This window comes from Streptomyces sp. NPDC058880 (assembly GCF_042742535.1).
GTDB lineage: Bacteria > Actinomycetota > Actinomycetes > Streptomycetales > Streptomycetaceae > Streptomyces.
This window is the reverse complement of the sequence record NZ_JBHYMC010000013.1, coordinates 1-56,541: the sequence shown is the minus strand read 5'-3', so window position 1 is coordinate 56,541 and position 56,541 is coordinate 1. Positions and strand designations below refer to the sequence as shown.

The window sequence follows — 56,541 nt, the reverse complement described above, 5'->3', positions numbered from 1 at the left end:
ACACCCGGTCCCCGCTCACCGCCTCGCCGCTGCACCGCAGCGTATGGGTCAAGCCGCTGCCGCGGAAGCGGATGGTCGCGACCCTGCGCCCGATGCGCCGCTACCTGCAGACGGCAGGCCTCGCGGGCAGCCGGACCGATATCGCCGAGCTCTCCCGGACCGCGCTGGCCGCGGGCGTCACCCGGGTGACCCCGGTCGGCGCCATGCTGGAGAGCTACGCGGGTGAGCCGCACGACGGCGTGTACGCCCTCCAGCGCTACAGCCGCCGCGTCGCGGTCCGGGCCGATCCGGTCCACTTCGCCACCACCGCCTGCCTGGACGACCTGGCCCGGCCCGTCGTCCTGCCGCGGCCTGCGGGTCCACTGCGGGGCAAGGAGGACCTCCAGGAGCCGGGCCGGCAGGTGGCACGCGCCGATGCCGAGCTGTACTTCCGCAGCGGCGGCAGCACCGGGGCACCCGCACTGTCGATCTTCAGCTACGACGACTACGACACCCAGATGCACGCGGCGGCGCGCGGCCTGCTGGCGGCCGGCTACGACCCGGTCGCGGACCGCACCGCCAACCTCTTCTACTGCGGCGCCATGTACGGAAGCTTCATCAGCTTCTTCTCCGTGCTGGAACGGCTCGGCGGGGTGCAACTGCCCCTGTCGGCCGGGCCCGACCACCGGGCGACGGCGCAGGCGCTCATCGACCACGGAGCCGACACCCTGTTCGGCATGCCCTCCTACCTGTGGCAGCTGCTGCACGCCGAGGCGGACGCGCTGCGGGCGTACGGCGGTCTGCGCAAGGTCTTCTACGGCGGTGAGCACTTCACCCCGGAACAGCGGCGGACCCTGCGGGACGCCTTCGGCATCGAGGTGATCCGCTCGATCACCTACGGCAGCACCGATCTCGGGCCGCTGGGCTACCAGTGCACCGAGAGCACCGGCGGCGTCCACCACCTGCACGCCGACCTGCACAGCATGGAGATCCTGGACCTGGCCGAGGACCGCCCGGTGGCGCCCGGGCAAACGGGCCGGCTGGTCTTCACCACGCATGCCCGGCGCGGCCAGCACCTGGGCCGGTACGCGATCGGCGACCTCGGCAGGGAGGTCCCCGGCCGCTGTCCGTGCGGCCGGCACGCGCCCCGCTTCGAGCTGCGGGGCCGGACCGGCGACGTGATGCGCGTGGCGACGTACTTCCTGAACCAGCGCCGCTTCGTGGACCTGGCCGGGGAGAGCGGCGGCCACCGCGGCGAACTGCAGGTCCGGCTCGACGTCACCGACGTGCGCGAGCGGCTGACGGTGCGGGTGGAACGCGCCGCGGCGACGGATCCGGAACGGCTGCGGGAGGTCTTCCTGGCCGGCTACCCGGAGCTCCGGTCCGCGGTCGCGGAGCGGCTGCTCGACCTGGTCGTCGAAGCAGTCGACGGCGCGTCGCTGGACCGCAGCCCGACCAGTGGCAAACTCCTCGCGGTGGTCGACGCCCGCGGATAGGCCCCTCCCCGCCCGCCTGCCCCCACCCGGGCGGCGGGCGGGCATTTCGATGCAGAAACAGTGCGAGTTGCCCCGGACCGCCGGGGCGGGTGACGGTGGGGGCCTCGGGGATCCGTGCACCGTGATTCTCCAGGAGGGTTCCGTGCGACTGCGTGACGAACTGCCCGTCGACCACCCGCTGAACCGGTTCTACCGTTTCGGGGCGGCCCTGTGCGGGCTTCTCCTTCTCGTGTTCGGCTGCCTCGGCTTCGCGGGCAGCCTGTCGGCCTTCGACACCGCGGGCCGCCAGGTCGCGGGCCTGTCCACCAACGGCCTGCTCAGTACGGTCTCCGTCGTCGTGGGGCTGCTGTTGGTCGCTGCCGCCGTGGTCGGGGGCAACGTGGCCTCCTCGGTCAATATCACGGTCGGGGTGCTGTTCGTGCTGAGCGGCTTCGTCCACCTCTTCCTGATCGACCGGCCCGCGAACGTCCTGGACTTCGGCATGTCGAACGTCGTCTTCAGCTTCCTGATGGGACTGCTGATCATGACGTTCGGCATGTACGGGCGCGTGAGCGGCGGCCTCCCGCACGACAACCCCTACTGGCAGCGCCGCCACCCGGACCGGGCCGCCCGTGAGGCGGCGGCCGCACACGGTCCCCGCCCCGGCCTGCCGGGCCCGTCCGTCCCCGCGCGGCCCGGCCGGGGGTAGGTGCCGCGCGAACCGCCGACCGCCGCCGTTGTCCGGCTCGGGCGTCGCGGCCCGGCCGGACCCCCCGGCATACCGACCGAAAGCAGGAGTCATGTCCATACCACGCGTACCCCCCGGGGAGACTCCCCCGGCCGAAGGGTCCATCTCCTCGGCCCACCAGGAGCGCCGCGACGGCGGGATCTGGGAGCACCCCGGGGCGTTCCTGGTCCTCATCGTCGTCGGGGCCTTCCTGATCGCCCTCTTCTTCATCGCCCGTGCCGCCGGCTGGTGAGCCCGCGGCACGTCGAGGAGCACGTCATGAAACTCTCACACACACGCCACCGCGTGGCCGCGGCCGCCGCGGCCGTCGCCCTGCCGCTGTCCCTCGCGGCCACGGCCCCCCAGGCCTGGGCCGCGAGCGCCGGGGACCCCTTCGGCCCCGGCTGCGCCTCCCTGCCGAAGGAGGGCCCGGGCAGCCCGGCCGCAATGGCCGGTCAGCCGGTCGCCGCGGCGGCCGCCGGCAACCCCGCCCTGTCCACCCTTTCCTCGGCCGTGCAGCAGGCCGGCCTCGTGGACACGCTCGACACGGCCGAGGGCATCACCGTCTTCGCGCCGACCGACGAGGCCTTCGCGAAGATCCCGAAGGCGGAACTGGACAAGCTGCTGGCCGACAAGGCCGCCCTGACCGACATCCTCACCTATCACGTGGTGGGCACCACGGTCGGCAAGCCCGACCTGGCGGACGGATCGTTCGAGACGCTGGAGGGCAGCACGCTGACCACCGCCGGAAGCGGCGACGCGTACGAGGTCAACGACACGGCCGCGATCGTCTGCGGCGACGTGGCCACGTCCAACGCCACCGTCCACGTCGTCGACACCGTACTGATGCCGCAGTAGACCCCGCGCCTCGGCGACACCCGCCAGGCGGTGAGCGGCGTCAGGCGGTGAGCGGGCCCGCCACTGCCGTGCAGTGGCGGGACAGGGCGTCCAGCGCCTCGCGCAGACCGGTCGGGCGGATCATGCCGGGGCCGGGGGCCCGGTTGCCCCAGCCGGGGCCGGCGAGCACGACCAGCGGTCGGGTGCGGGCGCCGCGGACCCCGAAGGTCGTACCGGCCACCTGGCGAGCGAGGGTGCGGTCCCCGGTGCCCCTGGACTGCGACCACAGGACCACCGCCGTGGGGCCCGTCCGGCGCACCGACGCGATGAGCGCCCCGGCCGGAACCGCGGCACCCAGCATGCGCATCGGCAGCGCGCGTTCGGCGAGGCCGGCAGCGAGCGCTTCGAGCGGCAGCGAGTGTTGCTCGCCGGGGCTGCACGCCATCAGCACCGGCGCCGCGTCCCGGGGGCCCGGCGGGGCGTTGCCGACGACCTGGCGCAACGCGGTGGAGACGTGCCAGGACAAGAGGTGCTCGACCTCGATGTAGCGGTCGCCGGCGGACTCCCACTTGCGGCCCACCGCGTGCAGGGTCGGTGCGATGACCTCCTCCCAGGCCGTCACGAGTCCGTGGCCGTCCACCAGCGCGGCCAGCAGCTCGTCCATGGCCGGGCCGTCCAGCCGTACCGCGGCCCGGGCCAGGCCCCGGAACTCCTGCCGGATGCCGCCCAGGGGCAGCCCGCCGCCCGGTCCCGGGCCCGGGCGGCGGCGCGCGTCGGCGGGGGGCGCCGGTTCACCGGCGGCCGGGCGGGACCGATCGGCCCGGGACAGCGCCAGACCGGCGGCCTCGGACGGCGGCACTCCCGACGTGGTCAGCCGACACATGTCCTCCAGGACGGCGATGTCCTCGACGGTCCAGCGCCGGTGCCGGCCGCCGTCGCGGACCGCCGGCCCCATGCCGTAGCGCCGGTCCCAGGACCTGAGCGTGGTGGGCGAGATTCCCAGACGCCTCGCGACGGCTCCGGTCGTCATTCGGGGAGAGTGGGGAGACTCACCGGTCATGGCATCACCTCAGGGCCCTTCACCAGCCCCAGCTCCCGGGCGCGCCCTTGAAGGGGCCCCTGATCTCGTCCGTGATCCACCCGCCGTAGAAGCCGCCCTGCTGGGCCCGGACCCGCTCTCCGTCCACAGTGCACGCCTCGACCCGGTCGGCGTGGAAGGCGAGGTGGCCGGCGATCGGCGCGTACCGCGGGAGCGGTGCTTCGTAACTCCACGCGATGTCGGGCACGGTCCCGCGTCCGGGCTCCCGGTCGGGCTCCCGGGCGAGTTCGGGGCCGAGCCCGAAGTAGGTGGCGGCGCCCTTCCACTCGCACACGCTCAGGTGCTCCGTGGCCCGGAGGAGGTCCATGCGCACATCGGCCCGCGGGATGTAGAACACCGGCGGGTGGCTGGTCTCCAGGACGCGGAGACAGCGCCGGGAGTCGGCCAGCGCGACGCCGGCGTGCCGCACCACCACGTGCCGTGTGTCGGGCTCGATCCGGGGCGGACGCGGGTAGTCCCACACCGATTCCGTCCCGGCCCGGTCCGCGCCGTTCGTTCCCATGAGGATCTCCCGTCAGTGCCGCGGTCCGCCGGCCGGCGGGCCTGCCGTGTTCCGCCCGGTCCGGATGAGGAAGACCTCGTCGGTGAAGCACCAGGCCCATTCCTCGTCGGGTGCGAGCGACACGGCCACGGGGTGCCCGCTCTCCTCGTGGTGCCCGTAGGAGTGGCGGCCCGCCGAGCTATCGCAGCACCCTGTGTACCCGCAGGTCACGCACTGCCTCAGTCTCACCCAGGGCTGCCCGCGCGGCAGGCATCCCTGGCATCCGGCGGACGGTGCGTCCGAGACCGGGCGCACGTCGTCCAGCAGGTCACGATGGGCACAGGCCCGACCCTGCGGACGCCCCGCGTCGGGCGCGACCTCCCACTGCTCGGTTCCCTGCATCGAGCCTCCGCTCCGCGACCGGACCGCGTCCGCTGCTCGCGGACACCCCTGCGCCCCCTCTTCGGGCGGAACGGGAGGAACGGATGCGCCGCGCCCCACCACCCGAAAGGTGCGTCCGACGGGCCCGTCGTCGGGGAAGGGCAGGAAGGACGCGAACCACCTGGGGAAAGGCGGCGACATGACCGGCGCACACTGGATCTTCGGCGATCAGCTGGGGCCCGCCTTCACCGCCGCGGGGGACGGCGGGATCCCTCGCGACGCCCCCGTGCTGATGATCGAATCGCAGGCGGTGTTCCGGCGGCGCCGGTTCCACCGGGCGAAGGCGCACCTGCTGCTCTCGGCGATGCGTCATCGTGCCGCCGAGTTGGGGGACCGGGTCGTCTACGTCAAGGCCGACACCTACCGAGAGGGCCTGCGCCAGGCCGTCGGCCGCTCTCCCGTGACGGTGTACCACCCGACCTCCCGGGCCGCCGCGGGCCTGGTGCACTCCCTGGGCCACGTGACCGTGCTGCCCGCACGGGGCTTCCTGGTGGGCCGGGACGATTTCGAGGCGTGGGCGGCCGGCCACTCCGGCGGCGGGCTCCGACTGGAGAACTTCTACCGCCACGTGCGCCGCGAGCACGACCTGCTCATGGACGGGGGCGAGCCGGCCGGCGGGCGGTGGAACCTCGACCACGACAACCGGGAACCGCCGCCGCGGGGAGCGCGGACCCTCGGTGCGCCCGCCCCCTACCGGCCCCGTGAGGACGACATCGACGCCGGTGTCCGGGAGGACCTCGACCGGTGGGAGCGGGCCGGCGAGGTCTCGTTCGTCGGCCGGGACGGGCCTCGGCTCTTCCCGGCCGACCGGCGCGAGGCGCTGACGGCGCTGCGGCGTTTCATCGACCACCGGCTGGCCGGCTTCGGCGCCCACGAGGACGTGATGCTGGCCGCCGACCCGGTGCTGAGCCACAGCCTGCTGTCCTCCTCCCTCAACCTGGGCCTGCTGGATCCCGCGGAGTGCGTGGAGCGCGCCGAGGCCGCCTGGCGGTCGGGCTCCGCGCCCCTGAACTCCGTCGAGGGTTTCGTCCGGCAGATCGCCGGGTGGCGGGAGTACGTCTGGCACCTCTACTGGCACTTCGGCGAGGGCTACCGTTCGTCCAACGTCCTGGGGCACACCGCCCCGCTGCCCGAGTGGTGGCTCTCGCTCGACGCGGACGCCGTGACCGCACGCTGCCTGTCGACCGTGCTGCGCCAAGTCAGGGACAACGGGTGGACCCATCACATTCCGCGGCTGATGGTGCTGGGCGGATACGCGCTCCAGCGGGGCTGGGACCCGGCCGCGCTCACCGACTGGTTCCACCGCTCGTTCGTCGACGGCTACGACTGGGTCATGCTGGCGAACGTGGTCGGCATGTCGCAGTACGCGGACGGGGGCCGGATGACGACGAAGCCCTACACGTCGGGCGGCGCCTACATCGACCGGATGAGCGACCTGTGCGGGCCGTGCCGCTACCGGCCCGGCTCCCGCAGCGGCGAGGACGCCTGCCCCTACACCGCCGGTTACTGGTCCTTCCTCCACCGGCACCGGGCCCTGCTGAGCCGGGGTGCCCGCACCGCAGGACCGGTACGGGGACTCGACCGGCTGAGCGACCTACCGGAGCTGCTCCGACAGGAACGCGACCGCGGTGACACCGCGCCGTGAGGTTTCCTCGTCACGGACGAACCGGAGTTCCAGGACTGTTCACCCCCTCGTGACCTGGGACTTCCCGAAGCGGCCCAGAGCGACCAGTCAAATGATCATCAAGAGGTCTGGACCATTCGAGACGCGCCAATCCCGTGGCTCATTACGCCCGCCATCCCGGATCCGGGCAAGTGGTCTATACCTTTGACACTAGGCTGGGTCACCGCAAACGGGTACGCGCACAGCCGTGGGGGGCTTTGTGACTGTCCATCATCTTCCACAACCACCGTCCGACGAGGAGCTCTACTGGTACTTCGGGCCGCAGCGCCGCTGGGTCCTGATCGCCACCTCGCTCGCCTTCGTGTTCACGGCAGCGACCATGTTCGCCTTCGCCCTGCGAACGCCCGCCCTCTGGGCGTTCCTCGCCGTCCTCGCCCTCAACCTCGCGGCACTGACGCTCTCCTGCGTCAACAGCCTGCGCCAGCGGCGGCTCACCCGGCCGTCCCACGAGGTGCTCGTCCGCGCCTGGCGGCCGGCCGTCCTGCCCGGCGTCGACCTGTATCTGCCGACCTGCGGGGAACCGCTGCCCGTCCTGGACAACGCCTACCGCGCGGTGGCGGGGGTCGACTGGCCCGCCGACGCACTGACGGTGTGGGTCCTGGACGACGCCGACCGTCCCGAAGTGGCCGCGCTGGCCGCCTCGTACGGCTACGAGTACGTCGTACGGCCCGACCGGGGGCACCTGAAGAAGGCCGGGAACCTCAACCACGCGCTCACCTTGAGCACCGCCGAGTTCGTCGCCATCCTCGACGCGGACTTCGCGCCCCGGCCGGACTTCCTGCGCCATCTCGTCCCGTACCTGTCCGACCCCGCCGTCGGTATCGTCCAGAGCCCGCAGTGCTTCGACACCGACGGGTCCATGAGCTGGATCCAGCGCGCCGCGGGCTCCGCCCAGGAGTGGTTCTTCCGCTGGATCCAGCCGTCCCGGGACGCCAGCGACGCCGCCATCTGCTGCGGCAGCAACGCCGTCTACCGGCGCTCCGCCATCGACCTGGCCGGCGGCTTCGCCCGGCTCGACCACAGCGAGGACCTGTACACCGGACTCGCCCTGCACGAAAAGGGTTTCCGCACCCTCTACGTACCGGTGCTGGTCGCCAAGGGCACCTCGCCCGACCGGGTCACCTCCTTCGTCAACCAGCAGTACCGGTGGGCCATGGGCAACCTCCACCTGCTCGGCACCCCCGTACTGCGCCGGATGCGGGCTCCCTGGCGCATGCGACTGTGCTTCTACGAGGGGATCATCGGCTACCTGACGACGGCCGTGAACACCTTCGCCGCGCCCCTGCCGCCCCTGGTGATGCTGTTCTGGTACCCGGACCACATCCGGCCCTGGCACGTGCTGCCGCTGCTCGCCCCGCTGTGGCTGTGGCACGTGCTGCTGCCCCGGGTCAGCCGGACCCGCTGGCGGGTCGAGGTGATCCGGGCGAACGTCCTGACGAGCGTCGCCGCCGCGACCGCGTTCCTGCACACGCTGCGCGGCCGCACCGCCGCCTGGGTACCCACCGGCGCCCGGGGGGCGGCCTCCCGGGGCGGGATGGCCCGCCGGGTGGTGGCCGTGTCGCTAGCGTGGCTCGTGCTCTCGTGCGGAGCGGCGACCGCCGGGCTCGCACGGGCGGTGGCCCGCAACGGCTGGGAGCCCAACTGGGGGCTGCTCCTCTACCTCCTGGTGCAGCTCCAGATCAACGCCCCGCTGATCCGAGACCTCGCAGCCGAGCTCAACCCCGCCCGGGCCAGCGGGACTTCGCTGCGCGCCCTCGTCGGCGCCCGGGTCCACGCCGGGTTGCGCGCCGGGTTCCGCGCCCGCCCGGGCTCCCCGTCCCAGATGCTGCCCCGCCGCTGGCCCGAGACCGTCGCCGCCTCCGCGGTCCTCCTGCTCACCGGCCTGCTGGCGTCGGGGTGGGTCGACCCGATGCTTCCCTGGCTGAGCTGAAAGGCGCCGTCACCATGTCCTTCCTCCTCTCCCCCGACCGTAGCCGGCACCGGGGACGCGCCGACGCTCCGGCCGGCCCGCTGCCGACGGGCTCCCGCCCCGGCGCCGAGTCCGGTCCCAGCCCCCACCGGTCCGCCTTCCGGCCCGACATCGAGGGCCTGCGCGCCGTCGCCGTCCTCGCCGTCCTCGCCTTCCACGCCGACATCCCCTGGGCGACCGGCGGCTTCGTGGGCGTGGACGTCTTCTTCGTCATATCCGGCTACCTGATCACCGGTCTGCTGGTCCGCGAGGCCGTCACCACGGGCCGGATCCGGCTCGGGGACTTCTTCTCCCGGCGCGCCCGACGGCTCCTTCCCGCGGCCGCCGTGGTGCTGGCCGCGGTGGCGCTGGCCGGGGCCTGGCTGACCGTACCGCTGCGCCGCACCGATGTGGAGTACGACGTCGTCGCGGCGGCACTGTCCGTCGCCAACTGGCGCTTCACGGCGCAGCGGACGGACTATCTCGCCGCCGGACACGACCAGAGTCCGCTGCTGCACTTCTGGTCCCTCGCCGTCGAGGAGCAGTTCTACCTGTTCTGGGCCCCGCTGCTGGCCGTACTGGCGCTCGGCGCCGCCCGGGCGGTCCGCCGGGGCCGCGCCGTGCGCTCCGCGGTAGTCCTGATCGCCGCCCCGCTGACCCTCGCGTCCTTCGTGCTCTCGCTGTACTGGACGGGGCACTCGGCCTCCCTCGCCTACCTGGGCACGCCCGCACGCGTCTGGCAGTTCGGCGTGGGCGCACTGCTCGCCCTGCTGCCCTGGCACCTGATGCGGGGGCCCCGGCCGCTGCGGCTGGTGTGCGGCTGGGCCGGAGCCGCGGCGATCGGGTGGTGCGTCGTGGCGTACGACGCCGCCACCCCCTACCCGGGCTGGGCGGCGCTCGTGCCGTCCCTGGCCACCGCGGCGGTGATCCTCGCGGCGGTGCCGGGACGCGGCGAGCGCTACGCTCCGGGTGCCGGTGACGTCGGACGGCTCCTCGCCGGGCGGGCGCCGCGGGCCGTCGGGCGGCTCTCCTACACCCTGTACCTGTGGCACTGGCCGGTGCTCGTGCTCGCCGAGACCCGGACCGGTCCGCTCGGCTGGCCGGCGAAGACCGCACTGACACTGGCGGCGGTCTTGCCCGCCCTGGGCACGATGCGGTGGGTCGAGCAGCCGCTGCGGCGCAGCCGTACCGTCTCCGAACTCCCCCGCCGGGGGCTGTCGGTGGGTGTCTCGGCCATCGTGCTGCCGGTCGTGCTCGCGCTGGTGATGGGCACCACGACCCTGAACCTGCTGGGTCCCGCCACCCCGGTCGATCCGAAGGGCCTGCCTCCGGGCGCCGCCTCGGGTCCCGCCCTGCTGGCCCGGAGCGCGGGGACGCCGCTCGTGGACGGCCCGGTGGTGCCCAGCCCCGTCCAGGCGCGGGCCGACTTTCCCCCGGACGGGCCCTGCGAGGTCGCACCGGCCGAGACACGCAGCCCGGACTGCCTGTTCGGCGCGGTGGACAGCCCCGACCGGATCGTCCTGCTCGGCGACTCGCACGCCGGGCAGTGGTTCTCGCCGGTACTGGCGCTGGCCGCCTCTCGGGGCTGGGCGCTACAGGAATTCGTCAAGCAGGGCTGCCCGCTGCCGGACCTGACGGTGGACAGCCCGCAACTGGGCCGGGTCTACCGGGAGTGCGACACCTGGCGGGCGGACACCCTGGAGCGGCTGGGGAAGCAGCACAGGCCCCGCCTCGTCGTGGTCTCCTCGCTCAACCGGTACACGGCGGACGAAAAACTCCTGGCCGAGGCCTGGAGCAGGACCCTGGCACCGCTGCGGGCCCTGGGCGTGCCGATCGTCTACATCGAGGACACCCCCGTCCCGGGTACGGACGTCCCGGCGTGCGTATCGGGCCACCCCGACTCCCCCGCCGCGTGCGCCTTCGGGCGTACCGGCGCCCTGCGGCCCGACCCCCTGGCGCGGCTGATCGCGTCCGGTGCGCTGCCGGGCGTGCGGAGCGTCGGCGTCAACGAGGTGCTGTGCCCGGGTGAGGGCCCGACCTGCCCGGCGGTACTCGACCGGATCCTGCTCTACCGGGACGACGCGCACCTGACCAATGCGGCGGCGGTCGTCCTGACGAACCGACTGGAGCGGCTGCTCACCGAGACCGGGGCACTGCCCGCGGCGGGCCCGGCCGGAGCGGCGGGCGCGGAAGAGGGCGCGGACGGCTGGACGCGGCTCCTGCGGGACGACTTCGACGGACCGGCGGGCAGCCCGCCGTCGGCCGCCGACTGGATCCACGACGTGGGCACCTGCTATCCCGGCTGCCCGGCGCCGCAGTGGGGCACCGGCGAGGTGGAGACCATGACGGACTCGACCGACAACGTCCGGCTCGACGGGAAGGGCGTGCTCGAAATCGTCCCCACCCGCGAGGGCGGCGCGTGGGGGTCGGGGCGCATCGAGACACGGCGCTCCGACTTCGCTCCCCCGCCCGGCGGGGTGCTGCGGATCGAGGCGTCGATCGCCCTGCCGGACGTGACCGGGCCCGGGGCGGCCGGCTACTGGCCGGCCTTCTGGACCCTGGGCGCACCGCTGCGTGACGGCTACACCGGGTGGCCGGGCGTGGGGGAGATCGACGTCATGGAGTCCGTGAACGGGCGTGACACCGTCTTCGGCTCCCTGCACTGCGGAGTCGTGGAGGGCGGACCGTGCCAGGAGCCGGTGGGCCTGACCTCGGGTCCCCAGCCGTGCCCGGACTGCCGGACGGCGTTTCACTCGTATGCCGTGGAGGTGGACCTCGCCCCGGGGGCGCAGGAGGTGCGCTGGTATCGGGACGGCCGGGTGTACCACCGGGTGACGGCCGACCGGATGGACTCCGCGACGTGGCAGCGGGCCGTGGACCACGGGCTGTTCCTGATCCTCAACGTGGCGGTCGGCGGGAAGCTGCCGCAGGCCGACGGTGCGGACGTGGGGCCGGACACTCAGCCGGGTCATCCGATGCGGGTGGACCACGTGACCGTCTCCGTACGCGAGCGGCGCGGTTGAGCGGGCACCGGCGCTGCGGGCGCGCCGTGGGCGCGGAGCACCCGCCTTCCGAAGGGGGGCGCCGCGGAGGCCGGCACTGCGGCCGACGCGCGCAGGGGCTTGCCCGTGGTGGCGGCGGGGCAGTCTCCCGCCGTCACAGGCGGGCAGGCGGCAGGAGACCCATGCGGACCGATTCCACGCTCCACGACTGGCGGATCGAACCCCGGGAGTACGCCCGGCAGGAAGCCCGACGGGGCAGGAGGCACGCGTACGAGAGCGTCGATCCGGCCTGCACCGCCCTCGTCGTGATCGACATGGTGCCCTTCTTCGCCGGAGCCAATCCTTACGCCCGGGGGATCGTGCCGCACATCAACCGGATCGCCGCGGCGCTGCGTACGGCCGGGGGTCTGGTGGCCTGGGTCGTGCCGGCGAACGAAGCGCCGCTCGGGGGTGTGAGCGGCGAGTTCTACGGACCGGTGGCCGGCGAACGGTTCGCGGCCACCGGTGGGGAGGGCCCGCCGCGCTCGCGCCTGTGGCCCTCCCTCGATGTCCGGGCGCAGGATCCGGTGGTGGAGAAGAACGCCTACAGCGCCTTCTTTCCCGGCCGTTGCCCGCTCCCGGAACTGCTGGCGGAGCGCGGCGTGGACACCGTCCTGATCACGGGCACGCTCACGAACGTCTGCTGCGAGTCCTCGGCCCGGGACGCGGCCACGACGGGCCTGCGCGTGGTGATGGTCGCCGACGCCAACGCGGCCCGGCGCGATCAGGACCACAACGCCGCCCTGCACACGGTCTACCGGTCGTTCGGTGACGTGCGCAGCACGGCCGAGGTGCTGGGACTGATCGGTGCGGGGGCGCCCTGAAGGGTCGGGTAGTCGGTGTACCCGCGGGCGTCGCCGCCGAAGAAGGTGGCAGTGTCAGGGGTGTTGTACGGACCCTCGGTGCGCAGGCGGGCCGGCAGGTCGGGGTTGGCCAGGAAGAGGGCGCCGAAGGCGACGACGTCGGCGGTGCCGTCCTCGATCAGTGCGAGGGCCCGGTGATCGGTGGGGCCCTCCGTTGCCGGGTTCAGCACGAGGAGGCCGGAGAACTGCTTGCGCAGCGCGAGGGTGGTCTCCCGGGCCTCGGGGCCGAACTCCAGCACGTGGAGGTAGGCCAGTCCCAGCCCGTCGATCTCGTTGACCAGCGCCTCGTAGACGGGCCGCGGGTCGGGCTCGGACATGTCGTTGTACGGGTTCCCCGGCGAGATGCGCAGGGCCGTGCGCTCGGCGCCGATCGCGGTGGCAACGGCCTGGACGACCTCGACCGCGAAGCGGATGCGGTTCTCGGCCGGGCCACCCCACTCGTCGGTGCGGAGGTTCGATCCGGGGGCCAGGAACTGGTGGATCAGGTAGCCGTTCGCCCCGTGCAGTTCCACGCCGTCGAAGCCCGCCTCGATGGCATTGCGGGCCGCTTCGGCGTAGTCGGCGATGGTCGCCCGCACCTCCTCGCCGGTCAGCTCGTGCGGGGTGACGAAGTCCTTCATGCCCTCGGCCGTGAACAGCTGACCGGCGGGGGTGACGGCGGACGGGGCCACGGGCACGAGTCCGTCGGGCAGCAGCGACGGGTGGCCGATGCGGCCGGAGTGCATCAGCTGGGCGAAGATCCGCCCGCCGGCCGCGTGCACGGAGTCGGTCACCGCGCGCCAGGACTCGACCTGCTCGGTGCTGTGGAGGCCGGGAGTGAAGGGGTAGCCCTGTCCGACGACGGAGGGCTGGACGCCCTCGCTGATGATCAGGCCGGCGGAGGCGCGCTGGGTGTAGTACTCGGCGACGAGCGGGGTGGCCACACCGCCCTCGCCTGCGCGGCTGCGGGTCATCGGGGCCAGGGCGATCCGGTTGGAGAGGGTGCTGCCGGCCATGCGGACCGGGTCGAAAGCGCTGGTCATTTTCGCCTCACAAGGATAATTGGTCGGCCAAGTAATGGCTTCGAGGTGCAGCGTACCTTATTACTTGGCCGGCCAAGGTAAAATCGGTGTGGCAGGTAGGATCGACGCACCGGAGGACGGTCCGGGCGGCGCCCCACCATCGGGACCCCGACGCACACGACGCAGGAGGAACGTTCCATGACCCCGGAAGCCGCCCCGGAAACGCCCGCGCCCGCGCAGTGCGCGGCAGTGCCGGGCGCCGTGCTGGACGGCCCGGTCAGTCACGCGATCAGCCGGGTGGCTCGACTCCACCGGATCGCCGCGGGCCGCCTACTGCGGGACCTGGGACTGCATCCGGGCCAGGAGTTCCTGATGATGCACTTGTGGGACAACGGGGCCGTGCGCCAGTCGGAGCTGATCAAGGCGGTCGGGCTCGACCCGTCCACGGTGACCAAGATGCTCCAGCGCCTCGAACAGTCCGGCCATGTACGGCGCCGCCCCGACCCGGCCGACCGGCGCGCCTCCCTGGTCGAGGCGACGGAGGCGAGCTGCGAGCTCCTCGCCGAGGTGAGCCGCGCGTGGGGCGAGCTGGAGCGCCAGACCCTGGACGGTCTGGACGGTGCCGAGCGCGCCGAGCTGGGCCGCCTGCTGGGCAAGGTGGAGGCTTCCTTGTGCGGGGCGGCCGCCCGGGGCGCCGACGCCGGATGCGCGAGCACGGGCGAGGGGCCGATCGGCTGCTGAGCGCCGGCCCCCCGACCCGCCCGCCGAGGGCCGGGTGCTGCCGCCCTCCTGCTTCCCACGTCCCACCTCCCACCGGGACGGTTCCGGCATGCCCGCCCGCGGCGCGCGTCGTAGCGTTGTCCCGTGCGCCACACCACAGCGGCCGCGGCCCTGACGGCCGCCCTGTGCGCGGCCGCACTGGCCTGCTCCACGCAGGCCGCCCCGCCGGTCCTGCCCACCGGACCGCCCGTCCCTCCCGCCCGATTCGCCTCGCGCGTCACCGCCGTACCGCAGGCGAAACTGGGCGCTTCCCACCGGGCAGGCTGCCCGGTCCCGCCGGAGCGGCTCCGCCTGATCCGGATGAACCACTGGGGCTTCGACGGCCGCGTCCACGCGGGTGAGATGGTCGCCCACGAGAACGCCGTCACCCCTCTCCTCCACGTCTTCGAGCGGGCCTTCGCGGCGCGCTTCCCGATCCGCCGGATGCGCGTGATGGCCGAGTACCGCAACGACGAGCAGGCCATGGCCGACGACAACACGTCGGGCTTCAACTGCCGCCCCGTCACCGGTGACCCCCGGCGCCTGTCACGGCACGCCTGGGGCGACGCCGTCGACATCAACCCCGCCGAGAATCCGTACGTCGACGTCAACGGGACCGTCCATCCGCCCCGTGCACGCCCCCACCTGCAGCGGTCACCGGCCCGCGCGGGCCAGATCCACCCGGACGACGCCGTCTCCGCGGCTTTCCGCGAGGCGGGTTGGCAGTGGGGCGGCCGCTGGGCCAATCCGGACTACCAGCACTTCTCCGCCAACGGCGGGTAGCCCCCGAGCCCCGGGCCCACCCGACCGCCGGACCGCCGGACCGCCGCGCGGGTGACTCCGGCGTGTGCGCGACGGCTCCTCTCCCGGCGCCCCCTAAAGTCGCTAATCGATACGATTTCGTCCTTTTTTGGGGGATTTGCATTGCGTCGACTCGCCGTTGCTCTCGCTTGCGCGACCGCCCTTTCCTGCGGCTCCCTCGTGAGCCCGCAGGCCGTATCGGCCCACACCGCGGCGGACGGCGGCCGGGGCACGAACATCCTGATCGTGGGCATCGACAGTCGCGCGGGGCTCTCCCGGGCCGAGAAGAACCGGCTCCACGTGGGCGGCAAAGGGTGCAACTGCACCGACGTCATGATGCTGGTGCACCTGTCCGAGGACCGGCACCGTGCGAGCGTCGTCTCCATCCCGCGCGACTCCTACGTCGAGTACGCCGGCACCGCCATGCCTCCGCGCAAGGGAAAGATCAACGGCGCGTTCGCCCTCGGCGGCGGCCCGCTCGCGGTCGCCACCGTCGAGAAGGCCACCGGACTCCGCGTCGACCACTACCTGGAGACCGGCTTCGCGGGCTTCGAGCGGACCGTGGACAACCTCGGCGGCGCCACCGTGTGCACCGACAGGCCGCTCAAGGACGAGAACTCCGGCCTGGACATCGGAGCCGGACGCCACCACGCCGACGGCAACCAGGCCCTGCGCTACGCCCGGGCTCGGCACGTCAACCTCCGGCCGGGCGACCTGGGCCGCGTCCGGCGCCAGCAGCGCCTGGTCAACGACCTGCTGGCCCGGCTCACCCTGGAGGGCGCGCTGGCCGACCCCGCACGCACGGCGCGGACCGTACACACCCTGCTGAAGACCGTGCGCACCGATACCCGTACGGGCCCGGGAGACCTGATCCGCATCGGCTGGGCGCTCGGCCGCCTGCGGGCGGACCGGACCGAGTTCGCCACCGTCCCGATCCGGCTCTTCGACCACCGCGTGCCCGGCGTGGGGTCCACCCTCGTGTGGGACGAGACGCGGGCCGCCGCGTTGTGGGAGGCCCTGGGCGCGGACCGTCCGATCACCGGCGACACCCGGATCCAGCCCGTCGCCGAGAACCCGGCGCCCACGAACCCCGCGGCCGTCTCGGTCCGGGTGGACGACGCCACCGTGGCCGCGGCCCTGCGCCGCAATGGTTTCGCCGTCACCGACACGTCCGCGTCCGCGCCCCCGGTCCGCCCAGCGGGGCCGCCCGTCATCCGGTACGCCCCGGGCCAGGAGGAGCACGCGGCGACCCTTGCGGCGGCGCTGCCCGGCTCCCGGACGGAGGCGGTGCCCGGACACGACGCGCACTTCGACGTCGCCGTCGGAGCGGAGCCGGCGCTGGTCAGGACCGTCACCTACGACCGCAACATCGCCGACGGCGCCCCCGTGACCGGCGACCGCCTACGCTGCGCCGAGGCACCCGGAGCGGCGCCCGCGGGCCGGTCGTGAGACGGGCCTCCGGCGCCGGCAGCGCCCCCGACCCCGGCGGGTCGAGCGGACCACGGCACTGAGCGTGGGCGACGCCCTCCGGCCCGCGGAGGCGCGCCCGGGCACGAGAGGAGCGGCGCATGCACCACGAGGACGGGACCCGCACGCCGCGGTCTGCCACCGGGCACGGCCGTCCGCGCTGCGGGCGCGGCCCTGCCAGGGACCGGTCCGGCCGACACGGGGCCGTGCTGGCGCTCGCCCTGACCGCCGCCCTCGCCTCGGCCGTCGCCGGCGCCGTCCTGCCTCACGGACTACTCCTCGCGGCCGGGCTGATCGCGGCGGCGGTGACGGTCATCCGCTCCGACACGAACCGGCGGAAGCGTGAACGGCTGCCGTGAGGCGGCGCGCCCCCCGGTCTCAGCGGTCCCGCGACACCGGTTCCGGCAGGGCCGAGGCAGTGTCCGGCACCGTGTCGGCGGACCGACCGGCCGAACGCCGGCGCGCGGCGAACCGGGCCGCGAGGGGCTGGGTGTACCGGGCGGTGAGCGGCCCCATGACGACAAGGATGAACACGTAGGCGGTGGCGAGCGGCCCGAGCGCCGGTTCGATGCCGGCGGTGACGGCGAGTCCTGCGATGACGATGGAGAACTCGCCCCGGGCCACGAGCGTGCCGCCCGCCCGCCAACGGCCCTTCACTCCGATACCGGCCCGCCTGGCCGCCCAGTAACCGGTGGCGATCTTCGTTCCGGCGGTGACGACAGCCAGCGCGAGCGCGGGCAGCAGCACCGGCGGGATGCTCGCCGGGTCGGTGTGCAGGCCGAAGAACACGAAGAACACGGCCGCGAACAGGTCCCTCAGCGGGCTGAGCAGCGTGTGGGTGCCCTCGGCGACCTCGCCCGACAGCGCGATGCCGACCAGGAACGCCCCGACGGCGGCGGATACCTGCAGCTGCTGGGCGATTCCCGCCACCAGCAGGGTCAGACCGAGGACCACGAGCAGCAGCTTCTCCGGATCGTCGCTGGAGACGAAGCGCGAGATGAGCCGGCCGTAGCGGACGGCGACGAACAGGACCGCGCCCGCGACACCGAGGGCTATGGCGAGGGTGAGGCTGCCTGCCGCCAGGCTCACTCCGGCGAGCAGGGCGGTGATGATCGGCAGGTAGACGGCCATGGCCAGGTCTTCGAGCACCAGGATGCTGAGGATGACCGGGGTCTCGCGGTTGCCGAGCCGGCCGAGGTCTCCCATGACCTTGGCGATGACTCCGGAGGACGAGATCCAGGTGACGCCGGCCAGGACGACGGCGGCAACCGGCCCCCAGCCCAACAGCAGGGCCGCGGCGGCACCGGGCAGCGCGTTGAGGGTGAAGTCGACGATCCCCGCCGGGTACTGGGTCTTGAGGTTGGAGACCAGGTCGCTCGCGGTGTACTCCAGACCCAGCATCAGCAGCAGGAGGATGACTCCGATCTCGGCGCCTATGGCGACGAACTCCTCGCTCGCGCCGAGCGGGAGGAGACCACCGGTGCCGAAGGCCAGCCCGGCGAGCAGGTACAGGGGTATGGGCGAGAACTTCAGGCGGCCCGCGACCCGGCCCAGCAGACCCAGTCCCAGGATGATCGCTCCGAATTCGATGAGGAAGACGGCGGAATGCACTCGATCACTCCCTGCCGAGAATCGCCGCGGCGGCGTCCACGCCCTCGCGGGTGCCGATCAGGATGAGCGTGTCTCCACCGGCCAGGCGGAAGTCCGGGGCCGGGGAGGGACGGGCCTCGGCCCGTCGCAGCACCGCCACGACCGACACTCCGGTCTCGGTGCGCATCCGGGTCTCGCCCAGCACACGGCCGTTCCAGTGCGAGTGCGCGGAGAGTTCGACGCGCTCGGCGACCAGGCCCAGGTCGGTGGTGTGCAGGAGGTTCGGACTGTGGTGCGCCGGCATCAGCGCGTCGATCAGCGAGGCTGTTTCCGGTCCCGTCAGGTGCAGCGACTCGGCACACGCGTCCGGATCGTCCGCACGGTACAGGCTGACCGTGCGCGTGCCGTCCCGGTGCGCGATGACCGACAGGTTGCGGTGTTCGCGGGTGGTGAGGTCGTACTGGACGCCGATGCCGGGCAGCGGCGTCGTACGCATCCGTGGAGCAGGCACAGCCCATCCCCCTCGTGTTGTGAGCGTTGTGACGGTGGTGCGGCACGCGGCGGACCCGGCCTGACGGAACCGGCGCGGCGGGGTTCATGCTGCCACGTAGGCCGCGATCGCCATGACCGGAGTACGGACGTCGGAACGGCTCGGCAGGGACGCGACCGAGGGGCGGGACGGGACGAAGCCGCCGGGCCGGAGGGGGGTGTGGGCCCGTCGTCGTACCCGCGAACCCTCCCGGGGGCCCGGGCACCTCGTCCCACCCGGTCAACTCGCCTGACCACAGTGGCTGTTCGCGCTTCACGGCCCAAGGGTCGCCCGACGAGAGCAGCACAAGGAGCACCACAACAGACTGAACGTTTTCTCGCTTCTCACACAAACGTACTTGCCGACTGGTTTTCTTTCGGTTCACCCGATTACATTGACGGCACACCACAGCGGACGCCCCACCGACAGCGACCGGGAGGACCACCACGTGGCGAGGGCCAGACAGGAACGGGCCGAAATCACCCGTCAGGCCATCCTCGACGGCGCGGCCATCGCGTTCGACGACTGCGGATTCGAGGGCACCAGCCTCAGCGACGTGGTCAGGCACGCCGGAGTCACCAAGGGTGCCCTCTACTTCCACTTCCCGTCCAAGCAGGCCCTCGCCCGCACGCTGATGGACGAGCAGTTCCGGGTCGCGGAGAACGTGCCGGCGATCGAGAACCCGGGACTGCAGACCATCATCGACCTGAGCCACCGGATGGCCCACGGACTGCGCACCGACGTCCGGGTCCGGGCCGGCATCCGTCTGGTCATCGAGTTCGGCTCCTTCACCAGCCCCGACCCGACGCCGTACGACGCCTGGATCGACACCTGCCGCACCTGCCTGACACCCGCCCAGCAGAACGGTGACATCCACCCCTCCCTGGACGTGGGCGCCCTCTCGGCCCTCCTCGTCGCCGCGTTCACGGGCATCCAGGTCACCTCGCACGTCCGCACCCGCCGCGAGGACCTCCACCACCGTGTCACCGATCTGTGGAACTTCCTGCTCCCCACCATCGTCCCCACGGACCGCATGGCCCGCTTCCACCCCACCGGCACACCGCACTCGCACGGCGCAGCCGTCAACTGACGACACGCGCACGGACGCACGGACGCACGGACGCACGGACGCACGGACGCACGGACGCACCAGGGCGGCGTCGCACACGCCGTGGCGAACCACGGGGGTGCTCGCCACGGCGTGAGCGAGACCGCCCTGCACACACCGGCCACACCACCGGCCGCGGCGCATTCACCGCGCCGCGGCCGGCGCCTGTCACGTGTGCGGGCCGGTGCCGTGTGCGAACGCGAGGACGGACGCGGCCGCTTCGCCCAGACTCCTGAAGTGGCGGTGCACCCCGGCCACCGCTTCGGGAGCGTTGACCCCCCAGACCGTCATCCCCGCGCGCAGCCCGGAGCGGACTCCGGACGGCGCGTCCTCGATGACCAGGCAGTCCCGCGGCTCTGCTCCCAGTCGCGCGGCGGCCAGCAGGTACGGCACCGGCGACGGCTTGCCCTCGGCCACGGAGGCGGCATCGACGACGACCTCCGGCACGGGCAGGCCGGTCCGGGCGAAGCGCCCGCGCACCCGGTGCTCGTAGTTCGACGTGACGAGCGCCCACGACCCGGACGGCAGCGCCTCCAACAGTCCGGCCGCACCCTCGAACGCGCCGTAGGTGCCCGAGCGGACGTCCTCGTCCTCCAGGGCGTGCAGCATCGCCAGGCACTGTTCGGGGTCCCGCTCCGGAGCGACCTCGGCGAAGGTCTCCACCGGCCTGGTGCGCAGTGCCACCCGGTGGACCTCGTCGGGATCCAGCCCGTGGCGGCGCGCCCATTCACCCCACATGCGGCGCTGGTTGTCCACGGCGTCGATCAGTGTGCCGTCGACGTCGAACAGGACGCACTTCTTCGCTCCGGGGCGGGCGGGTTCGGCGATCACCCCCCGATCATGCCACCCCTCCCACCTTCCTCGAACAAGGGTTCACCGGACCATCCTGTCAGCCCCTCACGGGCGTTTCGACGTGCGCGACCGGACCGTCATCGGCGACCGTGGACCCGCCACAGGCGCCGACCGAACCGACGACGTCTCCGAGGAGACCCCGTGAACTGGACCATCGAAGTCGTCCCCGTCCCCGTCACCGACATGGACCGTGCGAAGGAGTTTTACGCCGGGAAGGTCGGCTTCGCGGTCGACCTTGACGACGAGGTCGCCCCCGGAGTGCGCGTCATCCAGCTGACGCCGCCCGGCTCACGGTGCTCCGTCGCCCTGCTCCAGGGCATGCCCACACCGCCCGGCGTGAAGGTCATGACCCCGGGCACCCTGCATGGCCTGCAGATGTGCGTGACCGACATCGAGGCCGCCCGGGCGACCCTGGCCGAGCGCGGGGTGCCGGTCTCCCCCGTGCGCCATCTCGGCGACGCGGGCTGGGCAGACGGCAAGGGTGGCACCTGGAACTCCTTCCTCTCCTTCGAGGATCCCGACGGCAACGGCTGGCTGGTTCAGGAGGCCCCCTCGGACCTCGGCGAACGCTGACCCCGCGCACGTCGGCCCCTCACGTCGCACAAGGAGGGCGACGGCACCGGAAGGGCCTCGCCCCGGCCCTCACGCGCCCCGGGAGTCCACGTCCTCCATGAAGGCCAGCATCCTGGCGTTGACCAGCTCGGGGTGGTCGATCTGCGGCCCGTGCCCGGTGGCGGCGAGGATCTCGGCCCGGGCGCCGGGTACGAGGCGCGGTACGCGCTCCACTTGCCGCTTCGGGTGCACGAGCAGGCTTCGCTTGCCCATGATCAGGTAGAACGGCGTCCTGATGGAGCCCAGTTCCGCGTCCGACAGAGGCAGCGGGGCGGGCCTGCGGATCCGGAAGGCCCGCACGCCGGCCTGGACCCACGCACGGAGTTCGGGTACGACGATCACCGGCTGCTCCAGCCACTTGGCGAGACGGGGGCGCCAGGCCTTGGGAGCGAAGGTGGCGAAGAGGCTGGCGAAGATCCAGAAGAAGAAGCGCAGCCCGACCTTCTCCAGGCCGCCCGGGTCGAGGGCGGTGACGGAGGCCAGGCGTCCGGGCCGGAGGTGGGCCTGGTTGATGACCAGCCAGCCCCCGTACGAGGAGCCGACCAGGTGGACCTCGTCCAGGCCGAGCGCGTCAAGGGCCTCCTCCATCCACTGGGCCGCGCGCTCGGGCTGCCACATCGGCTCGCGATGGACGCTGCGGCCGGGGTCGCCGGGCGTGTCGAGGGCATAGACGGGCCGGTCGGCGCTCAGGGCTCGGGTGTTCGGGTACCACTGGGCGGAACACCCGCCCGAACCGTGTATCAGGACCACGGGCGTGCGGGATTCGGCGGCCGGGTCCGCGGGGCCGTAGCGGTAGACGTGGGTCGTGCCGAAGCTCGTCTCCACGTCCGTCTCGGAGCGGGCGGGCGCGCCCATCGCGTAGAGGGCGTCACAGGCGGCGAAGTACCGGTCCCGCAGGGTGTCGCTCACATAGTGGCCGATGTCGCGGCGCACGCGGGGTCGGGTCGCGGTCTGGGGCACGGGGCACCTCCGGGAAGATCCGTTCTTCGTAATACGAACGTACCATGAAAATGGTACGGCGGTACCATGAAAAGGGCCGGCGCCGCCGGAGCCCTCACCACCACCGACGGGCGGAGACGGGACGACACATGCCGAAGCGCGTGGACCACGAGGAACGGCGGACGCAGATCGCCGAGGCGCTCGTCCGGGTCGCCGGACGGCGCGGACTGCATGCCGTCGGCATGAGGGACGTGGCAGCTGAGGCCGGCGTGTCACTCCGGCTCGTGCAGTACTACTTCCAGACCAAGGAGAAGCTGCTCTTCTACGGGCTGCAGCACCTCACCGACCGCTTCACCGCGCGGGTGGGGGCCCGACTGGACGCCGTCGGCCCGGATCCCGGGGTGCGCGCGACCGTCGAGGCGATCCTCCTGGCCTCCCTGCCCGTGGACGAGGAGAGCCGCACCTTCCATCTCCTCTACAGCTCCTACTCGATCCTGTCCGTGACGGACGACGCCCTCGCCGCCCAGCCGTTCATCGACAAGCCGGACGCCGCCGAGGACGCGCTGACCGGGCTGCTCCGGCAGGCTCAGGAAGGCGGTCTGGCCGATCCGGACGCCGACGCGCGCACGGAGGCGATCAGCCTCCTCGCGATGGCGGCGACGATGGGCACCAGCATCCTCGTGGGCCAGCGGCAGCCGGAATCGGCCGTCGCGGTGCTCCGCCACCACCTGGACCGGATCTTCACCCCCGCGCGGCGGCCGTCGGCCGACGGAGCGCCGGACCCCGGAGAGGCCCGGCCCACCGGCGACTGAGAGCCGGGGCGGGCGGGCAGCCGCACGGGGTCGGAGTGCCGCCCGGTGCGGCGCGGGGCCCCGGATCCCCGACGGGCCGAGCCGGCGTCGGGCATCGAGCACCCGGATTCCGGCATCCGACATCCGACCCGACGACAAGCGGCGGGCGGCGCGCCCCTCCCCGGGTTTCCGGGTCCGAGGTGTGCGCCGCCCGCCGCCGGGCCGGGACTGCCGTGGATCAGTCGGTGCCGAACTCCATCGCGGCACGGTCGAGCATCTGCTCATCGTCGCCCTCGGCCCGGCCTCGGGAGGCGATGACCTCGGCGCCGCCCTCCGGCATCGCGCCGATCAGGCCCGTCGAGGCGGCCTGGGCGGCCCCGATGAGCGTCTCGTGCGTGTTGCCGACGATGCCGAGGGCGGCGTACTGCTCCAGCTTGGCGCGCGAGTCGGCGATGTCGAGGTTGCGCATGGTGAGCTGTCCGATCCGGTCCACCGGGCCGAAGGCCGAGTCCTCGGTGCGCTCCATGGACAACTTGTCCGGGTGGTAGCTGAAGGCGGGACCCGTGGTGTCCATGATCGAGTAGTCCTCGCCGCGCCGGAGCCGCAGCGTGACCTCACCGGTGACGGCGGCGCCGACCCAGCGCTGGAGGGACTCGCGGATCATCAGCGCCTGCGGGTCCAGCCAGCGACCCTCGTACATGAGGCGACCCAGCCGCCGGCCTTCGTTGTGGTACTGCGCGAGGGTGTCCTCGTTGTGGATCGCGTTGACGAGGCGCTCGTACGCCGCGTGCAGCAGCGCCAGGCCGGGGGCCTCGTAGATGCCGCGGCTCTTGGCCTCGATGATCCGGTTCTCGATCTGGTCGGACATGCCCAGGCCGTGTCGGCCGCCGATGGCGTTGGCCTCCATCACCAGGTCGACGGCGGAGGCGAACTCCTTGCCGTTGATCGTCACCGGGCGGCCCTGGTCGAAGCCGATGGTCACGTCCTCGGCGGCGATCTCCACCGAGGGGTCCCAGAACCGCACGCCCATGATCGGCTCGACGGTCTCGACACCCGTGTCGAGGTGCTCCAGGGTCTTGGCCTCGTGGGTGGCGCCCCAGATGTTGGCGTCCGTGGAGTAGGCCTTCTCGGTGCTGTCGCGGTAGGGGAGGCCGTGGGCGAGCAGCCACTCCGACATCTCCTTGCGGCCGCCGAGCTCGGCGACGAAGTCCGCGTCCAGCCAGGGCTTGTAAATGCGCAGGTGCGGGTTGGCCAGCAGGCCGTAGCGGTAGAACCGCTCGATGTCGTTGCCCTTGAAGGTCGAGCCGTCGCCCCAGATCTGGACGTCGTCCTCGAGCATCGCGCGCACCAGCAGGGTGCCGGTGACGGCACGGCCGAGCGGCGTGGTGTTGAAGTACGCCCGACCGCCGGAGCGGATGTGGAAGGCACCGCAGGTGAGCGCGGCCAGCCCCTCCTCGACCAGCGCGGCGCGGCAGTCGACCAGGCGGGCGATCTCGGCGCCGTACGCCGACGCGCGGGCGGGCACCGACGCGATGTCGGGCTCGTCGTACTGGCCGATGTCGGCGGTGTAGGTGCACGGGACGGCGCCCTTGTCGCGCATCCACGCGACCGCGACGGAGGTGTCGAGTCCGCCGGAGAAGGCGATGCCGACGCGCTCGCCGGCGGGAAGGGAGGTGAGGACCTTAGACATAGGAAGAGTATGCAGGCTCACGCATGTTCATGCAATCTGGTGGGCGTGTCGACCGGTCCTTCCAGGCGCAGGACGACCAGGACCGTGTCGTCGGTGACGCCGACGGGCGGCACCAGATCGGCCAGGAGGGCGTCCGCGAGCACGGCGGGATCGGCGCCCCGGTGGCGGGCCAGTGCGTCGGCGAGCCTGCCCAGGCCCGTGTCGATGTCCTCGCGCCGGCGCTCGACGAGCCCGTCGGTGTAGAGGACCAGGACCGAGCCCTCGGTGTAGGCGGTACGGGCCTGGGGACGCGGCGCGTGTTCGGGGCGGGCACCGAGCGGCGGGTCGGTGGCCCCGTCGAGGAAGACGACCGTGCCGTCGGGGCCGCAGAGCGCGGGCGGAAGGTGGCCGGCGCTGCTGTACGTCAGGGTGCGGCTGTTCCAGTCGATGAAGACCGAGACGGCGGTGGTGGACTCGGCTCCGGCGACGGAGCGGGCATAGAGGCCGAGCACCTCCAAAGCCTGGGCGGGGCCCTCGGCGACCAGCGAGGCGGCGGACAGGGCACTGCGCAGCTGCCCCATGACCCCGGCCGCGCCCAGTCCGTGGCCGACCACGTCTCCGACGGCGACGATGGTGCAGCCGGGGGTGTCGACGAGGTCGTACCAGTCCCCGCACACGTTCAGGGCCGCGGCGGCGGGGCGGTAGCGGACGGCCGCCTGGTGGTGGGCGAGGGGGCTCGGCTCGGGAAGCATCGACTCCTGGAGGTGGAGTGCCACCTCCCGTTCCCGCGCGTGGGCCCGGCGCAGCCGCTCGTTGAGCTCCTGGAGCTCCCGCGCCCGGCTGTAGAGCTCGGCCTCCAGCACCTGCGTCGCGCTCTCACCGCTGCGGGCCCCTCGGGCCCGGATCAGCTCGGTGACCTCCTCCACCCGGTGCAGAACGAGCGCCACGGCGCCGTCGGGGGCGAGGACGGGGACGTTGACCGGGCTCCAGTACCGCTCCTGCCAGACCCCCGGCCGTTCGGGGTCCTCCACGTCGTAGCGCTGGATGGCCATGGCGTCGCGCTCCCCGGTGGCCACGACCCGCTCCAGCGAGGTGCGCATGTTGCGGGTGCCCGTCGCGGCCGGGTCGTTGGGGTTGTCGGGGAAGGCGTCGAAGATGTGGCGGCCGATGACCTGCTCGCGGGTGCGGCCCGCCACGGACAGGTACGCGGCGTTGACGTCCAGGTACACCAGATCAGGGGTCAGCAGCGCGGCCGCGCCCGGCAGCGCGTGGAACACCGCCCGGTAGTCGATCCCGGATCCGTTCACGATCCACCTGTCCGTGTGCTTCCGTCCTGGTCGTGAGGTTCCTCCCACGATAGGCGCGCTTGCACCGCGCGGCTTCGGCACGGGATTGCGCCTTGGTCCGTTCGGCGGCTCCCCCGGCCCCCGGGCCCCGGCGAGGTCGGGGGAGGCGGCGGGGCGGGGTGTGCGGCCCGGGCCGGGGAGGCCGGCCCCGGGCACCCGGGGGACCGGCCCGGCGCTCGTGTGGCGGGCGTCCGGACCCTCGGCTTCCGGCCCGGGCCGACGGTCGTGTGATCATGTCCGTCGGCACAACCGGCACCTCATGGGGGGACCATGCGCACCCGCACCACCAACGCCACCACCGGCCTCGTCACCGCGCTCGGGCTGATACTCGCCCTGGCCGGCTGCAGCACCGCCTCCGACGGGGGCAGGCCCGCCCAGGCCGGTCCCACGGCGTCCGCCCCGGCCGCGCCGAACGGCGGCGGCGCCGGGTTCGACGGGCCGCGGCCGCAGGACCAGAACCTGCTGGCCTGGACCGGCGACCCCAATGACGCCGGCCATGTCACGGCCCAGTCGTCGGCGGGGGTCGGCGGCCGGATCACGCTGGTGCGGATCGTCCTGCGCGAGCAGGTCACCTGGTCGAACATCTGGCTGGGGCTGGCCGGCCTGGACCCGAACGCCCAGCTGGCCGACTGCTACCTCGGCGTGTACGACGCCAAGGGCACGCTGGTCGGATCCACTGCCGACATCTCGCCCCAGCTGATGACCGACGCCATCGCCAAGCCGCTGCCCCTCGCGAAGCCCTTCACGGCCGCCCCCGGCACGTACTTCATCGCGCTGCTGCTGAACGGCAACTGGGCCACCAACGCCCTCACCCTGAAGTCCACGGGCGCCGGCATCTCCGTCAACGCCGGGCTGACGCCGCCTCACCTGCGCTACAGCAGCATCCTGACCGGACAGAGGTCGCTGCCCACCACCGTGGACCTCGGAGCGCAGTCCACGGCCACCATCAACACCGGCTGGGCCAGCCAGTGGTACGCCGTCTCCTGAAGCCGCGCACCCGCCGGGGGCGGGCACCGATGCCGCTCCGAGGTTCGCCGTACCCGTCGCCGCCGTGCCGGCCCCGGCGAGCCGCCGGTCGTCACACGTCGGCGCCGGCGGCGCTCACCCGGATCTTGGACTGGCCGTGGCCGAGCTCCTCCCAGTCCTCCATGAAGCGGGCGGCAAGTCCGTGCCGGGCGGCGAGGTCCACGAGGGTCTGCGTCCGGTAGTAGAAGTCCTCGCGCAGGACGTGGTGCTCGGTGCCGGTGGTGCGGTCGAAGGTGAAGTCGAAGTGGCCGCCGGGCGCGAGGACGCGGCCCACGTGGGCCAGGCACTCGCCGATCACCTCGATCGGCGAGTGCGAGAAGACGCTGTGGGCGTGGACGACGTCGAAATAGCCGTCGGGCAGGAAGTCCAGCCTCAGGTTACGGGTGATCGTCAGGTGCGGGACCTTGGCCTGCAGGCCCCGGTCGGTCAGCGTCTGCTTGGCGGCGATGAGGATGTCGGGCGAGATGTCGATGCCGTAGTAGTGCCCCGCGTCGAGGTACTCGATGAAGCGCCAGCCGGCGCGCAGGTTGCCGCAGCCGATGTCGAGCATCCGGGACCCGGGCCGCAGTCCGTGACCGAGCAGGTAGTCGAACTGCATCTTCCCGAGGGCGAGCCAGCGTTCGTGGGTCTGGCTGCCGACGGCGGCCTCGGGACTGCGGCGCGTGTCCGAGGCCATCACCGCCCGGTAGTAGCTCACGTGGTCGGGGTGCTTGAAGGCCAGCCACCGGTCGCGGGCGGCGCGCCTGAGGTACGGGGCGATGCGGTGCGGGCGGCTCGCGGCGTAGCGAACCTTGTGGACGAGGGATTCCCGGTTGGCTGTGAGGTTCTTCTTGGTGGCCATGAGCACTCCGTCTTCGTCGCGAGGCGAGAGCCCGGTGCGGCAGCGGGGATCGGGATCCGCTGCCCCCCGGAAGGACCTTCGAGACCCACCACGCGCCGGTCGCCGACGTGCACGAACCAGGGGAAGTGACGCGCGCACGAGGCCGCTCCGGGCGCGCGACGGCACACTGGCGGCGAGTCGTCGGCGCGGACGGGACGAGCAGCACACGGGATCGGGGTTTTGTGGTGTTCTGTCCCAGATTGCCACTCGACTGCCGCCCGGCCTGCACAACGCGCCCCAGGAATCGCGCCCCGCGAACCGGACCGGCGGCGATCCCGGCGGCCGTTCATACGACCACCGGATGCCCGATGCCCCCTCCCGGTGGGGATCCGCGCCGCCTGCGACACCCCGGCCGCAACGCGGGACGGGGTCTCACGGCCGGTGCGCGCGCCGTCAGCCGGTGGCGGTGGGCCGCTCCTGGAGCAGCAGACGGGTGCGGAAGAGGTCGAGGACGGCGTTCAGGGCCTCCCGGGCGGGCCGGCCCGGTTCGTCGACGAGGTGCTCCGTCAGGACGGAGTGCGGCGGCAGGGGGCTCGCGGGGTTCGCGTCGCTGTCGTCCAGCTCGACGGCGACGAAGGCGTCGCCCAGTTCGCGCCGGAGGTAGGCGAACCGGTCGCCCGGGACCAGCCGGTCGCCCCGGAAGCGCAGTCCGAGGACCTGCAGCCCTTCGCGCTCGCAGCGTCCGCGGACCACGGCGAGGTCCTCCGGACTGATGTCGATGGCGGCGGCGCGGCCCGGAGTGAGGGGCAGGGGCAACGACGGCTGGGAGAGCACCGGGGCGATCAGGCGTTCGTCCGTGGCCATCGCCAGGGCGAAGCCTCCGGTCAGACACATGCCGACGGCGCCCACACCGGGACCGCCGCACCGCTCGTGTTCGGCGGCGGCCAGGGCCCGCAGCCAGCCCACGACCCGCGAGCTGCGTCCCGTGGCCAGCAGGGTGAACTCCCGGCTGACGCAGACCCGCCACATGGTCGACGCCGTGTAGCGCCCGCTGTTCGCCCAGCCGACGCTGCGCGGGTCCGGGTCGCGTCCGGGCTCGCCGAAGAGCACCGGGAGCACGGCGGTGCAGCCCGCCGCGGCCACCCGTTCGGCGAACGCGATGACCTTGGGGGTGATGCCCGGGACCTCCGCCATGACGATCACGGCAGGGCCCGTGCCCGCGCGCAGTACGCGGCGGGTCGCGCCGTCGTGGGTGAACGAACCTTCGGTGAAGCCGGTCAGGTCGTGGTTCGGCACGTGCCCGTTCCTTCCGTCGGCGCTTCTGGGCCGCGCTCAAGTTACCGGCAGGTAGGGCATCGTGGTCAACCCACCTGGATACCGATCACACAAGTGTCGTCGTCCGTGTCCGACCGGCTCCCGGCCAGGAGGCGGTCCAACCGTGCGTCCAGGTCCCCCGCTCCGGCAGCGGCCGCGTTCACCAGGTGGCCCAGCGAGTCCTGGACCGAGGAGTCCCGGCGCTCCACGAGCCCGTCCGTGTACATCAGCAGGGTGTCGTCCGGTTCCAGCCGGACCTCCCGCTCGCCGTACGCGACGTCCGGCAGGGCGCCGAGGAGCAGGCCCTCGATCAGCGGGAAGGCCTCCGCCTGGTCTCCGCGGACGAGTACGGGCGGCAGGTGGCCCGCGCGCGCCCAGCGCAGCAGCCGTGTGCCCGGGTCGTAGAGGCCGCACACGGCGGTGGCGGTCACGTGCTTGGCCAGGTGGTGGGTGACCGTGTTCAGCCAGGAGAGCAGCTGGCCCGGACCCGCGCCGGTCACGGCCAGGCCGCGCAGGGCGTTGCGCAGCACGACCATGCCGGTGGCGGCCTCGATGCCGTGCCCGGCGACGTCGCCCACCGACAGCATGATCAGGCCGGAGGGCAGGACCACGGTGTCGTACCAGTCGCCGCCGACGAGCGACTCGGTCTCGGCCGGCCGGTAGCGGACGGCGACCCGCATCCCCGGGGCCTCGATGGCCGGTGGCGTGGGCGGCATGATGGCGTGCTGGAGCTGGAGCGCCAGCCGGTTGCGTTCGGCGGACTCGGCCTCGGTGTGGGCGAGCTGGTCCCTGGTCGCGGCCAGCGCCACCTCGGTCCAGTGCTGGGCCGAGATGTCCTGGTAGGCGCCCCGTACGGCGTGCAGCCGACGGTCCGCGTCGAGGACGGGCTCGGCCACCACCCGGATGTGGCGGGTGATTCCGTCGGGCCGCTGGAGGCGGAAGTTGACCGAGGAGGGGCGGCGGTGGCCCAGCAGCGCCCGCAGGAAACGGCCGAGGGCGGCCGAGTCGTCCGGATGGGCGTGGCCGGGAAGTTCCCGCAGCCGTACGGGGTCCGCGGTGGCCGGGAGCCCGTGCAAGGCGTAGAGCTGTGCGTTCCAGGTGGTCTCCCCGGTCGCGAGGTTCTCCTCGAAACCACCGATGCGGCCCAGGCGCTGGGCGTGCTGGAGGAGGTTGGCCAGTCGGGCCGTCTCGTCCTCGATCCGCCAGATGAGGAGGACGGCGGCGCCGTGGCGGCTGACGCTGATATCCGCGACCGAGGTGAGCGGGATCTGGTCGACCAGCGCGGTCAGGCTCATGCGTTCGGCCCGGAACGGCTCGCCCGTCGCGTGGACGCGCTCGATGATGTCGAACAGCCCGTTCTCGGCGGCGGCCATCGGGTAGGCCTCCAGCAGCAGCGCCCCGTTGACGTCGCCGCGCGGCCGTCCCACGGGATCGACGAACCGGCTGCCGACGTGCCGGATCCTGAAGTCGGTGAGGCGGCCCTCGGAGTCGAGGACCGGGGTGAGCACCACGGCAGGGTCCTGAAGACCCTCGGCGAGGTCGGTGAGTTCCGCTACGTCCGGGAGCACCGCGTCGCCGACCGCCGGATCGCCGGGCGGCGCGGCGTCCATGGTGCGGGCGCACAGCTCGGCGAGAGCCTCGACCTGGCGCTCGATCTGCGGCGGCTGCGGGGCCAGGGGCTGGGGCCAGCAGATCTCCAGGACACCGTGGATCCGTCCCCCCGTCCCGGTCGGTACGGCCATCCGTCCGCCGTCGGGCCACTGGAGGTGGCCGATCGAGGGGAGGCCGGTGCGTCGGGTGCGGGGCAGGGTGACCAGTCGGCGCTCCCGCAGTGCGAGACCGGCGACGGTGGAGACGCCCGGGGGTACGTGGCGCCAGCGGGCGGCCTCCCCGGGCGGGAACCCGGCGTGTCCGGCGAGGGCCAGCGAGCCGTCGGGGACGGCGGTCCAGACGGCCACCGCGACGGCTCCGAGCGGGTCGAGGGCATGGGTCAGGAGAGAATCGGCCACGGCCTGGGTGTCGGAGGCCGCGGCCAGCATGCCGCTCTCCGCGGTACGCAGCCGGACCGAGACCGTCGGGTGCCCCACAGGGTCGTCATCGGTACCGGCACGGTCGACGAACGCCGCCGCGATCTCGCTGACGTGGTCGCGGGACGCCTGGTTGACGATGTCGGCGGCGAGTTCGAGGCGCGACGTGCCGCTCTCCCGGCACAGTAGGTCGAGCTGGCGTGCCGCCGCGGCCGGGGTGCAGTTCAGCTGACCGATGAGGATGCCCTTGGCCAGTTCGACCAGCGCCCGGCCGTCCGCGGCGGCCTGCGCCTCCAGCACCTCCCGGCGCAGCCGTTCGACGGTGGCGACGAGCCGCCCCAGCAGCGTCGGGGACTGCTGCGGGACGGTGCGGGCGGCGACCGGTGCCGACGGCGGGTGGACGGCTTCCTGCCGTGTCGTGTCCCCGGTCACCGCGTCAGCCAGTGGCGGACGCGGGCGATGAGGTCGTCGGCGTCGACGGGCTTGGTGACGTAGTCGCTGGCGCCGGCTGCGAGGCTCTTCTCCCGGTCCCCGGGCATCGCCTTGGCGGTGACCGCGATGATGGGCAGGGCCTCGTAGGCCGGCATCCGCCGGATCTCGGCGGTGGCCGCGTAGCCGTCCAGTTCCGGCATCATCACGTCCATCAGGATCAGGGCGACGTCCGCGTTGGCGATGAGGGTGTCGATCCCCTTGCGGCCGTCCTCGGCGTGGAGCACGCGGATGCCGTGCAGCTCCAGGATCCCGCTGAGGGCGAAGAGGTTGCGAGCGTCGTCGTCGACGACGAGGACGGTGCGTCCGGCCAGGTCGGCGTCGGGCAGGTGGGCGTCCTGTCGCCCCGCGTCCGCCTGCCTGTGGGGCACTACGTCCCCAGGCTGTTCGGCGGACAGGTGGAGGGCGATGCGTTCGCGCAGCTCGTCCAGGCTGGACAGCAGTTCCACCCGGCGCGAGACGGCCCGCTCGCGCAGCGCTGCCTCCTGCCGGCCGGTCCGGCCCCGGGGGTTGTCATGGGCGAGGACGGGGAGCGAGGAGAGGGCCGGGTCGCCGTTGAGCGCGTCGAGGAAACGCAGCGCCTCGCCCCCGGGCATGTCCAGTTCCAGCACGACGCAGTGGAACGCGTCGGACGCCAGCGCGGCGGCCGCCTCCCGCGAGCTGGTGGCGCCCACCACCTGGATGCCGCCGCGCTCCCCGGCCGCGTGCCGACGGGGGACGAGGTCGCGGTCGGCGCTCTCGGCGACGAGGGAGAGCAGGCCGCCCGGCCGCTCCTCGATCACCAGCAGACGACGGGGGCGGCGCTGCGCCGGAAGCGCCGCGGCGGTCCTGCGGCCGCCCGGATCGGACGCCTGGGTGCCGCCCCCGGGCGAGCGCGTCCCGGCCGGCTCGCCGTGCGGGCCGTCCTCGTAGTCGGCGCGGCTGACGGGCAGGTAAAGGGTGAAGGTGCTGCCCTGGCCGGGGGTGCTCTCGGCGGTGACGGCTCCGCCGAGGAGCTGGGCGATCTCGCGGCTGATGGAGAGGCCGAGGCCGGTGCCGCCGTACTTGCGGCTGGTGGTTCCGTCGGCCTGCTGGAAGGCGCCGAAGACGGACTCCAGCTGCTGTTCGGGAATGCCGATGCCGGTGTCCCGAACCCGGAAGGCGAGCATGGGGGCGCGGCGGGAGACCCCGGCGGGGATCTCCGGGGCCGTCGCCGGTTCGATGCGCAGCTCGACGCCGCCGCGTTCGGTGAACTTGACGGCGTTGGAGAGCAGGTTGCGCAGGATCTGGCGCAGCCGCGCGTCGTCGGTGAGCAGGTCGCCGGGCGCGTCGGGGGCGGTGGTGACGGTGAAGTCCAGGCTCTTCTGCGTGGTCATCGGGCGGAAGGTGGCGTCGACGTACTCCAGCAGCTGGGGCAGGTGCACCAGCTCGGGGTTGACGTCCATCTTGCCTGCCTCGACCTTCGACAGGTCGAGGATGTCGTTGATCAGCTGGAGCAGGTCGGAGCCGGCCGAGTGGATGATGCCCGCGTACTCGACCTGCTTGGGGGTGAGGTTGCGGGTGGGGTTCTGCGCCAGCAACTGGGCCAGGATGAGGAGGCTGTTGAGCGGGGTGCGCAGCTCGTGGCTCATGTTGGCCAGGAACTCCGACTTGTAGGTGGAGGCCAGCGACAGCTGCTGCGCCCGGGCCTCCAGTTCCTGCCGGGCCTGCTCGATCTCCAGGTTCTTGGCCTCGATGTCGCTGTTCTGGCTGGCGAGGAGGGCGGCCTTCTCCTCCAGTTCGGCGTTGGAACGCTGGAGTTCCTCCTGCTGGACCTGGAGTTCCTCCGAGCGGGCCTGCAGTTCGCCGGTGAGCCGTTGGGACTCGCCGAGGAGTTCGTCGGTGCGGGCGTTGGCGACGATCGTGTTGACGTTGGTGCCGATGGTCTCCATCAGCTGGGCGAGGAAGTCCCGGTGCACGGGGGTGAAGGCGCTGAAGGAGGCCAGTTCGATCACGCCGAGGACCTGGTCGTCGACGACGATCGGAAGGATGACCAGGCTGCCCGGAGTCGTGTGGCCGAGCCCGGAGGAGATGACGTAGTCGCCGGGGACCCGGTCGGTGGCGATGATCCGGTGGCTGCGGGCCGCCTGCCCGACGAGGGACTCGCCCAGGGCGAACCTCGTGCCCGCCGCGCTGCCCGCGGGGCGGCCGTAGGAGCCGACGAGGGTGAGCACGGTTCCGCGGGGGGCGTCCTCGGCGAGGTAGAAGGCGCCGTACTGGGCGGCGACCAGCGGCGTCAGTTCGTCCATGACGAGTTCGGCGACGGCGGCGAGATCCCGGTGGCCCTGCATCAGGCCGGAGATGCGGGCCAGGTTGGACTTGAGCCAGTCCTGCTCCTGGTTGGCCCGCGTGCTCTCGCGCAGGGATCCCACCATCGAGTTGATGTTGTCCTTGAGTTCCGCGACCTCACCGGAGGCGTCGACGGTGATCGAACGGGTCAGGTCGCCCTCGGCGACCGCGCTGGCGACCTCGGCGATGGCCCGCACCTGGCGGGTGAGGTTGCCGGCGAGTTCGTTGACGTTCTCGGTCAGCCGCTTCCAGGTGCCGGAGACCCCTTCGACCTCGGCCTGACCTCCGAGCCGGCCCTCGCTGCCGACCTCGCGGGCGACCCGGGTGACTTCCGCGGCGAACGCGGACAGCTGATCGACCATCGTGTTGATGGTGGTCTTCAGCTCCAGGATCTCGCCGCGGGCGTCCACGTCGATCTTCTTGGACAGGTCGCCGTTGGCGACGGCGGTGGTGACGAGGGCGATGTTGCGGACCTGGCCGGTGAGGTTGTTGGCCATGGAGTTCACGTTGTCCGTGAGGTCCTTCCAGGTGCCCGCCACGTTGGGGACCCGGGCCTGGCCGCCGAGCCGGCCCTCGGTGCCGACCTCGCGGGCCACCCGGGTCACCTCGTCGGCGAACGCGGACAGCGTGTCGACCATCGTGTTGATGACACCGGCGAGCGCGGCCACTTCGCCCTTCGCCTCGACGGTGATCTTCTGCGACAGGTCGCCGCGGGCGACCGCGGTGGCGACCTGGGCGATCGACCGGACCTGTCCGGTCAGGTTGGACGCCATGACGTTGACGTTGTCGGTGAGGTCCTCCCAGGTGCCGGAGACCCCCTGGACGGTGGCCTGGCCTCCCAGGTTGCCCTCGGTGCCGACCTCGCGGGCGACGCGCGTCACCTCGTCGGCGAACGCGGACAGCTGATCGACCATCGTGTTGATGGTCTCCTTCAACTCCAGGATCTCCCCGCGCGCGTCCACCCTGATCTTCTGCGTCAGGTCGCCCTGGGCGACGGCGGTGGTGACCTCGGCGATCGATCGGACCTGGGCCGTCAGGTTGTCGGCCATGACATTGACCGATTCCGTGAGGTCCTTCCACGTTCCGGAGACGCCCTGGACGTCCGCCTGGCCGCCGAGCCGGCCCTCGGTGCCGACCTCGCGGGCCACCCGGGTCACCTCCCCGGCGAACGCGGACAGCTGATCGACCATCGTGTTGATGGTCTCCTTCAGCTCCAGGATCTCCCCGCGGGCGGTGACGGTGGCCTTCTGGGAGAGGTCGCCCTTGGCCACGGCTGTGGCCACTTGGGCGATGGAGCGCACCTGGGCGGTGAGATTTCCGGCCATGAAGTTGACCGAATCCGTGAGGTCCAGCCAGGCTCCCCCGACCCCGGGAACGTCCGCCTGACCGCCGAGCCGGCCCTCGGTGCCGACCTCGCGTGCGACCCTCGTGACCTCGGAGGTGAACAGCGACAGCTGGTTGACCATCCCGTTGAAGACGGTCGCGATCTCCCCGAGCAGCCCGTCCGCCCCGTCGGGCAGCCGGGTACGGAAGTCCCCGTCCCGCACAGCGGTCAGCCCGGCCAGCAACCGGCGCAGCTCCGACTCTCCGATTCCGCCACCCGGCAACGCCGCAGCGCCACCCCGTGGATCCGCGCCCGCCCGCTCGGCCATTCGTCACCCTCACTCTCGATACAACCGCGCCGATCCGCGGACAGGACAGGCCCAACGACGGCAGGGCATGCCGGAGCGCCCGGCTCCGCCGGGATCCGTCCTCACCGCGGCACCGGTCCGGTGAAGGCTAACGCCGCCGGAGGGGCGGCGGAGCACGCTCGATCACTCCGCAGGGCGGTACCTCCGGAATCCCGAGGAGCGGACCGGCCCGGCGTCCCGGCCGGGGGACGGCCCGAACTGACCTTCCGCCCGCGGTGCTCCGAAGTCCCCGGATGTCGCCGCGGGCTCCGGGTAGACGAACCGGTGACGGAGGGGGCACCACGACGGAAGGGAGTGAGGACATTGGCGGTCAAGGCGGTCGGCTGGGCACGTTCGTTCCCGATGTCGCACGGCGTCCGGGCGGCGCGGCAGTGGACGGCGGCGCACCTGGCGTCCCTGCCGTGGAACGCCGCGGCGGCCGACACCGTGCACTCCGTACTGCTCTGCGTCAGCGAACTGGTCACCAACGCCCACCTGCACGCCGCCGGCACCGCGCACCTGGTACTGACCTGGGACGGCATCTGCCTGCACGTCAGCGTCGCCGACGCCGATCCGCGGCTGCCCCGCGCCGATCGCACCGGGCCCGACGCGACGGCGACCTCCGGTCGCGGGCTGGGCATCGTCACCGCGCTCGCCGACGCGCTGGACGTCCACTCGTGCCACGGCGGCAAGGCGGTCACAGCCTGCTTCCGCCCCGCGGGCGGCCCGGACCCGCACCGGGCCGAGCCGTGCGCCGGCTGAACCGGACGCCGGGAGCTCAGCGGCGCGGGCTCACGCGGCCAGGGCGTCCTCGACGCTCGCGTGCAGGGAGAGGACCGTGTCGGCCCCGGTCACGGCGAAGAGCCGGCGCAACTGCTCGCCGGGGGCGGCGATGCGCAGCCCGGTGAGGTGGTGCAGGCGCAGGAGCAGGTTCAAGAAGGAGGAGTCTCCGAAAGTGATGGAGCCGGCGTCCAGAACCACCAGCGAGTGGCGGCCGGCCGCCGCGGTGAGGGCCCCTTCCAACGGGTTCAGCGTGTCCTGGTCCAGCTCCCCGTGGGCCGCCACCACCCAGCCGCCTCCCGCCGGATAGCCCTCCCCCACCGCACCTGGCTGGTACGCGTCCCCGAATCCGCTCATGTCCGCCTCCACGGATCGCCGCCTGCACGTCTGTAGCTTCTGTACGTGTGCTTCTGTACGTGTGTTGCTTCGGTACGTCCTCGTCAAGGGAGTATGCCTGCTCACCAGGGCGGCACCGCTCCCCCGGGTCGGCCGGGACCTCGGCGGCCGCAGGCCGGCGACGCGCGGGAGAGCCTCCGGAACCGGAGTGTGTGAACACGCGATGCCGGGGCAGAAGCGCGACGGCAGCCGCAGTCAATCGGGAGGGAGCGGCCCACCATGTCTCGCTCGGCCACCGTTGTAGGCCCCATTAGCGCAACCGACACGCGCGTCCCCGTACGTGACCGGGAGGACCCGGGAACACCGGCGCGGGACGAGGACCTGACACGGCGCGGAACGCCGACCCGGGTGGACAACGCCCGTGAGGTGACGCCCAGCGACGCACGTGAGCTGTCGCGGCACTTCTTCCGTCGGCTGCAGTCCCTCGAGGAGGGCACGCGCGAGTACCAGTACACCCGCAACACCCTGATCGAGATGAACCTCTCGCTCGTGCAGTTCGCCGCACGGCGCTTCCGTGCCCGCGTGCTCGGCGGCGGCCTCGACATGGACGACATCATCCAGGTGGGGACCATCGGCCTCATCAAGGCCATCGACCGCTACGACCTCGACCGGGAGGTCGAGTTCTCCACGCTCGCCCTGCCGTACATCACCGGCGAGATCAAGCGGTACTTCCGCGACACGACCTGGGCCGTGCACGTCCCCCGACGGCTGCAGGAGCTCCGCACGGAACTGGCCAAGGCACAGGAGGCCCTGACCGACGTCCTGGGCCGGGCGCCGACGGTCAAGGAGGTCGCCCAGCACCTGGAGCTGTCCGAGGAGGAGGTCATCGACGGGCTGGTGGCCGCCAACGGCTACACGAGCGGCTCCCTCGACGCCGCCGGCGCGGACGACGACGCACCCTCCACCGCGAACCGGACGACCCGGCCCCTGGCGGAGCGCCTCGGCGAGGTCGACCCCGCCATGGAGCTCTTCGAGGACTTCCACACCCTTGCGCCCCTGCTGGACCAGCTCGACGAACGCGACCGCCGGATCCTGCAGATGCGCTTCGGCCAGGACAAGACCCAGGCCGAGATCGGCGCCGAACTGGGCATCTCCCAGATGCAGGTCTCCCGCCTGCTGTCCCGGACCCTGACCCGGCTGCGCGCCGGCATGCTCACGGCCTAGGCCCGCACCATGACGCCGGACCCGGACCCGGGCGCGACCGCGCCGCCGACCGCCCCGCCGACGCGGGGCCGGCGCGACGCGCGCCCGAGCGGCACCTGCGGCCTCGGCGCCCGGCAAGCCGTCCCCGGGGTCCTCGGCGTCGCGACCGGGACACCCGGGCCCCTCGTGCACCTCGGTCCGTCCGCCGCGGTCCTCCCCGCCCCCGCCGAGGTCACCGCAGGTGTACGGGCCTCGGTGGACCCAGGCCGGCAGGAGCGGCGCCCGCTGCCCGACGACCTGCCGCACCCGCACCCGCACCCGCACCACGAAGTGGTGGAGATGCTCCCGGACGAGTACGCCGCGCCGGAGGCCGCAGCATGATCCCCGCTCCTGCGCCCGGCGGGCCCGGACCCTTCCTCCACCCCGCCCTCTTCTACCGGAACCTCACCGAGTACGTGACGGGGGTGAGCGGATTCGTGCGCGCCGCCCTCGCCTCCGACGAGCCGGTGCTCGTCGCCGTTCCGGGACGTCGCCTGGACGCCCTGCGCGACAGCCTCGGCCCGGACGGGAGCACCGGCATCACCTGGACCGACATGGCGGAGCTGGGCCGCAATCCGGGCCGCGTCCTGGCCGCCCTCCAGGAGTTCGCCGACCGGGACCCGGGGCGGGCGGCACGGATCGTCGGCGAACCCGTCTGGCCCGGCCGCTCCCCCGCCGAGGTGCTGGAGGCCACCCGGCACGAGGCCCTCATCAACACAGCCTTCGCCGACCGGCCCGCCACGGTCCTGTGCCCGTACGACGTGGCCGGGCTGGAGCCCGCCGTGGTGGACGGCGCCCGGCGCACCCACCCCACGCTCATCGAGCAGGGCCGGGAGCTGCCGAGCGAGGCCTACACCGACGCCGCCCGGGTCACGGCGGACCTGGACCGCCCGCTGCCCGAGCCCGACGGCCCGGTGGCCCTCCTCGCCTACGCCCGCGGCGGGCTGGCCTCGGTGCGCGCGTACGCCGAAAGGTGGGCGCGAGGCACCGCGCTGACCGCGACACGCCGCGGTGACCTGGTCATGGCGATCAGTGAGGGCGCGGCGAATTCCCTCTGCCACGGCGGCGGGACGGGCACGCTGCGCCTGTGGAGCGTCTCGGGGCCCGCGGCGGGGGTCGTCGCCGAGATCCGCGACGACGGACACCTGGCGGACCCCCTGGCCGGACGACGCCGCCCCTCGCTGGCCTCGGCCCGCGGCGGCCGCGGTCTGTGGATGATCCACCAGCTCTGCGACCTGGTCGAGGTCCGTGCGACGGAGTCCGGCTTCACGCTGCGGTTGCACCTGGCCACGCCCTGAGACGGCGGTCGCCTACAATGTCGTGCGCCTGCCCGGGCGGAGCGGGAGGCCGTCTGCGACGCGTGGCCGGTACCGTACATCGATCGTGCCCGCGCCGGGCATACGCCTGGGACAGAGACCAGTGTCAACGCGGGGGTGAGAGAGCTCGGTGGAGACCGTCGGACCGGAAACGGGTGATCCTGTGAGTGTCGGCCTACCCGCCGCGGGGCAGCGCCGCCGGCTCGCCCTGGCGGGCGTCCGCGGCTCCGTCGCCAAGGGGCGTGACTTCACGCGACAGGCCCTGCGCGACTGGGGCTGGTACGGGACCGAGACCGCCGAGGACACCCTGCTTCTCGTGTCCGAGCTGCTGACGAACGCGTCACTGCACGCCGACGGCTGTCACGAGCTCGTCCTCACGGCCGGGAAGGTGCTGCGCATCGAGGTGTGCGACGGCTCGACGACGCTCCCCCACCCCGATCCCTCGACCCGGCGCGGCGTACCGGGCGGTCACGGCCTCCACATAGTGGAGCGGCTGTCCGATCGATGGGGTGCGGACGCGCACCCCGGCGGCAAGGCCGTCTGGGCCGAGATCGACGCCGCCCGGCTGGTGTCCGGCAGGCCCACCGGCCACTAGGGCGGGTGGACGGCGTCCCCGCGTAGTGGAGTCGTGCCCGCGGGGTATCCGCGGGACATGGAAACCTCTTCGGATCGGCCGGGCGGCACGCGGCACCCGGTGTGGGGGCGGATCGTCGTCGGCGTGGCGGTGGTCGTGGTGCTGATCGTGCTCGTGGAGCGCTTCAGCCTGGTTCCGGCGTTCGGCGGCCTCTTCGGCCACGACACCCGGGACCGGTCGGGTCCGGCACTGCTCAAATCGGTCCAGGACATGGACCGTTACGAGGGCGCCGTCGGCAACTTCCAGGTGGTCGTGGACCTAGAGGAGGACGCGCCCTTCCTGCCGGACGCGATCCGCGGGACCCGCACCCTGTACGTGGGCGCGGGCACGGTCAGCGGCTACGTCGACATGGGCGGGCTGGACGAGCGCAGCGTCACCGTGAACGAGGACCGCACCGCGGCCACGATCCGGCTGCCGCACGCCGTACTCGGCCCTGCGACCCTCGACCCGAACCGCTCGTACGCGGTGTCGAAGCAGCGGGGCCTGCTGGACCGGATCGGCGACCTGTTCTCCGACAACCCGGCCGGTGAGCAGGCCGTGCAGAAGCTCGCCGCACAGCACATCGACGAGGCGGCCCGCACGGCGGGCCTGGCCGAGCGGACCGAGAAGAACACGACGTCGATGCTGGAGGGGCTGCTCGGTTCCCTCGGCTTCCGCGACGTGGTGATCGCCTACGGCTGACCGGCTCCGGGTCGCGCGCCCGCGCGAGCCCGCACCCTCGGCCGTGCCCGCGCCGTACCGGCGCATGGCCGGTCCGGGGCCGGGTAGCCGCGCCTTCGAGACGTCCGGACGGGCCCCCGCGCCTCGGGGGCGCGGGACGGCCGACGACGCGGAAAGGATGCGCATGTCGCACGTCGAGGAGTATGTCGAGGTCAACGTGCCGGTACGCACGGCCTACAACCAGTGGACGCAGTTCGAGGACTTTCCCGCCTTCATGGAGGGGGTCGAGCGCGTCGACCAGCGCAGTGACACGCTCACCCACTGGGTGACGAACGTGGGTGGCGTCCGGCGCGAGTTCGACGCGCAGATCACCGAGCAGCTCCCAGACCGGCGCGTGGCGTGGATGACGGTCGATGGTGAGCCCCGCCAGGCCGGGCTCGTCACCTTCCAGCCGGTCGACGCGACCACCACCAAGGTCGTGCTGCACATGAACTGGGTGCCCGACGGCGTGGCCGAGGCCGCGGCCGACAAGCTCGGCTTCGTCAAGCGTCAGGTCACCGGGGATCTGAAGCGTTTCAAGCTGTTCATCGAGTCCCGCGGGATCGAGACGGGCGCCTGGCGCGGCGAGGTCTGATCACCATGACCAGCCAGGCGGCGAGCAGAGGTGCCCGGTCCGCGTCGCGCGGCGGCACCCTCCGGGAGGTCGCGGCACGCTGCGGCCTGGTGACGCGCGGAGTGCTGTACGTACTGATCGGGATCCTGGCCGTCCGCATCGCCTTCGGCGGGGACGGCGGCCGGGAGGCCGACCGGCATGGCGCCCTCCAGGAACTCGCGGACAAGCCCTTCGGCTCCGTCCTGATCTGGGCCGTCGGCATCGGTCTCGTCTGCATGATGCTGTGGCGGCTGTCGGAGGCCGTGTTCGGCGCGTCCGGTCCGGACGGCGACAAGCCGACGAAACGGCTCGCTTCGGCGGGCCGGTGCGTGTTCTACGCGGTGACGGCCTTCTCCGTCCTCGTGTTCGCCGCGGGCGGCGGCGGGCGTTCCGGTGATGAGCAGTCCCGTGACATCACCGCGAAGGCGCTGGGTCTGCCCCTCGGCCAGTGGCTGGTGGGTGCCGCGGGACTCGCCGTCGCCGGCGCCGGCGTGGTCATCGCGGTACAGGCGGCGCGGCGCCGCTTCCGCAGGCACCTCGCCATGGAGGGGTCGTGGGAGGGGTCGCGCAAGGCGGTCGGCTTCCTCGGGGTGACCGGCGGGCTGGCCCGCGGGGCCGTGTTCACGGCGGCCGGCGGCTTCGTCGTGTACGCGGCCCTGCGCTACGACCCGGGACAGGCGAAGGGAACGGACGACACCATGAGGTCGTTCGCCGGGACTCCGGTGGGACCGTGGCTGCTGGTCGTGGTGGCCGTCGGGCTGATGCTGTTCGGGGCGTTCTCCTGGGCGATGGCCCGGTGGCGCGAGGTGTGAACCCTTCCACCCGGCGCCGCGGAGCCGGGCGAGGCGGGACGGCCCCCGTGTTCAGGGCCGCCCGACCGGGGCCGGATCCGCCGGAAACCCGGCCCCGCCGTCCGTACGCCCCCGCACTCCCCCGCAGCGGTCCCGGCCGGGCCCCGTCCGGCGGATGCGCCCCGCGGGCGCATGGAGGCGGTGCGGGCGGGCACGCGTACGGAGTGAGCGACATCCCCAGCACCGGAACCGCGTCACGCCGTTCCGGCCCTCCCGCCACCGGCACCGCCACCGCCCTCGCGGCACGCACCCGCGCCCAGTTGCGGCGTACGGCCGTCCGCGTCTGGACGGACAACCTGGCCGACCACGCGGCCGCCCTCACCTACTACGCCCTGCTCGCGCTGCTGCCCGCGCTCGTCATCGCCGCGTCCGTCGTCGGACTGCTGGGCGGGGCGCGGCGCGACCGGCTGATCACCGACCTGACCGCGTACGCGCCACCGCAGTCGGCGCAGGTGCTCCGCGAAGCGCTGGGCGGCCTCCCCGAGGGGCATTCGATGTGGGCCCTGCTGCTCGGCGGGGTGGTGAGCGCGCTGTGGTCGGCGTGCAGTTACCTGGCGGTGTTCCGCCGCGCCCTGCACACCATGCACCGGGTGCCGGACATGCGGCGTCCGCTGCGTGCCGCACACATTCTCGTCGTCCACGCCGGGCTGCTGCTGGTGCTGCTCGTCGTGGGGGCGGTGGGCCTGGTCGTGTCCGGGCCGCCGGCCCGCTGGGCCGCACGGGCCGTCGGCGGAGCCGGCCCGGACCTCGTCCCGCTGCTGCGCTGGCCCGTGCTGCTGGTGGTCGTGACGCTCCTGGTGCTGGTGCTCTTCCGGACCGGACCGGCCCAGATCCGGGGCACCCGGCGGGGCCTGCCGGGCGGTGTGCTGGCGGCCCTGCTCTGGCTGGCCGCCTCGGGGCTCTTCACGCTCTACGCGCAACTGGACACCTACGGCCGCCTGTACGGGTCGCTGGCCGGGATCGTCGTGTTCGTGATCTGGCTCTGGTTCGCCAACCTGGCCCTGCTCACCGGCGCCCAGTTCAACGCCGAACGGGCGCGGGAGCCGGCGGCCGGGCCCACGGCCTGACCGCCGGACCGGCCGTAGGCGTTCCGGCCGCCCTACTGCTCCCGCCGGGCCCGCCGGGAGCGTCGCGCGAGTACGGCGACGGTCAGGACGCCGGCGGCCGTGGCCAGCGCGGTGCGGTGGGACCGGGCCAGGCTCGCGGCCCGGGCGGCCTTCGCCCGCACGGGGCCGCGCCGCGGGTGCCCGGTGAGCCGCCCGGAGCGGGCGGCCGTGTCCCGGACGCGGGTCGCCGTCCGCCACGCGGCGGCGAGCACGGGACCGGGCGTCCTGTCCTCGACGAGTCGCCCGACGTGCATGGCGGTGTCCCGCAGTCGGCCGGTCGCGCGTGCGACGTGCCGGCGGAGCTCCACCGGGGTCGGGACGGACGTGTCGTTCGCGTGCGGTACCAGCGTCATGGAACTGCCCTCTCCTCGGAATTGCTCTCGCGCAAAGCTCTGTTGTGCTGCTGCCCGGCAGCTGCGCGACAACGCGCCTGTACGGCATGTGAACTGACGGAGCCTGCGCTCTGCCGGGACGCGGCACGACCGTGGGCCCGAACTCGGCGAGTTCGGGCCCACGGTCGCGAAGCGGCGGGACTCGCGCCGGTCAGAGCGGCGGGAGGCCGAAACGGGTGGCGGCGTAGTAGGAGCCCAGCTCTTGCTGGTAGTCCCGGTCGCCGAGGTGCTTGTCCCGGTGGAACTCGGGTGCGTCCTTGATCTGGCCCCTGGTGCGGTCGACGTAGATCGTCCGCTCGTCGGGGTCGATGCTGACGACGGTGCTCGCGGGCAGCAGGACCTCCTTGCCGAAGATCCAGACACCGGTGTCCACGACCAGGTAGGCGTCACCGACCTCGTCGGAGTGCTTGTCCACCTTGCCGATGCCGCCGTCGGTCGCCTCGACCTTGTAGCCGGTCAGATCGGTGCCGGCCAGGTGGCCCGAGGTCGACTTGTAACTCCACACATGTTCAGTCACGCGGAAACAACTCCTCCGTTGGACGGGGGACGGCGGGGGCGCTCCCCTGCCGTCCGTCCTTCTTCGTACGTCGTGCGCGGGGTGTGCGTTCTCCCCGTGCACTCCGCCTGCCCCGCCCCCGGCACCTCATGCACGCGGCCGACGTCCGCCGCTCGCCGGACCCTATGCTGCGGGCAGGACCAAGCCGATTGAACTCGTCATATTCGACTGCGACGGCGTGCTCGTGGACACCGAGCGCATCGCGACGCGCGTCCAGGTCGCCCTCGGGGAGGTCGCCCGCGGCAAGCCGGCCCCGGACCTGTTCCTGTACGCGGCGCAGCGCATGGGCGTCGAACCGGCGGCCTGCCTGGTGGTCGAGGACAGCCGGCCGGGTGTGGAGGCGGCCCGCGCCGCCGGGATGCGGTCCCTGGGCTACGCGGGCGGGATGACCCCGGCCGGAGCGCTCGAAGGCCCGGGGACGACCGTGTTCCACGACATGCGCGACCTGCCCGGTCTCATCGCGGCGGGATGACCGGGAGGCGGGCACCGTCCGACTGCCCCGCCCGCTCCGTGGCCTCGGTTGCCACGCCCGTGAGCGGGGGCTCCGCGGTCCCTCCTCTAGAGTTCTTCCGGCCCCCTTCGCGCCCGCGACCCGCACCGCGGCGCGAACCGAACTGTCCGCGGGCCCGACCGAGGAGCAATCGTGACCGACCAGGCGTCCATATCGCTGCAGCAGGAGATCGCCCGGGACCTCCGGGTGAGCGCGTCCTTCGACGCCCGGCAGGAGATCGAGCGCCGCGTGGCGTTCCTCGCCGACCGGCTGGTCTCCACGGGCCTGCGCTCGCTGGTGCTGGGCATCAGCGGCGGTGTGGACTCCACGACCACGGGCAGGCTGTGCCAGCTCGCGGTCGAGCGGGTCCGCGCCACCGGGCGGGAGGCGACGTTCTTCGCGATGCGTCTGCCGTACGGCGTGCAGGCGGACGAGTCCGACGCGCAGCTGGCCCTGGAGTTCATCCGGTCCGACCGGGTCCTGACCGTCGACGTGAAGCCCTCCAGCGACGCGGCGCTGGAGGCGGTACTGGCCGGTGGCACGGTCTTCCGCGACGCGCACCACCAGGACTTCGTGCACGGCAACATCAAGGCCCGCCAGCGCATGATCGCCCAGTACGCGGTCGCGGGCGCGCACGCGGGCCTGGTGGTGGGCACCGACCACGCCGCCGAGGCGGTCTCGGGCTTCTTCACGAAGTTCGGCGACGGTGCGGCCGATGTGGTTCCGCTCACAGGTCTGACCAAGCGCCGGGTCCGGGCGGTGGCCGAGGCGCTGGGCGCGCCGTCCTCGCTGGTCTGGAAGACGCCGACCGCGGATCTGGAGACGCTGAATCCGGGTCTGGCCGACGAGGAGGCGCTCGGCGTCACCTACGACGACATCGACGACGTCCTGGAGGGCAAGCCCGTCGACGCGGCCGCCCTGGACATCATCGTCAACCGTTACCGGGCCACCGAGCACAAGCGGCAGCTGCCGATCGCCCCCTGACCACCTCCGGTCCCGCGCCGTCGCCGGGACGGCACCCTCTCGGAGACCGCGACCTCGCGCAGGAGCCGCCGCGTCGCGCCGCGCGGCGGGTCCTGCGCTCCCAGCAGGTGCAGGGGCTGGGCCGAGGTCAGACGGAGGTGGAGAGGACGGGGTCCTGCGGCCGGCGTGCCGCAGGGCGGGGGCTGCCGGCGACGATCAGCGCGAGCAGGACCGCCGCCGCCTCGCTCTGCAGGATCCGGGCGGACTGCTTCAGCCGGCCCGGATCGGGGACGGGAAGGGACAGCGCCACGCATTCCGGGGTCGGGCCGGCGGTGATCGGCACCGCCGCGCACACCGTGCCGACGGCGTACTCCTGGAGGTCGAGGAGGGGCGTGTTGGGCGGGCGGTCGTCGAGTTGCCGGAAGAGTGCCCGCTCACCGGTGAGCGTGTGGGTGGTGAAGGGCGTGAGCCGGTGGCGGGACAGGTGGTCCCGCCGGCCGTCGTGGTCCAGTTCGGCCAGCAGCGCCTTGCCCACCGCGGAGGCATGGGCGGCGGCGCGGAAGTCGACCCACTCCTCCACCGCGGGCGCGGCCGGACCGTCCGCGTACTGGGTGATGGCGACCTCGCCGTCGGTGTAGCGGGCGACGTAGACGGCGGCGCCGACCGCGTCCCGCACCCAGGCCAGGGTCTCTCGCAGGTGCCGGCGGCCCTCAGCGCCGTCCGTCTCGCTCAGCAGGAGGATGTGGCCGGCGACATAGGCGTCCGGTCCGATCGGCGTGGCCAGGTCGGCGCGGACGAGCTGCTCCACCGCCCGGGCGAGGACCAGCTGCGGCAGCTTCGTCTCGCGGGCGATCTGGGTCAGGTTCACGCCGCCCGAGTGCCGGTTGACGACTTCCAGGACGCGCAGTGCCCGGTGGACGGATTCCAGTGGTGCCGGGGCCGTCCGTCCCCCGGCGGACGGCGCGGCCGCACGGGTCGGCTGCGGCTGCTTCAGCGCCTCGATTTCCCACCCGTTCGCCTGCTCCGTGAGGTGCAAGGGGTTGAGCCGGGCGTTCTGCGCGACGGCCACGGCGACCTGCGGCCCCGGGGTGAAGACCTCCCCCAGGTCGGGGTGCTCCCTGCGGGGGCGCGCCATCAGGGCCTGCCGCAGGCGCGCCGGGAGCCGCAGCGGCGGCCGGCAGGCCCCGCCCGGTCCGCCGGTCAGGGACGTGAGGTCCTGGGTGGTGATGGGCGGGGACGTCCAGATGACGGAGGCCCCGAGGGCCTCTTCGAGCGCGTGGGGGATCTGCGGCAGCGGCGGCAGGCGTTCGTCGGGCGCCAGGATGTGGGCCTGGCGCTTCCAGAACCGGGCGGTCGCGACCTCGGCGCGCGCCAGGTGGTGCAGGTAGAGACAGCGGGCCGCGGTCTGCGAGCCCGCCCCCGCCGCGTACTGGAACCAGAACTGCGCGCCCTCCGTCCGGTCCGCGAGGTGGAGCAAGCAGCCAAAGAGGAGTGCCGAGTTCGCGCCGTGGGGCCAGGAGTCGACCGCCAGGGCGAGCTGGGCGAAGTCCCGGCTCTCCACGAGGCACCAGGCGAGGTCGTCCAGACCGCGGGCCGCCCGCACGTGGCAGGCCGCGTCGAGGACCAGCTCGTCGGTGTCGGCCTGGGGGGCCGGTCCGCCCGCGGCGGCGGCCGGTCCGGCCAGGGTGGTGGTTCCGGCCGCCGCGCGGGCGCGGTCCGCGGCGATCCGGCGGGCGATGCGGCGCCGCGCGGCGCCCTCGTCGTATCCGGCGTACTCCTCCGCGAGTACCGTCGCGTCCGCCAGGGACGCGTCCAGTCCGCACGGCGGCTTGTCTCGGTGGCGTGGCCTGTCGCTCACTGGTCCTTCTCCTCTCCGGGGATCCAGTCCACCCCGAGTTTGCGGGACAGGGTTCGGCGTGCGCCGCGGATGTGCGATCGGACCGTGGCCGGGGCGATCCCCATCATCCGGGCGACCGTGTCGCAGTCGTTGCCCAGCAGGAAGGCGAGCAGCACCACGTCGTACTGCCGCTCGGACAGGCCCGCGATCGCCGCGTACAGTCCGAGTTTCGACTCCAGCAGTTCCAGCCGTTCCCGCGAGGAGCGGCGCAGTGCGGCGAACCAGGCCGTCTCGACCATCGCCACCTGCCGTCCCAGGACGGCCAGCCGCCGCTCGACGTGCTCGCGCAGCACCGCCCAGGCGAAGCCGTGCAGGCTCGCCTCCTTCAGTGCCTGGCGCCATACCTTCAGCAGGAAGGTGAACACGTCGTCGACGACTTCCTCGGCGTCCTTGGGGTTCCCCAGCTGCAGGTGGGCGTAGCGCAGATAGGCACGGTGCTGCTGGGAGTGGAAGGCCGTGAACTCCACCGGCAGCACGCCGGCGAGTTCGCTGGAGACCGCACGGTATCCCGACGGATCGAATTCTCCTGCGTTCATGCGCTCCCCCACAGCTGTGCGCCGCCGTCCGTCGCAGTGGCGGGGATTCGACGGCGGCGGGCCGCGGGGGCGTTCGGCGGTCGGCCGGCGGACGGCCCTCCGGTTGCTCTCCCCGCTCCGGGCCCCGGCGGGCGCGTGCGCGCCCGCAGCACATCGATCGTGACAACGCCGACCACGGTGGTGGCCAACAGCACGAGGGCGAGCGTCTCGGCGGCATTCACGTCTGAGCGGACCTTCCCGGTGGAGTGTGGGTGGCCGGCCGCCTGCCCCCGCCCCAGCGGCCGCGGAGCGCCAGGCGCTCCCGATCACCACCCCATCGGAAAACGAGCCCGATCGTGCAAGCCGGTCCGTGGAAATCCCCGCCACGAAGCGCATTCGCCGTTCCGCGCGCCCCCGGCCCCCCGCGCACGCCCCCGATCGGATGGCTCCGTGCCCCGATCCGGTGGAACACGCACGGACGCGCCCCTCCCCGGGGCCGGCTGCCTGCATGGTGGGTCCGGAATGCGGCGCCGGGCACCCCCGCACGCGCGTCCCGTCGAGGAGGAAGGGCCGTATCCGGATGGCGTTCGCGAGGACCGTACTGCCCGCCCTGCTCTGCCTGTCGCTGACCGGGGTTCCGGCCGCGGCTCCCGACGCGGCGGCCGCGGCCGCGGGGCCGTACGACGGGCAGGTGCGCCACGAGAGCGCGCTCTTCAGCGTGAAGGCGACGAACAACGCGGCCGCACAGGAGTTCACGGTCGACGGCACCCGGCTGTCCCGGGTGAGCGTCTGGCTGGGGAGCGGTGCCGCGACGGGGACGGTGACCGCCCAGGTGCGGCGCGTGCGCTCGGACCCGGCGTCGGCGATCGCCTCGGCCACCGTGGACCTCGCCGCCCTCGGCGGCCCCGGAGCCGGCTGGGTGGAGTTCCCGCTCGGGGACACCGGGATCACTGCGGGCCGCACCTACCACCTCTTCGTCCAGGCCACGACCTCGGAGAGCGGGCCGGTCGCCTGGTACGGCACGCGGCGGGCGGTGCCCGGTTCGCTCAGCAGCTGGAACTACGACCGGGCGTACTGGGGCGGCTGGCACGCCGACGACACCGCCCGGCCGGCCTTCCGCGTCAACCCCAGCGGCGGCGAGCGGTGCGGGGAGACCGAGCCGTGCTACGTACCCTCCTCCGCTCTCGCGGCCCGTACATCGGGGCTGCTGGCCAACGGTGCGGTGACCGAGGCGGTGTCGCCGTCCTTCGCCGTCGGAGCCTCCTACGTCGCGGGGAGCAACGTGCTGCGACTGCCCTCCGGCCGCTGGCGGTACCTGCCCGCCGGGGCCACGGAGTCGGCCGTCGTCGAGGCGGACGACCCGGGCGCGCTGGCACAGGTCGAGGAGAGCCGCGCATGGCTGGCCAGAGGCCGGGTGCCAGGAGCCACCGCGCGGCAGCGGGCCGCCGCAGGGCGCGCCCTGCTGTCGATGCGGGCCCTGCTGAAGCCCAATGGCGCCTTCGCCGCGGCATGGTCCCCGCCGTGGGAGTACTCGTGGCCCCGGGACGGAGCGTTCGCCGCGGCCGCGTTCGCGGCGACCGGGCACGACGAGGAGGCGTACCGGATCCTGGCCTACGACGCGCGCACCCAGCGGACCGACGGCACCTGGGAGGCCCGGACGAAGCTGGACGGCAGCGGGCCGCCGGACGCGCGCACGTGGCAGCTGGACGGGAACGGCTGGGTGCCGTGGGCGACCTGGCAGTGGTACCAGGCGGCACCGGCCGCCGGACGGGACGAACGGCTGCGCGAGCTCTACCCGATGGTGCGGGCGGCAGCCGACTTCGCCGCCCGCTCCCTCGGCCCGGACGGGTTGCCGCCGGCGTCCCCGGACTACTGGGAGCTGGACACGACGACCGCCAACATCGGCACCGCAGCTCCCCTCCTGGCCGGGCTGAACGCCTCGGCGGACCTGGCGGCACGGCTGGGTGCGGCCGGGGATGCGGAGCGCTGGGCGGCCGCGTCGCGGCGGCTGTCCGCAGCCATCGCCGTCTCCTTCGCTCCGCTGGGGTACCAGCGGACCGTCGACGGCGAGCACGGCAGGGACAGCGCGGTGGCGTTCATGGCACCCCCGTTCAACACCGCCCCGCCCGGCCTCGGGGAGGCGCTGGACTCGACCTACCGGGCGCTGCTGTTGCCGAACGGCGGTGTCTCGCCCGGCAACGACCCCGATTTCAGCTGGGGATCGTACGCCTGGACGGCCAGCACCGCCTTCTTCGCCCTGGCCTGGGCCGGCACGGGTGAGCAGGCGAGAGCGGGCCGGGTGCTCGACTGGGTGCTGTCGAAGCGCAACGCACTCGGCGAGCTCCCCGAAACGGTGAACGCGGCCGGCCTGCCGTCCGCCGTCGCTCCGCTGGGCTGGACGGACGCGCTGGTCGTGCTCACCGTACTGGCCCTGCAGGGATCGCCCCGGCCCACTCCCCCGGCGCCCGCGCCGACGCCGGCGACCGCGGGCCGGTGAACACGTCGTTGACGGCGCGCCGGGGACCGGTCGCGTGATCGGGCGTCGGGACCCGGGTGGAGCGGCCCCGAGCCCGGCAGGCGCGCACGGTCCGACTATCCGCCGAGGGTGGTATTGCCGGTGATGGTGCCGTCCGTGCCGGACACCGTGACCGCGTGCCGGACACCGTCGGGGCCGAGGACGACAGCACGCCAGGCGCTGCCGCCGCCGTCCTGGGCGATGACGCGCAGGCTCTCCACCTTCCCGTCCTGCACCGCCGCAGCGGCCTTCCCGGCCGCGTCGCCGATGGACAGCGAGGGCAGTGGCGCCGGCGCCCGGCCGCCCTTGCCGGAGGCCTCGCTCCGCTCGGTCCGACCGGGGCCGCCGGGGAGACCGGGGACGCCGGGGTGGCCGGGAACGCCGGGGTGGCCGAACCGCTCGCGCGCCCCGGTGTCGCCCTCACCACCGCGAGCCTTCCGCGCGCGGTCCTCGTCGTGTCCTCCGCCGTGCGGCCCCCGCTGGGGCCCGTTCCCGTGGCCGGGCTCGAAGCGGAACGCGTGCGGGCCCCGCTGGGCCCGCTCGTGGTGGTGCTCGGCCAGGGCCACCGCCGCGACCCCGCCGCCCACGACCACCACGACCGCGCCGGCCGCCACCCAACGGGTTCGGCTGCTGCGGGGCACCAGACGGGACAGCGACGCGCGCTTGCGGGCGCCGGTATCGGGCGCGGTCTCGGGCAGCTGCTCGGGCGGCGGAACGGATTCAGACATACGGCTACTCCTCCGGACAGCCGGACGCGCTGCCCGGCTCGCCCCAGAGCATGCTGAGGGGATGCTGAAGCCCAGCTGAAGCCACCTGAAGACCTCTTCAGCCGGACGTCGGAAGGGCCTGCGATCCTGTTCGGCATGCGCGTACTGGTGGTGGAGGACGAACGGCGGCTCGCCCTGGCCCTGCAGCGGGGTCTGCAGTCGGAGGGGTTCTCGGTGGACGTGGCCCACGACGGGCCCCAGGGCCTGTGGATGGCCACCGAGCACGACTACGACCTGATCGTGCTCGACATCATGCTTCCCGGGCTGAACGGCTATCGGATCTGCGCGAAGCTCCGCGCCGCCGGGAACGAGTCGGGGATCCTGATGCTCACCGCCAAGGACGGCGAGTACGACGAAGCGGAAGCCCTGGACACGGGCGCCGACGACTTCCTGTCCAAACCGTTCTCCTATCTCGTGCTGGTCGCCCGGCTGCGCGCGCTCGGCCGGCGTACGGGTGGCCGGCGCCCGCAGGTGATGCGATTCGGCGACCTCGTGATCGACCCGGCCCGCCACACGTGCTCCCGCGGCGGTACCGAGGTCCGGCTGACCGCCAGGGAGTTCGCCATCCTCGAGTACCTGGGCCGCCGGTCCGGCGAGGTGGTCTCCAAGCGGGACATCCTGGAGCAGGTGTGGGACGCCGCCTTCGACGGCGACCCCAACGTCGTGGAGGTCCACGTCAGCGCCGTCCGCCGGAAGGTCGACGCGCCGTTCGGCCGAGCGGCCCTGGAGACCGTCCGGGGCGCCGGATACCGGCTGGCAGCCGACGGTGGCTGAGCCCTCCGTACCGTCGGCCCTGCTCGGGCGGGTGCGCGACGGGCTGCGCGGGCGCTTGGGCGACGGGCTGCACTCGCTCCGGAGTGCCGTCCTCGGCCGGTGGCCCGTCCTGCGCCGGCTGTGGCCCACCACGGTCCGGGCCCGGGCCACCATGGGCGCGGGCCTGGTCGTGGCCGCGGCCCTGGCGCTCGCCTCGTTCGCCCTGCTCGGCCTGTTGGAGGCCAACCTGCTGCGCAACGCGGAGACCGACGCGCGGCGGCAGGCCGAGACCGTGGCACAACTCGCCGCCGCGGGGAAGCTCGGCCGGGCCCGCCCGCCGGGCCGGGCGGTGGAGTTCGTACAGGTGGTGAGCGCGGACGGGCGGGTCCTCTACTCCAGCCCGAACCTGATCGGGGTGCCCCCGTTCCCGCCGGCGCCGCCCGGTACGCCGGGAACCCGGATGCACACCTGGCGGGTCCGTCCGGTCGACGGCGAGCACCGGCAGCGGGTCGTACAGGTCGTCACGCAGACACCGGACGGCCCGGCCACCGTCTACGCCGGTGCCTCGCTGCGCGACGCGGACGCCGCCGACGACACGACCACCGCGGCGCTCGTGATCGGTATGCCGCTGCTCCTGGCCACCGTCGTCCTCGTGACCTGGCGGGTCACCGGGCACGCGCTCCGGCCGGTGGAAGCGATCCGCGCCGAGGTGGCCGAGATCTCCGACCGGGACCTGCACCGCCGGGTGCCGGTTCCGGCCACCCGCGACGAGGTCGCCCGGCTGGCCGAGACCATGAACGCCACCCTCGACCGGCTGGAGGCGTCCGGCACCCGCCAGCGGCAGTTCATCGCCGACGCATCCCACGAACTGCGCAGCCCCATCACCGTCCTGCGCACCCAGCTGGAGGTCGCGCTGGCCGTCCGGGACCCCGAGCTGTGGCCCGAGCTGATCGGTGGCGCGCTGGAGGACATCGACCGGCTCCAGCGCCTCGCGGCGGATCTGCTGCTGCTCGCTCGGATCGACGCGGCCCAGCCCGTGGCGGCCGTGCCGGTGGACCTGGGCGCCCTGGTACGCGAGGTGCTGGAGGCCCGGCTCGGCGACCGGGTGCCGCTGCACGTGGACCTCGCGGCGGATGTCGAGGTCACCGCGGGGGCCCTGTGGCTCGGCCGGGTCGTCACCAACCTGGTCGACAACGCGCAGCGGTACGCCGTACAGGAGGTGCGCGTCACGCTGCGCACCACCGGTGGCGGGGCGGTACCGCGACGTGCCGTGCTGGAGGTCGTCGACGACGGGCCGGGGATTCCCGGCGCCGACCGGGAGCGGGTCTTCGAACGGTTCACACGGCTCGACGACTCACGCAGCCGCGACCACGGCGGAGCCGGTCTCGGCCTCGCCATCGCGCGTGACCTGAGTACGCACCACGGCGGAACGCTGACGGCCGAGGACTGCGCGAGCGGCGCCCGGCTGGTGCTCAGGCTGCCGCTGACGTCCCGGTCCTGAGCAGGGCGGCATCAGGCATCAGGGATCGGAGATCGGGATCCGAGACCAGGGTCAGCGGAGGTGACGGTGTCGGCCGTGCTTGGGCGGCCGGTCGGTCGTCAGCAGGACGAGAGCCAGGCCGAGGGGCAGCAGGAACAGCAGGAGCAGGGTCATACGGCGCTTGTGCCCAGCCTGCCGCCGGCGACACGGCCGACCTCACCGGACGACCCTCGTTCCGCCGCCCGAGGAGCGCCCGTGGGGCGTGGACGCGAGGTCCTGCCGGTGCGCAGTCCCTCGTCCCGTGCGGGGCCTACGGACGCCGCGGCCGGGTGCCGGCACATGGCGCCACCCGCACCGGGAGCGGTGGCCTCCCTCCCCACCGGGCCGCAGCTCACGGCGTGTTCCGTTCCCGGAAAATGCGGTGCGTCCGCCCCGGCCCGCTCTCTAAGCTCGCCGTACGCGCTGCCGCAGAGGCACTGCGCGCCTCGTACCGCGTCCGAAGAGAAGAGAAGGGGAGCAGCGCCATGTGCACGTACCGCAGCGCCGCCTACGCTCCCCCGTCCCGGTACGACGTGATCCCGGTGTCTCGTGGCGCCCGGTGCCGGCTGCGCGGCCGTCACCGTACACCCGTGACGCACCTCTAGGTCCGTCCCGCTCCCCGCCTTCCGTACGCCACCGCCCTGCCCGCCCGGCCCTGCTCCGGCCACGGGTGGCGGCCGTCGACGGCCGATGCCGGTCGGGGTGACGGGGCCGTCGTCAGGGACATCGCGCCGCCCTCTTCATCTCCTCACTTCATTCGAAAGGCCCCGGGCCATGCGCGCCAACGGACGCACCCGCACCTCCACTTCCCCTGCCTCTTCCCTCGGCACCCTGCGCAACCTGGGCATCCTCGCCCACGTCGACGCCGGCAAGACCACGCTCACCGAACGGATCCTGTTCGCGGCCGGCGCCGTCCACAAGCGGGGCGAGGTACACCACGGGACGACCGTCACCGACTACGACCCGCAGGAACGCGACCGCGGCATCACCATCTTCGCCGCCGCCGTGAGCTGTACCTGGGCCGGGCACCACATCAATCTGATCGACACGCCCGGACACGTCGACTTCTCCGACGAGGTGGAACGCTCGCTGCGGGTCCTCGACGGCGCCGTCGCCGTGTTCGACGCCGTCGCCGGGGTCGAACCGCAGAGCGAAGCCGTGTGGCGGCAGGCGGACCGGCACGGTGTGCCGCGGATCGCGTTCGTCAACAAGCTGGACCGGGCGGGCGCCGACCTCGACACCGCCGTGGCGTCGATCCGCCGCCGCCTGGGCGTCGTACCCCTGGTGGTACAGCTGCCCATCGGCCGCGAGGGCGCCTTCGCCGGCGTCGTCGACCTGGTGACGATGCGTGCGCTGTGCCCGCAGTCCGGCTCCGCCGGCATCGCGCCGGGGGCGGTCCCCGAAGCCCTGCGGGAGGAGGCCGGGCAGCGGCGCAGGCTGCTGGAGGAGACGGTCGCGGAGCTCCACACCGGGGCCTTCGAGGAGTTCTGCGCCGCATCGGCGCTGAGCGACTCGACCCTGGCCCGGGCCCTGCGGGAGCTGACGCTGCGCGGGGACGGTGTCGTGGTGCTGTGCGGCTCGGCGTACCGCGACCGCGGGATCGAAGCGCTGCTCGACGCGGTGGTGGCGTACCTGCCGGCGCCCTCCGACATGCCGCCGGTACGCGGTACGGCCGGCGGCGCGGAGCAGGAGCGCGCGCCCGACCCGGCGGAGCCGTTCGCGGCCCTCGCCTTCAAGGTGACGACCGTGGCGCCGGGGCGGCTCACCTACCTGCGGGTCTACGCGGGCACGCTGCGCAAGGGCGCGACGGTACTGGACGCGGCCACGGGCCGTACGGAGCGGGTGGGCCGGATCCTGCGGGTCCAGGCCGACCGGCACGAGGACAGGGAGGAAGCGGTGGCCGGCGACATCGTCGCCGTGATCGGGCTCAAATCCGCCCGGGCGGGCACCACCCTGTGCGCGCCGGGGGCGCCCCTGCTGCTCGAACCGCCCACGGTGGCCGAGCCGGTGGTGTCGGTGGCCGTGGAGGCGCGCTGCAACGCCGACACCGGTCGGCTGGCGACGGCGCTTGCGCGGCTCGCGGAGGAGGATCCCTCGCTGGTCGTGCGCTCCGACCCGGAGACCGGGCAGACCGTGCTGTCGGGGCTGGGCGAACTGCACCTGGAGGTGGCCGCGGAGAAGATCCGCCGCGGCCACGGGGTGGAGGTCGTGGTGGGCCGGCCGCAAGTCTCCTACCGGGAGACCGTCGTGCGCGGGGTGACCGGCCTGGTCCACCGGCACGTCAAACAGGACGGTGGCGCGGGCCAGTTCGCGCACGTCGTGCTGGACGTCGAGCCGCTGGAGGAGCCGGTCTTCGCGTTCCGCTCGACGGTCGTCGGCGGCCGGGTGCCGCAGGAGTACGCGCGCGCCGTGGAGGCCGGCTGCCGCGAGGCCCTGGCCGGGGGCCCGCTGGGCGGTCACCCGGTGACGGGGCTGCGCGTCACCCTCACCGACGGGGCGACACATTCCAAGGACTCCTCGGAGATGGCGTTCCGGGCGGCGGGCCGGTTCGGGCTGCGCGAAGCGCTGCGGCTCAGCACGATGGAGCTGTTGGAGCCGGTCGTGGAGGTCACGGTGACCGTCCCCGACGATGGCGTCGGGGGCGTTCTGGGCGACCTCGCGGCCCGCCGCGGCCGAGTCTCGGGACAGGCGTCCGCGGGCGGCACCGCGGTGATCACGGCGACGGTGCCGCTGGCCGAGCTGTTCGGGTACGCGTCCCGGCTCCGCGGCCGGACCCAGGGCCGGGGCGTCTTCACCACCCGGCCGGCCGGTCTGGCGCCCGTACCCGCCTCGGTCGCCGGAGGCCTGTCGGCCCGGTGACCTGCGGGCCGCTGCCGCCCTCGCCCGCCCGCCCCCGGTTTCGGGG

50 protein-coding genes and 1 pseudogene (1 of these 51 only partly in view) are annotated in these 56,541 nt (G+C 73.3%); 31 read left to right on the top strand and 20 right to left on the bottom strand.

What is annotated here, in order from left to right; all coding sequences use genetic code 11:
* The 4 genes from ACFW2G_RS10545 to ACFW2G_RS10530 form a co-directional block, all read left to right on the top strand.
* On the top strand, positions 1-1,475 hold the 3' portion of the coding sequence (locus ACFW2G_RS10545) for an acyl-CoA reductase (protein ID WP_384581854.1). The gene continues 1,036 nt to the left of window position 1, outside the view; the window shows 1,475 of its 2,511 coding nt (coding positions 1,037-2,511); the start codon falls outside the window, past its left edge; the stop codon is at positions 1,473-1,475.
* A gap of 142 nt (positions 1,476-1,617) precedes the next feature.
* Positions 1,618-2,163 carry a DUF4383 domain-containing protein gene (locus tag ACFW2G_RS10540; RefSeq protein ID WP_052030705.1) on the top strand — a complete coding sequence of 182 codons (546 nt, stop codon included), beginning with the start codon at positions 1,618-1,620 and terminating at the stop codon, positions 2,161-2,163.
* Entirely contained in the window at positions 2,087-2,434 is a 348-nt protein-coding gene (locus tag ACFW2G_RS10535) for a DUF6480 family protein (RefSeq protein ID WP_384581797.1), read from the top strand. The genes ACFW2G_RS10540 and ACFW2G_RS10535 overlap by 77 nt, the downstream gene beginning before the upstream one ends.
* 26 nt (positions 2,435-2,460) lie before the next feature.
* Entirely contained in the window at positions 2,461-3,039 is a 579-nt protein-coding gene (locus tag ACFW2G_RS10530) for a fasciclin domain-containing protein (protein WP_384455746.1), read from the top strand.
* 40 nt (positions 3,040-3,079) lie between these two features.
* On the opposite strand, the gene ACFW2G_RS10525 is transcribed toward ACFW2G_RS10530, so the two are convergent.
* The 3 genes from ACFW2G_RS10525 to ACFW2G_RS10515 are packed head-to-tail and all read right to left on the bottom strand — an operon-like array spanning position 3,080 to position 5,000.
* Positions 3,080-4,048, bottom strand: a complete 969-nt coding sequence (locus ACFW2G_RS10525) for a MerR family transcriptional regulator (RefSeq protein WP_236647660.1) — start codon at positions 4,046-4,048, stop codon at positions 3,080-3,082.
* 49 nt (positions 4,049-4,097) lie between these two features.
* On the bottom strand, positions 4,098-4,619 hold the full coding sequence (locus tag ACFW2G_RS10520) for a DUF427 domain-containing protein (protein ID WP_384455752.1): 522 nt from the start codon (positions 4,617-4,619) through the stop codon (positions 4,098-4,100).
* Positions 4,620-4,631: 12 nt separating this feature from the next.
* Entirely contained in the window at positions 4,632-5,000 is a 369-nt protein-coding gene (locus ACFW2G_RS10515; protein ID WP_384581795.1) for a UBP-type zinc finger domain-containing protein, read from the bottom strand.
* A gap of 178 nt (positions 5,001-5,178) precedes the next feature.
* Between ACFW2G_RS10515 and ACFW2G_RS10510 the strand changes: the two genes are divergently transcribed.
* From ACFW2G_RS10510 to ACFW2G_RS10495, 4 genes are all read left to right on the top strand, one after another.
* Positions 5,179-6,684 carry a cryptochrome/photolyase family protein gene (locus ACFW2G_RS10510; protein WP_384581793.1) on the top strand — a complete coding sequence of 502 codons (1,506 nt, stop codon included), beginning with the start codon at positions 5,179-5,181 and terminating at the stop codon, positions 6,682-6,684.
* Positions 6,685-6,922: 238 nt separating this feature from the next.
* Positions 6,923-8,653 carry a glycosyltransferase family 2 protein gene (locus ACFW2G_RS10505; RefSeq protein ID WP_384455761.1) on the top strand — a complete coding sequence of 577 codons (1,731 nt, stop codon included), beginning with the start codon at positions 6,923-6,925 and terminating at the stop codon, positions 8,651-8,653.
* Between the two features lie 14 nt (positions 8,654-8,667).
* A complete protein-coding gene (locus tag ACFW2G_RS10500; RefSeq protein WP_384581791.1) occupies positions 8,668-11,694 on the top strand; it encodes an acyltransferase family protein in 3,027 nt (1,008 codons plus the stop codon).
* 161 nt (positions 11,695-11,855) lie between these two features.
* Positions 11,856-12,536 carry an isochorismatase family cysteine hydrolase gene (locus ACFW2G_RS10495; protein ID WP_037922441.1) on the top strand — a complete coding sequence of 227 codons (681 nt, stop codon included), beginning with the start codon at positions 11,856-11,858 and terminating at the stop codon, positions 12,534-12,536.
* On the opposite strand, the gene ACFW2G_RS10490 is transcribed toward ACFW2G_RS10495, so the two are convergent.
* Complete coding sequence (locus ACFW2G_RS10490; protein WP_384581789.1) at positions 12,467-13,597, bottom strand: alkene reductase; 1,131 nt, start codon at positions 13,595-13,597, stop codon at positions 12,467-12,469. The genes ACFW2G_RS10495 and ACFW2G_RS10490 overlap by 70 nt on opposite strands.
* A 177-nt stretch (positions 13,598-13,774) precedes the next feature.
* Between ACFW2G_RS10490 and ACFW2G_RS10485 the strand changes: the two genes are divergently transcribed.
* The 4 genes from ACFW2G_RS10485 (at position 13,775) to ACFW2G_RS10470 (ending at position 16,962) form a co-directional block, all read left to right on the top strand.
* A complete protein-coding gene (locus ACFW2G_RS10485) occupies positions 13,775-14,317 on the top strand; it encodes a MarR family winged helix-turn-helix transcriptional regulator (protein ID WP_384455769.1) in 543 nt (180 codons plus the stop codon).
* Positions 14,318-14,440: 123 nt separating this feature from the next.
* Positions 14,441-15,118 carry a M15 family metallopeptidase gene (locus tag ACFW2G_RS10480; protein ID WP_063890592.1) on the top strand — a complete coding sequence of 226 codons (678 nt, stop codon included), beginning with the start codon at positions 14,441-14,443 and terminating at the stop codon, positions 15,116-15,118.
* Between the two features lie 264 nt (positions 15,119-15,382).
* Positions 15,383-16,585, top strand: a complete 1,203-nt coding sequence (locus ACFW2G_RS10475) for an LCP family protein (protein ID WP_384455772.1) — start codon at positions 15,383-15,385, stop codon at positions 16,583-16,585.
* Positions 16,586-16,704: 119 nt separating this feature from the next.
* On the top strand, positions 16,705-16,962 hold the full coding sequence (locus ACFW2G_RS10470; RefSeq protein ID WP_384455775.1) for a hypothetical protein: 258 nt from the start codon (positions 16,705-16,707) through the stop codon (positions 16,960-16,962).
* Between the two features lie 19 nt (positions 16,963-16,981).
* Here ACFW2G_RS10470 and ACFW2G_RS10465 read toward each other — a convergent pair whose 3' ends face one another.
* Together ACFW2G_RS10465 and ACFW2G_RS10460 are read right to left on the bottom strand one after the other, a co-directional pair.
* On the bottom strand, positions 16,982-18,214 hold the full coding sequence (locus tag ACFW2G_RS10465) for a cation:proton antiporter (RefSeq protein ID WP_384581787.1): 1,233 nt from the start codon (positions 18,212-18,214) through the stop codon (positions 16,982-16,984).
* 4 nt (positions 18,215-18,218) lie between these two features.
* Positions 18,219-18,704 carry a cation:proton antiporter regulatory subunit gene (locus tag ACFW2G_RS10460; protein ID WP_199838191.1) on the bottom strand — a complete coding sequence of 162 codons (486 nt, stop codon included), beginning with the start codon at positions 18,702-18,704 and terminating at the stop codon, positions 18,219-18,221.
* A 466-nt stretch (positions 18,705-19,170) separates the two neighbouring features.
* Between ACFW2G_RS10460 and ACFW2G_RS10455 the strand changes: the two genes are divergently transcribed.
* Positions 19,171-19,812, top strand: coding sequence for a ScbR family autoregulator-binding transcription factor (locus ACFW2G_RS10455; protein WP_384455780.1), 642 nt, complete (start codon positions 19,171-19,173; stop codon positions 19,810-19,812).
* Positions 19,813-19,998: 186 nt separating this feature from the next.
* Here ACFW2G_RS10455 and ACFW2G_RS10450 read toward each other — a convergent pair whose 3' ends face one another.
* Positions 19,999-20,661, bottom strand: a complete 663-nt coding sequence (locus tag ACFW2G_RS10450; RefSeq protein WP_384449000.1) for an HAD family hydrolase — start codon at positions 20,659-20,661, stop codon at positions 19,999-20,001.
* Positions 20,662-20,823: 162 nt separating this feature from the next.
* Between ACFW2G_RS10450 and ACFW2G_RS10445 the strand changes: the two genes are divergently transcribed.
* A complete protein-coding gene (locus ACFW2G_RS10445) occupies positions 20,824-21,255 on the top strand; it encodes a VOC family protein (RefSeq protein WP_037922425.1) in 432 nt (143 codons plus the stop codon).
* A gap of 69 nt (positions 21,256-21,324) precedes the next feature.
* On the opposite strand, the gene ACFW2G_RS10440 is transcribed toward ACFW2G_RS10445, so the two are convergent.
* Positions 21,325-22,254 (bottom strand): alpha/beta fold hydrolase, encoded by a 930-nt coding sequence (locus ACFW2G_RS10440; RefSeq protein ID WP_384448996.1) that lies wholly within the window; start codon positions 22,252-22,254, stop codon positions 21,325-21,327.
* A 128-nt stretch (positions 22,255-22,382) separates the two neighbouring features.
* Between ACFW2G_RS10440 and ACFW2G_RS10435 the strand changes: the two genes are divergently transcribed.
* Positions 22,383-23,045: a TetR/AcrR family transcriptional regulator gene (locus ACFW2G_RS10435; RefSeq protein ID WP_384581785.1), complete on the top strand. Its 663-nt coding sequence runs from the start codon at positions 22,383-22,385 to the stop codon at positions 23,043-23,045.
* A gap of 217 nt (positions 23,046-23,262) precedes the next feature.
* Here the strand turns inward: ACFW2G_RS10435 and argG are convergent, their stop codons facing one another.
* Positions 23,263-24,714: an argininosuccinate synthase gene (gene argG / locus ACFW2G_RS10430; protein ID WP_037922417.1), complete on the bottom strand. Its 1,452-nt coding sequence runs from the start codon at positions 24,712-24,714 to the stop codon at positions 23,263-23,265.
* A gap of 17 nt (positions 24,715-24,731) precedes the next feature.
* Positions 24,732-26,003, bottom strand: a complete 1,272-nt coding sequence (locus tag ACFW2G_RS10425; RefSeq protein WP_384581852.1) for a PP2C family protein-serine/threonine phosphatase — start codon at positions 26,001-26,003, stop codon at positions 24,732-24,734.
* A 306-nt stretch (positions 26,004-26,309) separates the two neighbouring features.
* On the opposite strand from ACFW2G_RS10425, the gene ACFW2G_RS10420 reads away from it, so the two are divergent.
* Entirely contained in the window at positions 26,310-27,026 is a 717-nt protein-coding gene (locus ACFW2G_RS10420; RefSeq protein ID WP_037922415.1) for a hypothetical protein, read from the top strand.
* Between the two features lie 91 nt (positions 27,027-27,117).
* Here ACFW2G_RS10420 and ACFW2G_RS10415 read toward each other — a convergent pair whose 3' ends face one another.
* The 4 genes from ACFW2G_RS10415 to ACFW2G_RS10400 all read right to left on the bottom strand — a co-directional run bounded on the left by ACFW2G_RS10415 (position 27,118) and on the right by ACFW2G_RS10400 (position 35,674).
* Entirely contained in the window at positions 27,118-27,906 is a 789-nt protein-coding gene (locus ACFW2G_RS10415; RefSeq protein WP_384448989.1) for a class I SAM-dependent methyltransferase, read from the bottom strand.
* Positions 27,907-28,338: 432 nt separating this feature from the next.
* Entirely contained in the window at positions 28,339-29,181 is an 843-nt protein-coding gene (locus tag ACFW2G_RS10410) for a dienelactone hydrolase family protein (protein ID WP_384581783.1), read from the bottom strand.
* 65 nt (positions 29,182-29,246) lie between these two features.
* Positions 29,247-31,658 (bottom strand): SpoIIE family protein phosphatase, encoded by a 2,412-nt coding sequence (locus ACFW2G_RS10405; RefSeq protein ID WP_384581781.1) that lies wholly within the window; start codon positions 31,656-31,658, stop codon positions 29,247-29,249.
* Positions 31,655-35,674, bottom strand: coding sequence for a HAMP domain-containing protein (locus tag ACFW2G_RS10400; protein WP_384581779.1), 4,020 nt, complete (start codon positions 35,672-35,674; stop codon positions 31,655-31,657). Before ACFW2G_RS10400 ends, ACFW2G_RS10405 begins: the two co-directional genes overlap by 4 nt.
* 342 nt (positions 35,675-36,016) lie before the next feature.
* Here ACFW2G_RS10400 and ACFW2G_RS10395 point away from each other — a divergent pair, with 342 nt between their 5' ends.
* The gene (locus ACFW2G_RS10395; RefSeq protein WP_384680903.1) at positions 36,017-36,454 is read left to right on the top strand and encodes an ATP-binding protein; all 438 of its coding nucleotides are present in this window, start codon (positions 36,017-36,019) and stop codon (positions 36,452-36,454) included.
* 30 nt (positions 36,455-36,484) lie between these two features.
* Here the strand turns inward: ACFW2G_RS10395 and ACFW2G_RS10390 are convergent, their stop codons facing one another.
* Positions 36,485-36,829, bottom strand: coding sequence for an STAS domain-containing protein (locus ACFW2G_RS10390; protein WP_037922399.1), 345 nt, complete (start codon positions 36,827-36,829; stop codon positions 36,485-36,487).
* Positions 36,830-37,087: 258 nt separating this feature from the next.
* Here ACFW2G_RS10390 and ACFW2G_RS10385 point away from each other — a divergent pair, with 258 nt between their 5' ends.
* From ACFW2G_RS10385 to ACFW2G_RS10350, 8 genes are all read left to right on the top strand, one after another.
* Positions 37,088-38,032, top strand: a complete 945-nt coding sequence (locus ACFW2G_RS10385) for a SigB/SigF/SigG family RNA polymerase sigma factor (protein WP_384448975.1) — start codon at positions 37,088-37,090, stop codon at positions 38,030-38,032.
* Between the two features lie 9 nt (positions 38,033-38,041).
* A complete protein-coding gene (locus ACFW2G_RS10380) occupies positions 38,042-38,392 on the top strand; it encodes a hypothetical protein (RefSeq protein ID WP_384448972.1) in 351 nt (116 codons plus the stop codon).
* The gene (locus ACFW2G_RS10375) at positions 38,389-39,348 is read left to right on the top strand and encodes an anti-sigma factor RsbA family regulatory protein (RefSeq protein WP_384448969.1); all 960 of its coding nucleotides are present in this window, start codon (positions 38,389-38,391) and stop codon (positions 39,346-39,348) included. Before ACFW2G_RS10380 ends, ACFW2G_RS10375 begins: the two co-directional genes overlap by 4 nt.
* A 181-nt stretch (positions 39,349-39,529) precedes the next feature.
* Positions 39,530-39,961 (top strand): ATP-binding protein, encoded by a 432-nt coding sequence (locus tag ACFW2G_RS10370; protein ID WP_384448966.1) that lies wholly within the window; start codon positions 39,530-39,532, stop codon positions 39,959-39,961.
* Between the two features lie 57 nt (positions 39,962-40,018).
* Complete coding sequence (locus tag ACFW2G_RS10365; RefSeq protein ID WP_384581775.1) at positions 40,019-40,681, top strand: DUF4230 domain-containing protein; 663 nt, start codon at positions 40,019-40,021, stop codon at positions 40,679-40,681.
* Between the two features lie 163 nt (positions 40,682-40,844).
* Positions 40,845-41,294: an SRPBCC family protein gene (locus tag ACFW2G_RS10360; RefSeq protein WP_037922388.1), complete on the top strand. Its 450-nt coding sequence runs from the start codon at positions 40,845-40,847 to the stop codon at positions 41,292-41,294.
* 5 nt (positions 41,295-41,299) lie between these two features.
* Positions 41,300-42,124 (top strand): DUF1206 domain-containing protein, encoded by an 825-nt coding sequence (locus ACFW2G_RS10355; RefSeq protein WP_037922386.1) that lies wholly within the window; start codon positions 41,300-41,302, stop codon positions 42,122-42,124.
* Positions 42,125-42,327: 203 nt separating this feature from the next.
* Complete coding sequence (locus ACFW2G_RS10350; RefSeq protein ID WP_384581773.1) at positions 42,328-43,230, top strand: YihY/virulence factor BrkB family protein; 903 nt, start codon at positions 42,328-42,330, stop codon at positions 43,228-43,230.
* Between the two features lie 32 nt (positions 43,231-43,262).
* On the opposite strand, the gene ACFW2G_RS10345 is transcribed toward ACFW2G_RS10350, so the two are convergent.
* Both ACFW2G_RS10345 and ACFW2G_RS10340 read right to left on the bottom strand, forming a co-directional pair.
* Positions 43,263-43,622, bottom strand: coding sequence for a hypothetical protein (locus tag ACFW2G_RS10345; RefSeq protein ID WP_384581771.1), 360 nt, complete (start codon positions 43,620-43,622; stop codon positions 43,263-43,265).
* A gap of 190 nt (positions 43,623-43,812) precedes the next feature.
* Positions 43,813-44,178, bottom strand: a complete 366-nt coding sequence (locus ACFW2G_RS10340) for a PRC-barrel domain-containing protein (RefSeq protein WP_037922384.1) — start codon at positions 44,176-44,178, stop codon at positions 43,813-43,815.
* A 268-nt stretch (positions 44,179-44,446) separates the two neighbouring features.
* On the opposite strand from ACFW2G_RS10340, the pseudogene ACFW2G_RS10335 reads away from it, so the two are divergent.
* Together ACFW2G_RS10335 and nadE are read left to right on the top strand one after the other, a co-directional pair.
* Positions 44,447-44,689: pseudogene (locus ACFW2G_RS10335) on the top strand (HAD family hydrolase); the annotation flags it as partial.
* Between the two features lie 171 nt (positions 44,690-44,860).
* Complete coding sequence (gene nadE / locus ACFW2G_RS10330) at positions 44,861-45,691, top strand: ammonia-dependent NAD(+) synthetase (protein ID WP_384448952.1); 831 nt, start codon at positions 44,861-44,863, stop codon at positions 45,689-45,691.
* A 127-nt stretch (positions 45,692-45,818) separates the two neighbouring features.
* On the opposite strand, the gene ACFW2G_RS10325 is transcribed toward nadE, so the two are convergent.
* Positions 45,819-46,664, bottom strand: coding sequence for an IclR family transcriptional regulator C-terminal domain-containing protein (locus ACFW2G_RS10325; RefSeq protein WP_384449010.1), 846 nt, complete (start codon positions 46,662-46,664; stop codon positions 45,819-45,821).
* Positions 46,665-47,524: 860 nt separating this feature from the next.
* On the bottom strand, positions 47,525-48,103 hold the full coding sequence (locus tag ACFW2G_RS10320) for an RNA polymerase sigma factor (RefSeq protein ID WP_236647655.1): 579 nt from the start codon (positions 48,101-48,103) through the stop codon (positions 47,525-47,527).
* Between the two features lie 559 nt (positions 48,104-48,662).
* On the opposite strand from ACFW2G_RS10320, the gene ACFW2G_RS10315 reads away from it, so the two are divergent.
* Positions 48,663-50,579 (top strand): hypothetical protein, encoded by a 1,917-nt coding sequence (locus ACFW2G_RS10315; RefSeq protein WP_384581769.1) that lies wholly within the window; start codon positions 48,663-48,665, stop codon positions 50,577-50,579.
* Between the two features lie 95 nt (positions 50,580-50,674).
* On the opposite strand, the gene ACFW2G_RS10310 is transcribed toward ACFW2G_RS10315, so the two are convergent.
* Positions 50,675-51,325, bottom strand: a complete 651-nt coding sequence (locus ACFW2G_RS10310; protein ID WP_384581767.1) for a hypothetical protein — start codon at positions 51,323-51,325, stop codon at positions 50,675-50,677.
* Positions 51,326-51,460: 135 nt separating this feature from the next.
* Here ACFW2G_RS10310 and ACFW2G_RS10305 point away from each other — a divergent pair, with 135 nt between their 5' ends.
* The 3 genes from ACFW2G_RS10305 (at position 51,461) to fusA (ending at position 56,495) form a co-directional block, all read left to right on the top strand.
* A complete protein-coding gene (locus tag ACFW2G_RS10305) occupies positions 51,461-52,138 on the top strand; it encodes a response regulator transcription factor (RefSeq protein WP_037922375.1) in 678 nt (225 codons plus the stop codon).
* Positions 52,139-52,289: 151 nt separating this feature from the next.
* Positions 52,290-53,618 (top strand): sensor histidine kinase, encoded by a 1,329-nt coding sequence (locus tag ACFW2G_RS10300; protein WP_384449007.1) that lies wholly within the window; start codon positions 52,290-52,292, stop codon positions 53,616-53,618.
* Between the two features lie 792 nt (positions 53,619-54,410).
* On the top strand, positions 54,411-56,495 hold the full coding sequence (gene fusA, locus ACFW2G_RS10295; protein ID WP_384448942.1) for an elongation factor G: 2,085 nt from the start codon (positions 54,411-54,413) through the stop codon (positions 56,493-56,495).
* The last annotated feature ends 46 nt before the right edge of the window (positions 56,496-56,541 follow it).

What these genes read in the sequence shown, in the direction of transcription:
- ACFW2G_RS10345 (WP_384581771.1), bottom strand. Translation starts at nt 43,622, where the DNA reads ATGACGCTGGTACCGCACGCGAACGACACGTCCGTCCCGACCCCGGTG.
- argG (WP_037922417.1), bottom strand. Translation starts at nt 24,714, where the DNA reads ATGTCTAAGGTCCTCACCTCCCTTCCCGCCGGCGAGCGCGTCGGCATC.
- ACFW2G_RS10530 (WP_384455746.1), top strand. Translation starts at nt 2,461, where the DNA reads ATGAAACTCTCACACACACGCCACCGCGTGGCCGCGGCCGCCGCGGCC.
- ACFW2G_RS10355 (WP_037922386.1), top strand. Translation starts at nt 41,300, where the DNA reads ATGACCAGCCAGGCGGCGAGCAGAGGTGCCCGGTCCGCGTCGCGCGGC.
- ACFW2G_RS10485 (WP_384455769.1), top strand. Translation starts at nt 13,775, where the DNA reads ATGACCCCGGAAGCCGCCCCGGAAACGCCCGCGCCCGCGCAGTGCGCG.
- ACFW2G_RS10435 (WP_384581785.1), top strand. Translation starts at nt 22,383, where the DNA reads ATGCCGAAGCGCGTGGACCACGAGGAACGGCGGACGCAGATCGCCGAG.
- ACFW2G_RS10415 (WP_384448989.1), bottom strand. Translation starts at nt 27,906, where the DNA reads ATGGCCACCAAGAAGAACCTCACAGCCAACCGGGAATCCCTCGTCCAC.
- ACFW2G_RS10390 (WP_037922399.1), bottom strand. Translation starts at nt 36,829, where the DNA reads ATGAGCGGATTCGGGGACGCGTACCAGCCAGGTGCGGTGGGGGAGGGC.
- ACFW2G_RS10310 (WP_384581767.1), bottom strand. Translation starts at nt 51,325, where the DNA reads ATGTCTGAATCCGTTCCGCCGCCCGAGCAGCTGCCCGAGACCGCGCCC.
- ACFW2G_RS10500 (WP_384581791.1), top strand. Translation starts at nt 8,668, where the DNA reads ATGTCCTTCCTCCTCTCCCCCGACCGTAGCCGGCACCGGGGACGCGCC.
- ACFW2G_RS10510 (WP_384581793.1), top strand. Translation starts at nt 5,179, where the DNA reads ATGACCGGCGCACACTGGATCTTCGGCGATCAGCTGGGGCCCGCCTTC.
- ACFW2G_RS10300 (WP_384449007.1), top strand. Translation starts at nt 52,290, where the DNA reads ATGGGCGCGGGCCTGGTCGTGGCCGCGGCCCTGGCGCTCGCCTCGTTC.
- ACFW2G_RS10420 (WP_037922415.1), top strand. Translation starts at nt 26,310, where the DNA reads ATGCGCACCCGCACCACCAACGCCACCACCGGCCTCGTCACCGCGCTC.
- ACFW2G_RS10470 (WP_384455775.1), top strand. Translation starts at nt 16,705, where the DNA reads ATGCACCACGAGGACGGGACCCGCACGCCGCGGTCTGCCACCGGGCAC.
- ACFW2G_RS10525 (WP_236647660.1), bottom strand. Translation starts at nt 4,048, where the DNA reads ATGACGACCGGAGCCGTCGCGAGGCGTCTGGGAATCTCGCCCACCACG.
- ACFW2G_RS10360 (WP_037922388.1), top strand. Translation starts at nt 40,845, where the DNA reads ATGTCGCACGTCGAGGAGTATGTCGAGGTCAACGTGCCGGTACGCACG.
- ACFW2G_RS10305 (WP_037922375.1), top strand. Translation starts at nt 51,461, where the DNA reads ATGCGCGTACTGGTGGTGGAGGACGAACGGCGGCTCGCCCTGGCCCTG.
- ACFW2G_RS10490 (WP_384581789.1), bottom strand. Translation starts at nt 13,597, where the DNA reads ATGACCAGCGCTTTCGACCCGGTCCGCATGGCCGGCAGCACCCTCTCC.
- ACFW2G_RS10365 (WP_384581775.1), top strand. Translation starts at nt 40,019, where the DNA reads ATGGAAACCTCTTCGGATCGGCCGGGCGGCACGCGGCACCCGGTGTGG.
- ACFW2G_RS10400 (WP_384581779.1), bottom strand. Translation starts at nt 35,674, where the DNA reads ATGGCCGAGCGGGCGGGCGCGGATCCACGGGGTGGCGCTGCGGCGTTG.
- ACFW2G_RS10515 (WP_384581795.1), bottom strand. Translation starts at nt 5,000, where the DNA reads ATGCAGGGAACCGAGCAGTGGGAGGTCGCGCCCGACGCGGGGCGTCCG.
- ACFW2G_RS10380 (WP_384448972.1), top strand. Translation starts at nt 38,042, where the DNA reads ATGACGCCGGACCCGGACCCGGGCGCGACCGCGCCGCCGACCGCCCCG.
- ACFW2G_RS10385 (WP_384448975.1), top strand. Translation starts at nt 37,088, where the DNA reads ATGTCTCGCTCGGCCACCGTTGTAGGCCCCATTAGCGCAACCGACACG.
- fusA (WP_384448942.1), top strand. Translation starts at nt 54,411, where the DNA reads ATGCGCGCCAACGGACGCACCCGCACCTCCACTTCCCCTGCCTCTTCC.
- ACFW2G_RS10495 (WP_037922441.1), top strand. Translation starts at nt 11,856, where the DNA reads ATGCGGACCGATTCCACGCTCCACGACTGGCGGATCGAACCCCGGGAG.
- ACFW2G_RS10375 (WP_384448969.1), top strand. Translation starts at nt 38,389, where the DNA reads ATGATCCCCGCTCCTGCGCCCGGCGGGCCCGGACCCTTCCTCCACCCC.
- ACFW2G_RS10315 (WP_384581769.1), top strand. Translation starts at nt 48,663, where the DNA reads ATGGCGTTCGCGAGGACCGTACTGCCCGCCCTGCTCTGCCTGTCGCTG.
- ACFW2G_RS10320 (WP_236647655.1), bottom strand. Translation starts at nt 48,103, where the DNA reads ATGAACGCAGGAGAATTCGATCCGTCGGGATACCGTGCGGTCTCCAGC.
- ACFW2G_RS10520 (WP_384455752.1), bottom strand. Translation starts at nt 4,619, where the DNA reads ATGGGAACGAACGGCGCGGACCGGGCCGGGACGGAATCGGTGTGGGAC.